This window comes from Streptomyces sp. NPDC079141 (genome assembly GCF_040686775.1).
In the GTDB taxonomy this organism is placed as follows: Bacteria; Actinomycetota; Actinomycetes; order Streptomycetales; family Streptomycetaceae; genus Streptomyces.
Window position 1 is genome coordinate 1 of the sequence record NZ_JBFBLP010000022.1, and the last position, 57085, is coordinate 57085.

Sequence of the window (57085 nt, forward strand, 5' to 3'; positions counted from 1 at the left end):
GGAATGAAGGACAGATCCCCCACGACAAGATCCACCGGCTCCCCATCGATCGCGTCGAGCGTCAACTCGCGTACGTTCGTACGGTCCTTGACGGTCAGGCCCACGGGGGCGCCGTTGCCGGTCTCGGCGAGGTCGCCCTCGACGTCGCCCTGCGCGGACGGCGAGGAGGAGGTGGCCGGGGCCACCTCGTCGCCGGTGCTCGGGCTCGGGGAGGCGGCGGGGGACTCGGTGCTTCCGGCCGACTCCGACGGCGAGGTGCTGGGCTCCTCGTCGGTGCCCTCGCAGTCCGTCCAGAACACCTTGTGCTTGGCCGAGCCGTTCTCGCCGTCGAAGTTCCAGAACAGCTTGTAGTGGCCGTCGGGCAGGGTCATGTCGTCCGTGCGGCCGTGGCCCTCGGCGTCCAGGGTGAACTCGCCGGACTTCACCGTCTCGCCCTTGACGTCGGCGGTCGGCGCCCAGGCCTCGATGTGCCAGTCGACCTGCTGCTCGGCGTCGAAGCCGAAGGCGTCCAGGTAGAACTCGCAGACGTGGGGCTCGTTCTTGCGCAGCTCCTCGCCGGTGGTGGCGTCGTGAATCTTCACGGTGCCGTTGTCTCCCGGAACTGTGGCGTGTGCGGCGGGGGAGACGAGCAGTGCCGCGGTGGCGACGGCGGACACAGCGCCGGCGCGAGTGAGGGTTCGCATGAGCAGTCCATCTTCGAGAAGCGAAAGGGAAGATGTGGAGGGGGCAGCTCAGCATTGTGCCAGATGTGACAGGAGGTCAATCACGAACAGGGAACAAACAGACTTCTCACGAATGTGCCGATGCCCCACGGGCCCCTAAACCGCTCACATCGCCAGAAAAGCCGCTGTGAGCAAGGCCGTTCCGCCGCCCGCCAGCACCCACGCGGCCCGGGTCCGCCGCAGCCCGCCCGCCACCACGACCGAGGCCAGCAGCAGCGCTCCGCCCAGCGGCACCCATGCGTAGAGGATCCCGGCGGGGCCGGAGCGGACGACGTCGTCGCTGCCGGGCTTGATGACGACGGTGTACGTCTGTCCCTTGCGGACGGCGGCCGTGTGCTCGATGACGACGCGGTCACGGGGCTGCGAACCCTGCGAGAGAGGCTCGTAGGGGCCGGTGCAGGTGGTCTCGCCGCACCGCGTCACCTCGACGGTGCCGCTCTCACGCCCCTTGGTGAGCATGACGTGCTGGGCGGTTCCCCAGGACGCCCACACACCCGCGATCAGGATCAGCGCCGTGACCGTCCCCATCGCCGCGGCGCGCCCGAAACGCAGTGCGGTCAGGGCGCCCGGGCTGGACATGACGGCAGAAGGCATGGCCGCGATCCTTGGCCATTGGCTAACCGAAAGTCAATGTGGCCCGGGCGGGAACCGAGGAGGGGGGCATCCAACGTTCCCCAAGTGAACGGGAGATGAGACGCAAGGGATCCAAGGGGGGCGGGATGACCGCGCTGCTGTTCGTCCACGGCACCGGCGTGCGACGCGCGGCCTACCAGGAGACCGTGACGGAGCTGCGGGAGGGCCTGGCGGCCGTTGACCCGAAGCCGACCGTGCACGAGTGCTACTGGGGCGACGAGTTCGGCGTGCCCGAGGGCGCCGGAAGCCGCACGCTGCCGGGAGCCGTCACGCCCCCCGAGGAGCCCGACCCCCTCACCGACGACCAGGACCAACCCGCCATCCTCACCTGGGAACTCCTCTACGAGGACCCCCTCGCCCCGCTGCGCCGCACCGCCCCCGCCGACGCCTGGTTCTACGACGAACCCCCCGACCCCCGCCTCGACCAGTGGGCCCGCGACGCCGCCGCCGCACCCCCCGAACCCCTCGCCGCCCTCCTCGACCGGGCCGGCATCCGCGCCGACCTGCCCCGCGCCATGGCCGCCGTCCTCGACAGCCCCGTCGGCCGCGACGCCCTCACCCACGGCCGCCCCCCGGGCGAACTGCCTCCCGCCGTCGCCACCGCCGCCGTCGCCCACCTCCTCGTCACACTCGCCCACGAGGGCCGACCCCTGCGCTGGAGCCCCGAACAGCGCGACGAGGCCGTCGACCTGCTCTCCCGCGCCCTGGGCGGCGGCGACACCCGGGGCGTCCTCCTCAGCGCCGGCTGGAAGGTCATCGCCCCCCTCGGCGGCATGCGCTACCTCATGTGGAAGCGCGGCCCCCTCATGGACCGGGCCCACCCCAGGGCCGGCGACATCCTCAAGTACCTCGCCCGCGGCGACGCCCTGCGCGCCTGCATCCGGCGACGCGTCACCGAGGTCGCCGCCGCCCACGGCCCCGTCGTCCTGCTCGCCCACAGCCTCGGCGGCATCGCCGCCGTCGACCTCCTCGCCCGGGAAGAGCTGCCCGCCGTACGCCACCTCGTCACGATCGGCTCCCAGGCCGCCCAGCTGCACGAACTCGGCGCCCTGCCCGCCCTCGAACCCGGCGCGCCGCTGCCCGCCCACTTCCCGGCCTGGACCAACGTCTACGACAGCCGCGACCTGCTCGCCTTCCTCGCCGAACCGGTCTTCGGAACCCGCGTCCGCGACATCGAACTCACCTCGGGCCAGCCCTTCAAGGCCTCCCACAGCGCCTACTTCCGCAACCCCGACGTCCTCGCTCTGCTGGCCCGCACCGCCCGGGACGGCGCCGCATGATCGAGACCATGACCGGCGTGGACCCGGCACGCACCCACGCCCTGCTCGTCGGCATCGAGGAGTACGACGCCCAGTACCGGCCGGCCCTCGGAGCCGGCGTCGCCCGCCTCGCCCGGGACGGCGCCGCATGATCGAGACCATGACCGGCGTGGACCCGGCACGCACCCACGCCCTGCTCGTCGGCATCGAGGAGTACGAGACCCGGCACCGTCCGATCCCCGGAGCCGGCGCCGACTGTCTCGGCCACGCCCGCTGGCTCACCGGCCACGGCGTACCCCCGGACCAGATCCACCTGTGCCTGACCCCCCTCACCCGGAACCGCGACACCCTCCTCGCCGGCCTGCGCGAACTGGGCGTCACCCACCACCGCACCGCCACCGAACTGGACGTCCGCGACGTCCTGCAGAAGGAACTGCGCGGCCTGGACGCCGACCTCCTCTGGCTCGCCTGGAGCGGTCACGGCGTCCTCACCTCCGACCAGCAGGGCGAACTCCTCGTCCTCGCCGACGGCGAAACCGCCCTGCCCTCCTGGAACCTGCGCGACGCCCTCCTGCACAGCCAGGCCTACGACAACATCGCCCGCAAGGTCCTCCTCTTCGACGCCTGCCGGCTCAAGGCACCCGACAGCCACGACTACGGCCTGACCACCCTCGCCGGCGCCGCCCACAAACCCAGACGCCGCACCGGCCTGGTCACCCTCCACGCCACCCAGTCCGGCAGCGCCGCCTACAGCGACCCCGCCGGCGGCCTGTTCACCCGCGCCTTCCTGGAACAGCTCCGCCAGGCCCCGGCCTGGCCCGCCGACCCCGTCACCGTCGCCCACGCCGTCGACCCCGTCCTGCGCGCCGACGGCCGCCAGACCCTCACCGTCGACGACGACCACTGGACCGGCGCCCGCTTCCGCCCCGCCCCGCCCGTCGGCCGCCCCGACTCCCTGCGCACCCACACCGAGGCCCTCACCCGGCTCGGCGCCAAGGGCAAGTACCTCACCGACACCCTGCTGCCCTACCTGCCGCCCGAACCCGGCCACGAGACCGCCCCCGACACCATCCTCGCCCGGCTCGCCGACCACTCCGCCTCCTCCGAGTCCGTCGGCTACCGCGACCGGCTGCGCGGCATCCTCCTCACCGGCCCCGCCGGCGCCGGCAAGACCCGCACCTGCCTGGAGGTCGCCCAGCACGCCCTCACCCAGGGCTGGCAGGTCTTCCACCCCCGCCAGGACGACGGACTGCGCGCCGGTGAACTGCTCGACGGCGTCCGCCAGGCCGCCGACCTCCGCCCCGGCAGCCCCGTCCTGCTCGTCCTGGACTACCTGGACCGCTACCACCGCCTCGACCTGCGCGAACTCGCCGACCTCCTGCACGCCGAGGCCGAACACGGCCTGCGCATCGCCTGCGTCGCCTCCGTCCGCCCCGGCGCCCTGAAGGACCTCGGCAACCGCGGCTGGCGCAGCCTCTTCGCCGTCGTCGAACTCCGCAGCGACGAGGAACGCCGGCACGCCCTGGCCGCCCACATCTTCCGCACCGTCGCCCCCAAGGCGTACGACACCCTCGGCCACCGGCGCACGGCCGACCTGTGCACCACCCACCCCGTCCTCGCCCTGCTGCTCTCCCTCGAACTGGAACGCCTCGCCGACACCGGCGCCCTCGACCCCACCGCCACCGACGTCCCCCGCCCCGGCGCCCTCATCGACTGGTTCGACCGGCGCACCCGCGAGGACCTCGGCCCCGCCCACGACCTAGCCGAACGCCTCGCCGCCACCGCCGCCGCCCTCACCTGCGTCCACACCCGGGACGCCGTCGAGGCCGCCGCCGACACCGCCCTGCGCCGCCGCCCCGCCGCCGTCGGCACCACCGGCCGGCAGATCGTCGCCCGCCTCAAGGCCCACGGCTGGCTCCTCACGGCCGAGGAACAGGACACCGACGACGCCCTGGACACCATCCACGACATCGTCACCGACCTGTTCCTCTCCGAGACCTGCCTCCCCGACGGCTACACCCTCGACCCCGACACCCCCGGCGAACTCCTCGACGCCGTGAGCGACGACATGCGCTCCCTGCGCCGGGCCGTCGGCCACCTCAGCCGCTGGGGCACCGACCTCAAGGGCAACGCCCCCGACGACCTCGCCCGCGCCTGCACCACCTGGCTGCACACCCACGAGACCGACGTCCGCACCCTGCTGCGCGACCACCTGGACGACGGGATGAGCACCCTCGTCGCGATGATCTCCGCCACCCCCTGGCGGCAGGCCGTCGCCGCCCACTGGAACACCCTCGTCACCCCCCTGCTCGACGAGACCGACCCCGCCCGCGTCCGCGGCTTCCTCACCGCCGCCGCCCTCAACTACGCCGAAGCCCCGGCCGAACTCCTGCGCTCTGCCGAGGCCTGGCTCACCGCACACACCGCCGACGACCCCGACGCCATCCACCTCGTCAACGCCCTCGCCCACGCCACCACCGACGACTACGAGCAGTACGTCGCCGCCCCCGCCCGCGACTGGCTGCACCACCACGGCCTCACCCGGGAAGGCCGCGCCCGCATCCACACCCTCCTGCGGCACACCGGACACAGCCCCGCCATCGACGCCGAGGCCGCCGCCACCGCCGTGGAACTCGCCCACGAACTACGCCACGAAGCCGCCACCGAACACCTGCTCAGCACCCTGCACCGCATCGACCACGTGCCCCCCACCGCCCTGGTCCGGCTCGCCAAGGCCACCCACGAATGGCTCGTCAAACACGGCACCCAGGACCGCGCCACCTACATCTACGGCGCCGCCCTCACCAACCCCCAGCTCCCCGACGTCGCCCCCATCGCCGCCTTCGCCCTCGAATGGCTGCGCACCCGCGACGACAAGACCGAGGTCAGCTTTGTCCTCAGAGCCCTGCTGAAGTGCAACAAGCTGCCGGACCACCTCACCAGCAGAGCCGTGGCCCAGGCCCAGGAGTGGCTGGCCGCCGACGGCAACGGCCTCAAGGCCGACGCCTCCTTCGTCCTCGGCCCCCTGCTCCACGAGACCGTACTGCTGGCCGCCCCCGAAGCCGCGGCCACCAGCGCCGAAGCCGGCCTCGCCTGGCTCGCCGAGCATCCCCAGCAGCCCTACACCGACTTCGTCCTGAGCCACCTGCTCAAATACCCCGACTTCGCCGAAGCCGACCCCGACCGCGCCGACGTCGCCCGGGTCGCCGTCCAGGCCGCCCTCGACTGGCTCACCGCCCGCGACACCTGGGCCGGCCGCACCCTCAGCGCCCTCCTCGTCCGCAGCAAGGACATGACACCGGAACAACGCTTCCAGGCAGTCGAACTGATACTGGCCCGGATGCGGGCCGCGCCCCGCACCGAACCCGACGACAGCTACGTCCACCGCAGGCTGCTGTTCCAGAACGACCTCACCGACACCCAGTACCGGGACGCCCTGCGCCACGCCCGCCAGTGGCTCGACGTCAACAGCACCGGCGTCAGAGCCGGATACGTGCTCTCGATCTGCCTCCACCGCGCCGCCCGCGCCGACGACACCGACGCCCTCGGCTCCGTCGTCGAACTCGCCCTGGACTGGCTGGACCACCACGGCACCACCGAGGACGCGGCCCACGTGGTGCGCAACCTCTACCTCCCGGACCGCTTCCAGCCCACCGAACACCTCGACGCCGTCACCGTCGCCCGCCGCGCCGCCGACCACGCCCTGCGCTGGACCCGCGCCCACCCCGCCCACGAGGACAGCTACGCCCTGCTCTGCTCCGTCCTCAACGCAGCCGACGAAATCGGCCCCGACCAGGCCCGCACCGCACTCGACGTCACCAAGACCTGGCTCGCCGCCCGCCCCCGCACCGCCGAACGCGCCTACCAGGAGAACCGCATCCTGCACCGGCTGCTCTTCATGGCCTCGGCCGACGCAGACACCGACGCAGCCGCCATCCGCTGCGCCACCGACCGCATCGACCTGAAACATCCACAGCCCTACGACGCCGACATCCTGCGCACCCTCATGTACCGCAGGAAGGGCGACCCCGAGATCCCCGACCCCGCGGTGGTGCGCGCCGCGTTCCGGCTGCTGGCCGGCCACGCCCCGGGCGAAACGGACTTCAAGCTGATCGGCTGTCTGCTGCACCGCCACGAGCTCCCGCTCGACCAGCGGCAGGCAGCGGTCGCCCACGCCATGACCTGGCTCGGCTCACCCCACGGCACCGTCCAGGGCGCCATCCTCGTGCTCGGCCCCCTGCTGACCGCGCTGCTCCACCTGCCGCCCCCGCACCCCGACGTGCTCCCGGCCGCCCTCGCCTGGATGACCGAACACGACCACCGCAGCGGGGTCAGGGGCATCCTGCACGGCCTCGTCACCTACGACCCGGACCTGGCCCGCCACCCCGAACTGAGGCAGCGCGCCGCCACCTGGCTCGCCGCCCGCCCCGACGCCACCGACGACATCCGGACCGCGCTCGCGCCCTACCTGTCGTAGCCGCCGCGCGTTGCCACGCCTGCCGTGGCCGCTACGAGTTGTAGGTCCCCTGGGCCCGCTCCAGACCCTCCACCACCAGGCACTCCACCGCGTCCGCCGCACGGTCCACGAAGTAGTCCAGTTCCTTGCGCTCCGCGGACGCGAAGTCCCGCAGCACGAAGTCGGCCACCGGCATCCGGCCCGGCGGCCGCCCGATGCCGAAGCGCACCCGGTGGTAGTCCGGGCCCATCGCCTTCGTCATCGACTTCAGACCGTTGTGCCCGTTGTCGCCGCCGCCCAGCTTCAGCCGCAGCGTGCCGTAGTCGATGTCCAGCTCGTCATGGACCGCCACGATGTTGCCCAGCGGCACCTTGTAGAAGTCCCGCAGCGCGTTCACCGGACCGCCCGACAGGTTCATGAACGACATCGGCTTCACCAGGATCACCCGCCGGTTCAGCGGCCCGGGCGGACCGATCCGCCCCTCCACGACCTGCGCCTGAGCCTTGCCGGCCCGCTTGAACCTCGCCCCCATCCGCTCCGCCAGCAGATCCGCCACCATGAAACCGACGTTGTGCCGGTTCATCGCGTACTCGGGTCCGGGATTGCCGAGGCCGGCGATCAGCCACGGGGCACTCGGGTCGGTCGTCACGTCCATATCTCCTTGATACGCGCCAGCCGCCGCTCCCCGAAGGAAGCAGCGGCTGACAAAGCGAAAACAGCAGGGGAGGATCAGGCCTCCGCCGCCTCCTCGGCGGCCTCGCCCTCCGGGGCCTCCTCGGCCTGCGCGGCCAGGACCTGGAGGACGACAGCGTCCTCCTCGACGGCCAGGGTCACACCGCTGGGCAGCGTGATGTCCTTGGCGAGCACGGAGGCGCCGGCCTCAAGGCCCTCGACGGAGACGGTGACGGCCTCGGGGATGTGGGTGGCCTCGGCCTCGACCGGAAGCGCGTTCAGCACGTGCTCCAGCAGGTTGCCGCCGGCGGCCAGCTCGCCCTCGGCGTGCACCGGAATCTCGACCGTGACCTTCTCGCCGCGCTTGACCAGCAGCAGGTCGACGTGCTCCAGGAAGCCCTTGACCGCGTCACGCTGCACGGCCTTCGGGATCGCCAGCTCGTTCGTCTTGCCGTCGATGTCCAGGGAGATCAGGACGTTCGGCGTACGCAGCGCCAGCAGCAGCTCGTGGCCCGGCAGCGTCAGGTGCAGCGGGTCCGAACCGTGGCCGTACAGGACACCGGGGACCTTGCTGTCACGACGGATGCGGCGCGCGGCACCCTTGCCGAACTCGGTGCGGGTCTCGGCGGCGATCTTCACCTCGGACATGGCATTCACTCCTCGTATGGGTGAGAAACGGACAGGGTCACCCGGCCACGAACGGCCTGCTACGAAGAGCGCGTCGATAACGGACAGCCGTACCGAAATGAGTACGGCCTCCCTCGCCGAGCAACTTCAGCAGTCTACTCGGCAGGGAGGCCGCACCCAAAAGGATCATCCGAAGGGCCTTCCGAAGGCCTTCGGTGAGGAACCCTTACTGCTCGTCGAACAGGCTCGTCACCGAACCGTCCTCGAACACCTCACGCACCGCGCTGGCGATCGTCGGCGCGATCGACAGCACCGTGATCTTGTCCAGGTCGCTCGCCAGCTCACCCGGCGTCGGCAGCGTGTTGGTGAACACGAACTCGCTCACCCGCGAGTTCTTCAGCCGGTCCGCGGCCGGACCGGACAGCACACCGTGCGTCGCGGTGACGATGACGTCCTCCGCGCCGTGCGCGAACAGGGCGTCCGCCGCAGCGCAGATCGTGCCACCGGTGTCGATCATGTCGTCCACCAGGACGCAGACGCGGCCCTTGACCTCACCCACGACCTCGTGGACGGTCACCTGGTTCGCCACGTCCTTGTCGCGCCGCTTGTGCACGATCGCCAGCGGCGCACCCAGCCGGTCGCACCAGCGGTCGGCCACGCGCACGCGGCCGGCGTCCGGGGAGACGACGGTCAGCTTGTCCTTGTCGACCTTCTTGCCGACGTAGTCCGCCAGCAGCGGCAGCGCGAACAGGTGGTCCACCGGACCGTCGAAGAAGCCCTGGATCTGGTCCGTGTGCAGATCGACCGTGAGGATGCGATCCGCACCGGCCGTCTTCATCAGGTCCGCGATCAGACGCGCCGAGATCGGTTCACGCCCACGGTGCTTCTTGTCCTGGCGGGCGTAACCGTAGAACGGCACGATGACGGTGATCGACCGTGCCGACGCGCGCTTCAGCGCGTCGATCATGATCAGCTGCTCCATGATCCATTTGTTGATCGGAGCCGTGTGGCTCTGGATCAGGAAGCAGTCCGCGCCGCGGGCAGACTCCTGATACCGCACATAGATCTCACCGTTGGCGAAGTCGAAGGCCTTCGTCGGGACGACCCCGACACCCAGCTGGTGGGCGACCTCCTCGGCAAGCTCGGGGTGGGCGCGGCCGGAGAAGAACATCATCTTCTTCTCGCCGGTCGTCTTGATCCCGGTCACAGCACTGTCTCCTCAGAGGTGTCTCAGCTGGATGTCGAGAGGCCGCACCAGCCCGTCCCGGCTGGTACGAGCGGCGTCTCAGCTGGTTGGTGCGGATGTGCACTTATCACGGTACGCCGTCCCAGACGCACCTGTTTCCAGTCAGCTTTCGCCTTCCGGCTCCCGGGAAGCCGCCTCGGCCGCCTTCGCCGCCGCACTTCCGGGACGCTTACGGGCCACCCAACCCTCGATATTCCGCTGCTGACCACGGGCCACGGCCAGCGAACCGGGCGGCACATCCTTCGTGATCACAGAGCCGGCGGCGGTGTACGCGCCGTCCCCGATCGTGACAGGAGCCACAAACATGTTGTCCGAACCCGTCCGGCAGTGCGACCCGACGGTGGTGTGGTGTTTGTCCTGTCCGTCATAGTTCACGAACACACTGGCGGCGCCGATGTTCGTGTACTCGCCGATCGTCGCGTCACCGACGTACGACAGGTGCGGAACCTTCGTCCCCTCGCCGATGACCGCGTTCTTCGTCTCGACGTACGTACCGATCTTGCCCTTCGCGCCCAGCCGCGTACCCGGACGCAGATAGGCGAACGGCCCCACCGTCGCGCCCGCACCCACGTCCGCGCGGTCCGCGACCGTGTTGTCGACCCGCGCCCCCGCACCCACGCGCGTGTCCTTCAGCCGCGAGTTCGGCCCCACCTCGGCGCCCTCCGCGACATGCGTGGCCCCCTGGAGCTGCGTCCCGGGGTGCACGACGGCGTCCTGCTCGAAGGTGACGGTGACGTCGACCCAGGTCGTCGCCGGGTCGACCACGGTGACACCGGCGAGCATGGCCCGGGTCAGCAGCCGGTCGTTGAGAATGCGACGGGCCTCGCCGAGCTGGACCCGGTTGTTGATCCCGGCGATCTCACGGTGATCACCGGCGACGGACGCCCCGACCCGATGCCCGGCCTCCCGCAGGATCCCGAGCACATCGGTGAGGTACTCCTCGCCCTGGCTGTTGTCGGTACGCACCTTCCCGAGCGCGTCGGCGAGAAGCTGCCCGTCGAACGCGAAGACACCCGAGTTGATCTCCCGGATCGCCCGCTGCGACTCGGACGCGTCCTTGTGCTCCACGATCGCGGTGACGGCCCCCGACGCCCCGTCGCGCACGATCCGTCCGTACCCGGTCGCGTCCGGCACCTCGGCCGTCAGCACGGTCACGGCGTTGCCGTCGGCGGAGTGGGTCGCGGCCAGGGCTTTGAGGGTGTCACCGGTCAGCAGAGGTGTATCACCGCATACGACGACCACGGTCCCGTCGACACCGCCGCCGAGCTCCTCCAGCGCCATGCGCACGGCATGACCCGTACCGTTCTGCTCCGCCTGCACCGCGGTACGCACCTCGGCGTCGACCTCGGCGAGATGCGCGGTGACCTTCTCCCGCGCGTGGCCCACGACCACGACGAGGTTCTCGGGCTGCAACTCACGCGCGGCGGCGAGCACATGACCCACGAGGCTGCGTCCGCAGATCTCGTGCAGGACCTTGGGTGTGGCCGACTTCATACGGGTGCCCTCACCCGCTGCGAGAACGACGACGGCTGCCGGGCGAATGGCGCTCACGGGGTTGCCCTTCGGCTTTTGGGATGGGGTGGGGTGGACATCCGCAGGATACCGGGGCGTTTCGTGGGGGACATGGGAGCGGGCCCCGACTTGGCTGTCAGGGCCCGTGGTGAGCCGGTGGTTCGGAGAGCTCCCGGAGAAGGATTCGAACCCTCATTCAACGGACCAAAACCGTTTGTCCTGCCCTTAGACGATCCGGGATGGTTGGTGAGCGATGCCCCGATATGGATGATCGGCTTCGCGCACGAACACCACTATGCCGTACCGGAAGCCCTCGATGCGACGGTACAAGTCGGCTCCCTCCAGGGTCGCGCGCCCGGAATCGTCGGTTCCGGGGCTGAACGGTGTGGTGTAGGCCAGTCGGCGAAACTCGCCGGAAAAGCGGTGGCGGGCGCCCGTAGGCTGGAGGCATGACCACGACGGGGGAATACCACGCCGAGGCCCGGGCAGGGGCGGGGCCTTGGTGGTGGGACAGGTGGCGCAGTGCGGTGCTGGACGTGGGTCTGGCGGTGGTGTCCGCGCTGGAGTGCGGGGTGGAAGGGGTCGACTTCGCGGACGAGGCGGGGATCCCGTGGTTCGCGGGTGTGCTCTTCGGTGTGCTGGCCGGTTCGGTGCTGGTGCTGCGGCGGCGGTGGCCGATCGCGGTCGTGCTGGTGTCGATCGCCGTCATGCCGGCCCAGATGGGCTTCCTGATGATCGTCGTCGGCCTGTACACGCTGGCCGCATCCGAGCTGCCCCGGCGGATCATCGCGGCGCTCGCGGGGATGTCGCAGGTCGGGATGCTGATCGTGACGTTCGTGTGGCTGCGGCAGGGAGTGGCGCAGGGGGACCTGGAGGTCGGGGACTGGTTCGTGCCGTTCGGCGCGATCACGACCTCGCTGGGGTTCACGGCGCCTCCTTTGCTGCTCGGCCTCTACGTCGGTGCGCGGCGCCGTCTGATGGAGTCGTTGCGGGAGCGGGCGGACAGCCTGGAGCGGGAGCTTCAGCTGCTCGCGGAGCGGGCCGAGGAGCGGGCCGAGTGGGCGCGGGGCGAGGAGCGGACCCGGATCGCGCGGGAGATGCACGACGTCGTCGCGCACCGGGTGAGTCTGATGGTCGTGCATGCCGCCGCGCTGCAGGCCGTTGCCCGCAAGGATCCGGAGAAGGCCGTGAAGAACGCGGCGCTGGTCGGGGACATGGGGCGGCAGGCGTTGACCGAGCTGCGGGAGATGCTCGGCGTGCTGCGCTCCGGTGACGGGGTGGCGGAGCGGCGTTCGGTGGTGCCCCTGGCGGCGGTGGGTGCGGCTGCCGCGGCGGCGGCTTCGCGGGCCGTGGAGGACGACGGGGCGGCCGAGGGGCCGTGTCTGTCGGAGCTGGAGGAGCTGATCGGGCAGTCGGCCGCGGCGGGCATGACGGTGGATCTGTCGGTCGAGGGCGAGGTGCGGTCGTATGCGCCGGAGGTGGAGCAGACCGCGTACCGGGTGGTGCAGGAGGCGTTGACGAACGTCCACAAGCATGCGGCGGGGGCGAAGACCCATGTGCGGCTTGCGCACCGGGAGTCGGAGATCGCGATGCAGGTGGAGAACGAGCCGCCGCCGGAGGTGTCGTCCGCGTCGTCCGCCCGTCTGCCCTCGGGGGGCAATGGTCTGGTGGGGATGAAGGAACGTGTCTCCGCGCTGGGCGGGGTGTTCGTTTCCGGGCCGACGGATGCGGGGGGTTTTCGGGTGTCGGCGGTGATTCCGGCGGGGTGAGCCCGTCCCGGAGGGCTGTGGGCCGGGGTCAGCCCGCGGTCAGGCGTACCGGCTGTATGCCCGCGACCAGTGCGGCGAGTGCGTGGTCGATGTCGGGGCCGAGGAACCAGTCGCCGGTGTGGTCGAGCGTGTAGACGCGGCCCTCGCTGTCGATGGCGAGGAGTGCCTGGGTGTCGGTTTCGGTGCCCAGGGGGCAGATCTCGGTGTCGAGGGCGCGGCCGAGGTCGCCGAGGGTGCGGGCCATGTGGAGGCCGTGCAGCGGGTCGAGGTGGAGTGCGGCCGGGGCGACCTGGCGGCCGGGGCCCGCGGGTGCGATGTGCAGTCCGCCGAACTCGGCCCAGGCCTCCACGGCGGCCGGGAACACGGTGTGGCGGTGGCCGGCCGGTGAGGTGTGCTCGCGCAGGGCGTCGGCCCAGACCTCGGCCTGCTTGATGTCCCAGCGCCCGGGCTGCCAGCCCGCGGCGCGCAGGGCCGCGTCGACGGGTACGGGGAAGCGGGTGGAGGAGCTGCGGTCGGTGTGCATCTGCCCTTCGTTCGTCGAGGGATAGGGGTCGGGGGCGGGGGCGTGGGGGGTGGGGGTGTGCCCGGGGTCAGCTGTCGGTCGACGCGGGGTCGACGATGCGGACGCCGAAGTGGGCGCTGAGGGCCGTGCAGGCGCGGCAGGGGGCGGCGAAGCTGCCGTGCAGGGGGTCGCCGTCCTCGCGGATGCGGCGGGCGGTGAGCTTGGCCTGTCTGAGGGCTTTGCGGGCCTCGCCGTTGGTCATCGGTTTGCGGGCGGCGCGTTTGCTGCGGTCGGCGTCGGCGGCGGCGATGTGGCGGGAGATCAGGATCGTCTCGGCGCAGCGGCCGGTGAAACGGTCGCGCTGGGCGCTGGTGAGCGCGTCGAGGAAGTCCTGGACGAGCGGGTGCAGTGCGGGCGGTTCCTCGCCGCGGGCGGCGGTGCCGGTGAGGGTGGCGCCGCGGACGGAGAGGGCGGCGGCGACCGTGGGGAGTATGCCGTCGCGGCGGTGGTGAAGGGTGGGGGCGTGGGGTGCGTCGGTGGCGCTCCAGCCGATACGTGGGTCTCCGGACGTGCCGGACTGCGGGCCCCGGTGCGGCCCCGTCTGCGTCGCGTTCATGATCGTCATCCCCTCCCGAGCATCCCCCCGGACGACACAGAGTGCCAAATGCCGTGGCTGGTGCGGAAGCTGGGGCGGCGCGACACGCCCGGTCCGGGCGGGCTGTTACGGCGGGGTGACGGCAGGTCACGGAAGCGGAGGGCCGCTGACCGGTGCCCGGTGACCGGTGTCGCCGTACCGCATAGGCTGTCGGCACCGCGATCCATGCGGTTGACGCGTGGAGACAGTCGATACGGGGCGTAGTGGCCAACGGTGGTCATTGCGTGCCGTACCAGAACGCCGCAGGGGGCAACCGCCATGACGACAGGTCGGCTCGGGCAGCAAGCCGCGCCGCCGAACGCGGCCTATGCCGGGCAGGTCGTGCATTTCCCGGACCCGGTCCGGGCGGCCCGTCACCCGAGAGGGGTGCGGGTGGACGAGCACGGCTTTCCCGACTTCTCGGCCTATGCGCGGGCGGCTGCGGAGATCGCGGATCCGCCTGAGGGCTTCGGGGTCGACGAGCTGCGGCTGACGGACTACGTGTCGGCGAACGCGGCGCTGGCGGCGTCCGGGCACGAGCTGTGGGACACGGTGCCGAGCGTGGCGACTCCGCACGGCTGGACGTGGCACCACGTGGCGGGCGCGCGGCGGCTGGAGCTGGTTCCGGTCGAGGTGAAGGCGCTGCTGCGGCACCACGGCGGGGTGGCGACGGCGCCGGTGGACCACACCAAGCGGGGGACACGGCCGCTGCAGGAGACGCGTCCGGCGCACTTCGGTCTGCCGAAGTCCGGCGCTGCGGTGAGCGAGTCCCAGGTGCTGGGTGTCGAGGAGGAACTCGGCTATCGGCTGCCGGGCGCGTACCGGTCGTTCCTGAAGGCGGCGGGCGGTTGCGCGCCGGTCGGGACGGCGCTGAACGCGGAGTTGGGGCTGCTGATCGACCAGCCGTTCTTCACGGTGCGCGACGAGGCGGCGGTCAACGACCTGGTCTATGTGAACAAGTGCCTGCGCGACCACCTGACCAAGGACTACCTGGGCGTCGGCTTCGTCCAGGGCGGGCTGCTCGCGGTGAAGGTGAAGGGCGAGCGGATCGGTTCGGTGTGGTTCTGCGCCTACGACGATGCGCGTGACGTCGATCCCTCGTGGGCGCCGGCGGATCGTGTGGAGCGGCTGCTGCTGCCGTGCGGTGAGGACTTCGACGTCTTCCTGTCACGACTGGCGGGATCGCCGCCGGAGTTGGAGACGGTGGCGAATCTGATGGTGGACGGCGGCTTCGCGCGGTCCGTGTCCGTTTCGGCCGTGGGGGAGTGAGCGTTGCGATGGTGACCTTTGCGCAGGCGCAGGAGCGCGCGGAAGAGTGGATCAACGGCGATGTGCCGTCGTACCAGCATCGTGAGGTGCGGGTGCGGGAGTTCGAGCTCGGGTTCGTGGTGTGGGCCGAGGACCGTGCGGACGGGCCCCGTTCGGACGGGGGCGCGCAGCGGCTGGTGATCGCGCGGGACAGCGGCGAGGCGACGCTGTGGCCCTCGCTGCCGGTGGGTGAGGTGATCCGCCGGTACGAGGAGGAGTACGGGCGTCCGGACGCGGCTCCCGAGCCGGCGCCGGCGGCTTCCGCGCGGGTGGATCTGAACCAGACGTCGTTCCTTTTGACGCCGCCGGAGTGGTTGCAGGAGGCGGCGGATCAGCTGGGGATTCCCGGGCGGCGGGGTGGGGACACCTCGGGCGGCGGGGCGGCTGGGTCCGCTGGGTCCGCCGGGGGTTCCGGTGGGCTGCCGGAGACGCAGGCCGGGGTGCCGACGGGTGCGGCCGGCGCGGCGGGCGCTGGTGCGCCGACTCCCGCGCCGGGGGCGCCTGTTGCGTCCGGGGCGAGTGCGGCGTGGCCGGAAGCGGGCGCGCATGGTGACAGTGGGGGCGCGGGAGCGCCCGTGGGGGCGCCCAGTGGTGGCGGTGCGCCGGGGGCGCCTGCCGGGGCGACTCCGTGGGCCGGTACGGACACCAACGCGGACGCCGGTGAGGACCGTTCGGTCCCGCTGCCCGCGACCGTGTTCGCGCCGCCGTTGAGCGAGGTGGACGACAGCACGCCGCCGCCGGCGACGCCGGATGCGAAGACGGCGCTGATGTCGGGTGGCAGCCAGCTGCCGCCGACGGCGGTCGCACCGGCGCTCGACGAACGGAACGCGCCGGGTGGTCTCGGCGGTGCGCCGGCACAGGGTGCGCCGCACGCGCCGGGTGTGCCCGGTGGTACGCCCGCGCCGGGTGCGCCGTACGGTGCGCCGCAGGCGCCGGGTGGTGCGGGAGTGCCGGGCACGCCCCCTCCGGGCGCCCCCGCGCCGGGCGCCACGCCTCCGCCCCACGCGGGCGCGTCCTCCTACGGCTACCCGCAGGGTGGCCCCGGTGTTGCCGGAGGTCCGCAGACCCCGGCCGCGCCCGGGCGGCCGCTCGCGCCGCACGCCGGTGACATCGCCGACGCCGCGACCAGCAAGGCGGCGCCTCCGCCGCGTCGCGCGCGGGGCGGGGCCACGCCGCCGCCTCCGCCGGGAGCGCCTGGTGCACCCGGTGCTCCTGGCGCTCCCGGCGCGCGGCCGGGGGCCACGCCTCCGCCCGCGGGCGGGTATGTGCCCACGCAGCTCGTGTCGGCGCTCGGTCCCGAGGGTCCCGACGGGGCTGCCGGTCCGGGTGCGCCGCAGGCCCCGGGCACCCCCGGCGCGCCGACGCCGCCGGGCGCCCCCCAGCCGCCCGGTGCGCCGGGTGCGCCTGGCGGTACGCCTCCGGGCGGTGTGCACCACGCCGCCACGATGCTTGCCGACCCGAGTCAGATGGGTGGGGGCGCGCCGCAGCCTCCGGGCGCCCCGGGTATGCCGGGTGCGCCTGGCGCGCAGGGTGTTCCGAGCGCCCCGGGCATGCCGAACCCGCCCGGCGCCCCGGGTGCTCCGGGCGCCCCCGGCGCGCCGCAGCCTCCGGGCGCCCCGGGCATGCCGGGTGCCCCCGGCGCGGGCGGCTCCGCCGGTGGTGCGCGCGGTGCTGTGCACCACGCGGAGACCATGCTCGCCGCACCTCCCGTCGGCGGCCCGAGCGCGCCCCCGCCGCCGCAGGCCCCCGGCGCACCCGGTATGCCGGGCGCCCCCGGGATGGCTCCGGGCGCTCCCCAGCCGCCGATGCCGCCCGGCGCGATGCCGCCGCCCGGTCAGCCCATGCCCGGGCAGCAGCCCCCGGCGTACGGCTACCCGCAGCCGCCCGCCGGTCAGCCGACGGTCGGCCCGGGCTACCAGGCCGTGCTGCGCTACCGCGCGCAGGACGGTTCCGAGCAGCAGCTGATCCGGCGTTCGGCGCCGGGTACGCCGCACCCGGAGTGGCAGATCTTCCATGAGCTGCGTGCCATGAACGTGCCGTCGGACCAGGTGCTGGAGCTGCACACCGAGCTGGAGTCGTGCGAACTGCCGGGTGCGTACTGCGCGCGGATGATCCGGGAGCAGTGGCCGCAGGCGCGGATCGCGAGCATCGCGCCGTACGGCACGGACCACGCGAGCCGGCAGCAGGGCATGCAGCAGCTGCTGGCGCACCAGGGTGAGCTGCACCAGGTCGCGGACGGGCCCGCGCGGCTCGCGCCGGTGCGGGCGCCGTTGCAGCAGGTGCAGCCGGCGCCGCCGCTGCCGCCGGAGGGGATCGCGCAGGAGCTGGCGGGCGCGTTCGGGCCGGGCGTCTTCCGGTTCGAGCAGGCCGCCGTGTCCCGGCAGGGCGTGCCGCCGGTGGTGGCGCACTCGCTCGTGGTGGCGGGCCTGCCGATGGACATGGGTCCGTTCTTCTGGGCGCAGGCCCAGCCGGGGCGGCCCGTGCCGACGCTGGCGGAGCTGGCGGCCGAGCGCGGGGTGCAGCCGGCCTCGGACGCGGGCTCGTACCTGGTGATGGGCAGCGACTTCGGGCGCGCGATCTGTGTGCAGTACGGCACCGCGAACATCGTCGCCGTGCCCGTGGAGGCGGGGCCGGGCGGCGCGCCCGTACCGCCGCAGTTCGTGAACACCGGTCTGCCCGAGTTCCAGCGCTGCCTGGCGCTGCTCGGCCGGATGTGGCGGCTGCGGTTCGGCCTGAACCAGGAGCAGGCGGGCCGTTGGACCGTCGACTTCCAGGCCCAGTTGGCCTCGCTCGACCCGGCGGCGCTCGGTTCGCCGGAGAGCTGGTGGTCGGTGCTGCTGGAGCAGATGTGGGACGGACTGCTCTGACGCGCCCGCGCTGAGGGAGCGTCACGGACAGGAGCCGGGTTCGGTCGTTGCGACTGGGCCCGGCTTCTTCGTACGCACCCCGCCCGTTACCTCTGCCCGGAGTGTCGCGTTATGAACCTTTCTGCCTGATACATCAAGATGTGCGCGAAATCATCATTTTGCGTCCGTCTGATGGAGAGGGGTTCCAGCATGAGCGGCACACCGGTCCCGCACCACGGTTTCGTGGCCGTACGGGGGCGTGGCTACCGTCCCGGACAGGTCGACGTGTACGCCGCCGCGCTCTCCCGGGACCGTGACGCCGCCTGGGAGCGCGCCGCCCGGCTGACCGTGCTCGCCAAGGAGATGGAGGCGGAGGCGGTACGGCTGCGGGAGACCGTGGCCCGGCTCGCCCCGCAGTCGTACGAGACGCTCGGGGAGCGGGCGCGGCGCATCTTCCAGCTCGGGCAGGAGGAGGCCGCCGCCGTGCGCGAGGGCACGCGCCGGGAGGCGCAGCGCCTTGCGGAGACGGCGCAGGCGCATGCGAACAGCGTGCACGCCGCGGCACAGGCGCACGCGGACACCGTGCGCGCCGAGGCGGAGGAGCGCGCCCACCGGCGCCTGCTCGCGGCGCGCGCCGAGGCGGACGAGATCCGCATCGCCACCCGGCGCGAGATCAAGGAGAGCCGCTCCGAGGCGCTCGCCGCGCTGCGCGAGATGCGGCAGCGCACCGACGGGCTCCTCGCCGAACAGGCCAAGGAGCACGCCGAGCGGTGGGCCGAGGCCGAGCGGGAGGCCGAGGAGCGCGCGGCGAAGGCCGAGCTCCGGCACGCCGAGCAGGTGGCCCGGGCGGAGGCCGCGCTGTCCGACGCGAAGCAGGCGCTCGCGGACGCGGAGGTCGCCGGGCGGCGTCGTCAGGAGGAGGCGCGGGCGCGGGCGGCGGAGCTGGTCGCCGAGGCGCACATGCGCGAGGAACGCATCGCGCGCGAGACGGAGCGTGTGCTGCGCGAGCACGGGGAGCGCTGGGACGACGTACGCGCCCACATGGACCACGTACGCAACAGCCTCACTTCGCTGACGGGGCGTGCGGCCGCGGAGTAGGGGCGCCCGGGCCCCTTCCGGGCGCCCCCTTGAGGCGAGCCGCCGTCCCAACGGCTCACCGGGTCACTTGTACGTGACGTCCGACGCGGTGTAGCGGCAGTACGTGCCGTCGGGGCCCTCGCCCAGTGACGTCGGCTCGGCGCCGCTGCTGTTGCCCTTGAAGCGCTCGCAGATGGTGAGGTCCTTGTCGCCGACGACCGTCACGCCCGAGAGGGTCGCGGTGTCGCCGTAGTTGGTGTTGATGCCGACCAGGACCTTGCCGGGGGCGGTCGCCTTCACGTTGCTGATGACGATGTGCCGCTGGTACTGGGTGGAGCAGTTGCCGCAGGAGCGGACCAGCTTGCCGAAGTCCTCGACCTGGAAGTTCTTGACGGTGAGGGTGCCGGCGCCGTTGAACTGCAGGACCTTGTCGTCCGCCTTGCGGGCGCCGCCGCCGTCCACGAGGTACTTCGCGGACGTCGACTTGCCCTTGAAGGAGGCGGCGTCCTCGCCGACGTCCTCCCACCACACGTTCTGGATCGTGCAGCTGCCCAGGCAGTGGACGCCGTCGGCGGCCGGGGAGCCGAGGACGACGTTCTTCAGCACGGCGCCGTCGGCGAGTTCGAACAGCGGGCCCTGGCTCTCGGACTGGCCGTCGCTGCCGAGGTCGCCGGAGCCGTAGAAGCGCTTGAGGGAGCCGTCGTAGGTGCCGGACACCTCGATCGTGGCGCTGACGGCCTGGTTGCCGGTGGCGGTCGGCCAGGCACCCAGCGACGAACCGCCGGTGGCGGTCGGGGTGGGCGTGGCGGACTTCGTGGGCGACGCAGACGCCGACGCGGAGGCCGAAGCGGTCGGTGTGGCCGACGGCACCGGCTCGTCCTGCGCCACCAGCCGCCAGCTCTTGCTGCTCGCCTTGTCGCACGAGTTCTGCTGCACCAGCGCGGACTTGACGTTCAGGCACTTGGCGCTGCCCGCGTTGACCAGGTGATGGGCGTCGCCCACCGCCGCCGGCTTCCACACCTGTGTCGGGCTGTCGTCGCACGTCTGCTGCTGCACAGCCTTGCCGACCGACGTCGAGGCGCCCTTCACCCCGGCGCACAGGGAGGCGCCCTTGACCGTGAAACCGCCGTCCTTGTCGGCCAGTTGCCAGACCTGTGCGGCGGATCCGGCGTCGCAGGCCGCCGTCGTCAGCTGGGTGCCGGCGGCCGTCGACGGGGCGGTCAGGCAGGTGCCGTCCGCCGCATTGACCAGGCGGTAGGTGCCCGCGCCCGGGCCCGAGGCCGACGCCGTCATCAGCATTCCGCCGGTGACCGCGCCCGCGCCCAGGGCCGTGACCAGGCCGCCGATCAGGAGACCCCTGCGGCGGTTCGTCTTCCTGCGCCGCGGCCGATGCCTGCGGGCAACTGCTCTCTCGCTCACGTCGTCGCTCTCGTTCGGGAGTTCGGAGGGGCGGAAGCGAGGCCGCTTGCCTCACTTCCGCCCCTCTGTCGCCACCGGCCCCGCAAAGGGTTGCCGGACAACGAGAACGACCGACGGCGTCACCCCTGCCGGCGCACCGCCCCCGCCAGGATCCACCCCTCCACCGCCTCGTACTGCCGGCGCTGCTCCTCCGCCTTCCGCCGCCCGGAGATCACCGTCCCCAGCCAGCCGAACGCGAAGCCCGCGGGAATGGAGACCAGGCCGGTCGTCGTGAACGGGAACCAGTTGAAGTCGGCGTCGGGGAAGGCGGAGAAGGGCGAGCCGGAGACCAGATTGGTGCCCGGCATCAGCAGCAGGACGGTGAGGGAGCCGCCGATGAGCGTGGCCAGCAGGCCCGTTCGCGTGTAGCGGCGCCAGAAGAGGCCGTAGACGAGGGCGGGCGCGATGGCCGAGGCGCCCAGGCAGAAGGAGAGCGTGACCAGCGGTTGCAGGCTGCGGTTCTGGACCAGGGTGGCCAGCAGGATCGCTACCGTGCCCACCGCCAGCGCGGACAGCCGCGCCAGCACCATCTCGCGGCGGCCGGACAACTCCCGTACCCGGGAGGCGAACACGTCGTGGGCGAGGGAGTTGGCGCAGGCGAGGATCATGCCCGCGACAGAGGCGAGCAGGGTGAGGAAGAGGGCGGTGGTGACCGTCGTGAACAGGAACGTCTCCGCGCTGGACACCTCCGCGCCGAACGCGGCCTGCGAGCCGAGCAGATAGGCGGTGTTCCCCTGCGGGTCGGCCTGCGCGATCACCGCCCGCCCGATGAGCGCGGTCGCACCGAACCCGACGACCGTGATGACGAGCACGAACAGCACCACCGAGGACACCGCCCAGGACATCGAACGGCGCACCTGGCGCGCGCCCGAGGCGGTGTACATGCGCATGGTGACGTGCGGCAGGCAGGCGCCGCCGAGGACGACGGCCAACTGGGAGCTGATCATGTCCAGTTTCGGATACGGGCCGCCCGCGAACTCCAGACCGGAGTTCAGGAACGCCGACCCCACCCCGCTCTGCTCGGCGGCCGTGTCGAACAGCGCGCCCGGGTCCCAGTCGAACTTGCTCAGCACCAGTACGGCGACCACGGCGCCGGAGCCGAGCAGCATCACCATCTTCAGCATCTGGATCAGGGCGGTGCCCTTCATGCCGCCGATCGTCGCGTAGCTGATCATCAGCGCGCCCACCCCGATGATGCAGCCCGTCTGCATCGAGTCGCCGGAGAAGCCGAGGATGAACGCCAGCAGATGGCCGGTGCCCGCCAGTTGGACCAGCATCAGCGGCATCATCGCGGCGAGCGTCACCACGCACGCCGTGATGCGGACGCTGCGCCCGGGCATACGGCGGGCCAGCGCGTCGCCCATGGTGAACCGGCCCGCGTTGCGAAGGGGTTCGGCCAGCAGGAACATCAGCAGCATCAGTGACAGGGCCGTGCTGAGGGCGAGGACGATCCCGTCGTAGCCGTACAGCGCGATCACCCCGGTGGTGCCGAGCACGGTCGCGGCGGAGATGTAGTCGCCGCCGATCGCCAGGCCGTTGCGCATGGAGGACAGGGAGCTGTAGCCGGTGTAGAACTCGTCCAGGTCGTCACGGTCCGGGCCCGTCATCACGCACAGCAGCAGGGTGATGGTGGCGACGGCGGAGAACGCCACCAGGGACATCGCCTGTGCGTCGCCGCTGAACTGGGTGGTCATCGGCGTGCAGCCTCCTGCCGCTTGGCGTCCACCGCGGCCTGCCGGCGGATGCGGTCGGCGAGCGGGTCGACGTAACGGCGCGCGGTGTGCTCGTAGAGCGCGATCGCCAGCCAGGTGACGGGGAGTTGGACCAGGGCGAGGAGCAGGCCGGTGGGCATGCCGTCGGTGACCGTGCTCGTCATGAAGGAGGGCGCGGTCGCGGACAGGACGAGGAAGAGGAGGAAGTAGCCGAGCGCCGTGAGGGTGGCGGTGCGCCGCTGCCAGCGGTAGGCGCTGCGCAGGATGCGCAGGTCGCTGTGGTGGCCGAGCGCTGGGTGGCGCGGGGCGTGCTGCGGGCGCGGCGGACCGGCGGGGCGGGGCGGGTACGGCTCGTACGACGGATACGACTGATACGGCGGATGCGACTGGTACGACGGATACGGGTCGTGGGACATCCCGTGCTCCTTGCGTGGCGGCTCGGGTCCGGTGCGGACCGCAGGGAGTTGGGGGGCGGGTGAGCGGAGCCACGCACGCTACTCGCTGGTAGCCGGATCCGCGAGGGTTTCACCAAACTGAGCGGTCGGTACGCGCTTACTTCTGTGAATCCATGTCTGACCTCGGGTGTTACCCCCGTTAACTCAGACTTTTCACATCCCGTGTCACACTCCGCCCCGCCCCGCGCCTCTTGTCGGCAGAGCAGCACCCGTCCACGAGAGGAACACCACCATGAAGATCGTCGTCTTCGGCGCCAACGGCCCCACCGGCCGCCGTACCGTCGCGCAGGCGAGCGAGGCCGGGCACACCGTCACGGCCGTGACCCGCAATCCCGACGCGTTCCCGGAAACGGGGCCGCGGGTCAGGGTCCTGGCGGCGGACGTCCACGACCCGGCCGCGGTGGAGCGCGCGGTCGCCGGGCAGGACGCCGTCGTCTCCGCGCTCGGCGTGCCGTACAGCCGCGAGCCGGTCAGCGTGTACTCCGCCGGCGTCGCGCACATCACCGAGGCCATGACCCGGCACGGCGTACGCCGGTTCGTCGGCGTCACCTCCACCGTCCTGTTCGGGACGCCCGCGCCCGGCGAGAACTTCCTGTTCCGGAAGATCCTGGAGCCGGGCATCGCCCGCTTCATGGGGCGCACCGTCTACGACGACATGCGCCGCATGGAGGAGGTCGTCGTCACCTGCGACCTCGACTGGACGGTCCTGCGGCCCGGCGGCCTCTTCGACGCGGACGAGGTCAGCGCCTACGAGACCGGCACGAGCCGCCTGCCCGGCCGCTACACCTCACGCGCCGACCTCGCCCACGAACTGCTGCGCCAGGCCACGGAGGGGCGGCGGCACGTCGGCGCCTTCGTCGACGTCCGCACGACGCAGAACACACCGAGCTTCCTCGACCTCATCCGCAAGGAGGCGGTCGGCAAGGCCTAGGGGAGTGCGCGCCGGTAGCCGATGCCGGGGCGCCCGGTGAGGGTGAACTCCCCGGTCGCGAGGAAGCCGTTGCGCTCCAGTACGGCCCTGGAGGCGAGGTTGTCGAGCGTCGTGACCGCGGTGAGGGCGACCAGACCGTACGTCGTCGCCGCCGTCCGGCACAGCTCGCCGACCGCCGCCGTCGCCACGCCCCGACCGGACGCGTGTTCCCCGATGCGGTAACCGAGTTCGGCGCTGCCGTTCTCGACGTCGATCAGGTTGACGCGGCCGAGCAGTCGCCCGTCCTCGTCGGTCACCACATGGAAGTGGCAGACACCCGCCTCCTGTTCGGCCAGGCGAGCGGCATGAAGGGCGGCGAAGTCGGTGAAGTACGCGTCCCCCCGGTCCGGGATCGTGCGCACGAAGTACGCGCGGTTCTCCTGCTCGAAGGCCAGCAGGGCGTTCGCGTGATCGGCGCGCAGCCGTTCCAGCCTGATCATGCGGTGAGCATAGGGACGCTCAGTCGGTGATCACCGGGAATTTCCGCGGGGCCAGGAACAGCAGCACCAGGAACGCCAGCGCCGCCGCGCACGCCGCGCCCAGGTACACCGCGTGCACGGCGTCCGCGATGGCGTGCCGGGTCGCCTCCGTGGCCGTACCGGAGTCGAGGGCGCGGGTCACCGAGTCCAGGTCGCCCGCCCCGCCAAGACGCGCCGCCAGCACGCCGTTGGCGACCGCGCCGAACACCGCCGCGCCCATCGTCTGGCCGGTCTGGCGGCAGAACAGCACCGACGCCGTCGTCGTGCCGCGCTCCGACCAGCCCACCGTCGACTGGACTCCGACGATCAGCGGGAGCTGGAACAGGCCGAGCGCGCCGCCGAGCAGCAGCATCAGCAGGGTCGGCTGCCAGGCTGCGCCCGGGTAGGGCAGGAACGGGAACGCGAACAGGATCAGCGCGGCCGCCGCCATGCCGAACAGCGCGGTGTCGCGGAAGCCGATCCTGCGGTACACGTGCTGGCTGAACGCGGCCGACACCGGCCAGCTCAACGTCCATACGGACAGCACGAATCCGGCGGCCACGGGGCCGAGGCCGAGGACCGACTGGGCATACGTGGGCAGGAAGACGGTCGGCGCGACCATGAGCAGGCCCAGGGCGCCGAGCGCCAGGTTCACCGCGGCGATCGTGCGGCGCCGCCACACCCAGCCAGGGATGATCGGCTCGGCCGCCCGGCGCTCCACCAGCACCACGACCACCACCAGCGCGAGCCCCGTACCGAGCATGGCGACGGAGGGCGCCGACAGCCACGGCCAGGCCACTCCACCCTGCACCAGCGCCGTCAGCAGCACGCCCCCGCAGGCGAACACCGCCAGCGCGCCCGCCCAGTCGACACGCGCGCGCGTGGAGGGCGATTTCCCGTCACGCGCGCGCGTGGAGGGCGTTTTCCGTTCCGGCTCGTGCAGATGGCGGACGATCAGCCACAACGCCACCGCTCCGATGGGCAGGTTGACGAGGAAGATCCACCGCCAGTCCGCGTACGCCGCGAGCACGCCGCCCACGCCGGGCCCGGCGACCGCCGACACCGCCCACACCGTGGACAGCTTGGACTGGATCTTGGGGCGCTCCTCCAGCGGATACAGATCGGCGGCGAGCGTCTGGACCGTGCCCTGGAGCGCACCGCCGCCCAGCCCCTGCACGATCCGGAAGGCGATCAGCGCCCCCATGTTCCAGGCGGCGGCGCACAGCAGCGAGCCCAGCAGGAACACCGCCGCGCCCGCGACCAGCACCGGCTTGCGGCCGAAGGTGTCGGAGAGCTTGCCGTAGACGGGCAGGGTGACGGTCACGGCCAGCAGATAGCCGGAGAACAGCCAGGAGAAGTAGGAGAAGCCGCCCAGGTCGCCGACGATCTGGGGTACGGCGGTGGAGACGACGGTGGCATCGAGCGCGGCCAGCGCCATCGCGAGCATCAGGGCCGCCACGACGGCGCCGCGCCGGTCGGTTCCGGTGCGCTGTGCGCCCTTGGGTATCGCCGGTCTGGTACGGCCCACCGGATTCCTTCCCACTGCACCTATCTGCCGCCGACCAGCTTCCCACTTGAGCCTCACGTGACGGGAGGGTGCAGCGTGGAGTGGGCCCGAGGGTGGAGGCGACCCCGAGGCGCACTCCACCGAAGGGTGGAGTGCCCTTAGGGGTAGTTCCGTACTAACGGCCGGGGTGGGTTCGTCCCGACGGAGGACGAGACGGCCCGGGGGCGGTCCTTAACCTGGCTTTACGCCGCTGGGGGGCGGCTGACCGAACCATCGAGGGTGGGGTTTTCCCCCGGAGAAGACTGCACTGGGCACCAGCGCGCCGGACCCCCTCCCGCCGCCAGACTCATGGACGTACCGCTTCACACGTTCCTTGCACTGATTCGCTTGCTTCATCTGCTGACCGACATAGGAGACATACCGTGACATCGGCTGTGACCATTCCCAGGCACGGGGGCACTGGAGGGCGTACGGCCGTTGCCGCGCGGGCGCGGCAGGTCGTCAAGGCCTACGGGGCCGGGGAGACCCGCGTCGTCGCCCTCGACCATGTCGATGTGGACATCGCCCGCGGCCAGTTCACCGCGATCATGGGCCCCTCGGGCTCCGGCAAGTCCACGCTCATGCACTGCCTCGCCGGTCTCGACACCGTGTCCAGCGGCCAGATCTACCTGGACGACACCGAGATCACCGGCCTGAAGGACAAGAAGCTCACGCAGCTGCGCCGGGACCGGATCGGGTTCATCTTCCAGGCGTTCAACCTGCTGCCGACGCTCAACGCGATAGAGAACATCACGCTGCCCATGGACATCGCCGGCCGCAAGCCCGACAAGGAGTGGCTGGCGCGGGTCGTGGACACCGTGGGGCTCGCCGGGCGGCTCAAGCATCGGCCCACCCAGCTCTCCGGCGGCCAGCAGCAGCGCGTCGCCGTGGCCCGGGCGCTGGCCGCCCGGCCCGAGATCATCTTCGGTGACGAGCCGACCGGAAACCTCGACTCGCGCGCGGGTGCCGAGGTACTGGGCTTCCTGCGGCGCTCGGTCGACGAGCTCGGGCAGACCATCGTGATGGTCACGCACGACCCGGTCGCCGCCTCCTACGCGGACCGTGTGCTGTACCTCGCCGACGGCCGGATCGTCGACGAGATGCTCCGCCCGACCGCCGACGCCGTGCTGGACCGCATGAAGGACTTCGACGCCCGGGGGCGCACGTCATGACCGTCGTGAAGACCTCGATGCGCAACTTCTTCGCGCACAAGGGACGCATGGCCCTGTCGGCCGTGGCCGTCCTGCTGTCGGTGGCCTTCGTGTGCGGCACGCTGGTGTTCACCGACACCATGAACACGACGTTCGACAAGCTCTTCGCCACCACCGCCTCCGACGTCACGGTCTCCCCGAAGGAGGCCAAGAGCGACGAGGCCGCGCAGAACGGCAAGCCCGAGTCGCTGCCGGCCTCCACCCTGGCGCAGGTGGCGAAGGCGGAGGGCGTCAAGTCCGCCGAGGGCGCGGTCAGTTCGATGAACGTGACCGTCGTCGACAGCGACAACGACAACATGGGGTCGAGCAGCGGCGCCCCGACCATCGCCGGCAACTGGACCAAGAACGACCTGCGGTCGATGGAGATCACCTCCGGGCACGCCCCGCGCGGACCCACCGAGGTCATGGTCGACGCCGACACCGTCGACAAGCACGACCTCAAGCTCGGCGACGAACTGCGCACCATCTCCGTCGTCGGCGACTTCAAGGCGCGCATCGTCGGTATCGCCACCTTCAAGGTGACCAACCCCGGCGCCGCGATCGTCTACTTCGACACCGCCACCGCCCAGCGCGAACTTCTCGGCGCCGAGGGCCGTTTCACCCAGATCCTCGCCACCGCCGCGTCCGGTGTCAGCGACGAGCGGCTCAAGCAGAACGTCGCCCAGGCCCTGGACGGCACGTTCAAGCTCCAGACGGCCAAGGAGAGCGCCGACGAGAACCGCGAGGACGTCAACGAGTTCATGGGCGTCATCAAGTACGCCATGCTCGGCTTCGCCGGGATCGCCTTCCTGGTCGGCGTCTTCCTGATCATCAACACCTTCTCCATGCTGGTCGCCCAGCGCACCCGCGAGATCGGCCTGATGCGGGCGATCGGCTCCTCCCGCAAGCAGGTCAACCGCTCCGTGCTGGTCGAGGCCCTGCTGCTCGGCTTCGTCGGCTCGATCCTCGGCGTCGGCGCGGGCGTCGGCATCGCGATCGGCCTGATGGAACTGATGTCGATGGCCGGCATGAACCTCTCCACGGACGACCTCACCATCAAGACCGCCACCCCGGTGGCCGGCCTCGTCCTGGGTGTCGTCGTCACCGTCCTCGCCGCCTATCTGCCGGCCCGCCGCGCCGGCAAGGTCTCCCCGATGGCCGCACTGCGCGACGCCGGCACCCCGGCCGACGGCAGGGCGGGCTGGGTGCGCGGCCTGATCGGCCTGGTGCTGACGGGCTCGGGAGCCGCCGCCCTCTATCTGGCCGCCACGGCCGACAAGGCGAGCGACGGCGCGCTGATGCTCGGCGGCGGTGTGGTGCTGTCCCTGATCGGCTTCGTCATCATCGGCCCGCTGCTGGCGGGCGGGGTGGTCCGGGTGATCAGCGCGGTGCTGCTGCGGGCCTTCGGCCCCGTGGGCCGGATGGCCGAGCGCAACGCCCTGCGCAACCCGCGCCGCACCGGCGCCACGGGCGCCGCCCTGATGATCGGCCTGGCACTGGTGGCCTGTCTGTCGGTGGTCGGCTCCTCGATGGTCGCCTCCGCGACGAGCGAGCTGGACAAGTCGGTCGGCGCCGACTTCATCGTCCAGGGCAACCAGCGGATCTTCCCCGAGGCCGAGAAGGCGATGCAGGAGAGCCCCGGCCTGGCCCACGTCACCCGCTACAAGGAGATCGACGCCACCCTCACCTCGCCCGACGGCAAGACGGAGGACGACGGCGTCACGGCCGCCGACCCGACCTATCCGGAGGACCTGAGCCGCCCGACCACGGCGGGCACCCTCACGGACGCCTACGGCAAGGACGCCATGTCGGTCGGCTCCGACTACGCCAAGAAGCACCACGTGCGGGTCGGCGACACGCTTACCGTCGCCTTCAAGGGCGGCGAGACGGCGAAGCTGAAGGTCGCGGCGATCACCGACGACGACAGCGTGTTCGACCAGGGTGCGCGGTACATCAGCATCGAGACGATGCAGAAGTACCTCCCGGCCGACCGGATCCCGCCGAACTCGATCATGTTCGCCGAGGCGAAGGAGGGCCAGCAGGACCAGGCGTACGCGGCCCTGAAGAAGGCGCTGGACCCCTACCCGCAGTACCAGGTCCGTGACCAGACGGACTACAAGGAAGAGCTGAAGAACCAGGTCGGCCAGCTGCTGAACATGGTCTACGGCCTGCTCGCCCTGGCGATCATCGTGGCGGTGCTGGGCGTGGTGAACACGCTGGCCCTGTCGGTGGTGGAGCGGACGAGGGAGATCGGCCTGATGCGGGCCATCGGCCTCTCCCGCCGCCAGCTGCGCCGGATGATCCGCATGGAGTCGGTGGTCATCGCCCTCTTCGGCGCCCTGCTGGGCCTCGGGCTCGGAATGGGCTGGGGCGCGACGGCCCAGAAGCTGCTCGCGCTGGAGGGCCTGAACGTCCTCGACATCCCCTGGCCGACGATCATCGGCGTCTTCATCGGCTCGGCCTTCGTGGGCCTGTTCGCCGCCCTGATCCCGGCGTTCCGGGCGGGCCGCATGAACGTCCTGAAGGCGATCGCGACGGAGTAGCGCAGGAAGCAGCCACCGCATACGGGGGTTGCGGGGCCCGGTGCCGGGAGTCTTGGGGGACTTCCGGCACCGGGCTCTTCTGCGATGGGGACACAGGCCGGGCCTCTGGGGGCGGCGCCCCCAGAGGCGCCCACACCCACGCAGGTTGTCCACACGGCGGACGTTGTCCACAGCCCCGGCGCCCGCCCGCGCAGCGACGTACGCTGGAGAGACCCCCGGCCCGCAGCGCGCGTCGGGCGGTTCGTGTTGCCCGCCCCCGGACGAAAGCCGCCCCCGAATGAGCCTGCACGGTCTGCTCGACGCCGTAGTCAAGGACACCGCCCTCGCGGAAGCGATCGCCGCGGCCACCGACGGCAACCGCATGCACGTCGACCTCGTCGGCCCCCCGGCGGCGCGCCCCTTCGCGGTCGCCGCCCTGGCCCGCGAGACCGGCCGCCCCGTGCTGGCGGTGACGGCGACGGGCCGCGAGGCCGAGGACCTCGCCGCCGCCCTGCGCTCCCTCCTCCCCCCGGAGGGCGTCGTGGAGTACCCGTCCTGGGAGACCCTCCCGCACGAGCGCCTCAGCCCCCGCAGCGACACCGTCGGCCGCCGCCTCGCCGTCCTGCGCCGGCTGGCCCACCCCCGCCCGGACGACCCCGAGACCGGCCCGGTCTCCGTCGTCGTCGCGCCCGTACGCTCGGTCCTCCAGCCGCAGGTCAAGGGCCTCGGCGACCTGGAACCCGTAGCCCTGCGCACCGGGCAGACCGCCGACCTGAACCAGATCGTCGAGGCCCTCGCCGCCGCCGCGTACTCCCGCGTCGAGCTGGTCGAGAAGCGCGGCGAGTTCGCCGTACGAGGCGGCATCCTCGACGTGTTCCCGCCCACCGAGGAACACCCCCTGCGCGTCGAGTTCTGGGGCGACGACGTCGAGGAGATCCGCTACTTCAAGGTCGCCGACCAGCGCTCCCTGGAGGTCGCCGAGCACGGCCTGTGGGCGCCGCCCTGCCGCGAGCTGCTGCTCACCGACGACGTACGCGCACGCGCGCGTGCCCTCGCCGAGGAACACCCCGAGCTCGGCGAGCTGCTCGGCAAGATCGCCGAGGGCATCGCCGTGGAAGGGATGGAATCCCTCGCTCCGGTCCTTGTCGACGACATGGAGCTGCTGCTCGACGTGCTGCCCAAGGGCGCCATGGCCGTCGTGTGCGACCCCGAGCGGGTCCGCACGCGTGCCGCCGACCTCGTCGCGACCAGCCAGGAGTTCCTCCAGGCGTCGTGGGCGGCCACCGCGGGCGGCGGCGAGGCGCCCATCGACGTCGGCGCGGCCTCCCTGTGGTCCATCGCCGACGTCCGCGACCGCGCGCGCGAGCTGGACATGATGTGGTGGTCGGTGTCGCCGTTCGCGGCCGACGACGTCCTCGAAGAGGCCGACACGCTCAAGCTCGGCATGCACGCGCCCGAGACCTACCGCGGCGACACCGCGAAGGCGCTGGCCGACACCAAGGGCTGGCTCGCCGACGGCTGGCGCACGGTCTACGTCACCGAGGGCCACGGCCCGGCCGCCCGTACCGTCGAGGTCCTCGGCGGCGAGGGCATCGCGGCCCGCCTGGACGCGGACCTGACGGCCCTGAGCCCCTCGCTCGTGCACGTGGCGTGCGGCTCCATCGACTACGGCTTCGTCGACCCGGCACTCCGGCTCGCCGTGCTGACGGAGACCGACCTGTCGGGCCAGAAGGCGGCCGGCAAGGACGGCGCCCGCATGCCCGCGCGCCGCAGGAAGACCATCGACCCGCTCACCCTCGAAGCCGGCGACTACATCGTCCACGAGCAGCACGGCGTCGGCCGCTACATCGAGATGGTGCAGCGGACCGTCCAGGGCGCCACGCGCGAGTACCTCGTCGTGGAGTACGCCCCCGCCAAGCGCGGCCAGCCCGGCGACCGCCTCTACATCCCCACCGATCAGCTGGAGCAGATCACCAAGTACGTCGGCGGCGAGGCGCCCACGCTGCACCGCCTCGGCGGCGCGGACTGGACGAAGACCAAGGCGCGCGCGAAGAAGGCCGTCAAGGAGATCGCGGCGGACCTCATCAAGCTCTACTCGGCCCGTATGGCGGCCCCCGGGCACGCCTTCGGCTCGGACACTCCCTGGCAGCGCGAGCTGGAGGACGCCTTCCCCTACGCCGAGACGCCCGACCAGCTCACCACGATCGCCGAGGTCAAGGAGGACATGGAGAAGTCGGTCCCGATGGACCGCCTGATCTGCGGCGACGTCGGCTACGGCAAGACGGAGATCGCGGTGCGGGCCGCCTTCAAGGCCGTACAGGACGGCAAGCAGGTGGCCGTGCTCGTCCCCACGACCCTGCTGGTGCAGCAGCACTTCGGGACGTTCTCCGAGCGCTACTCGCAGTTCCCGGTGAACACCCGGGCCCTGTCGCGCTTCCAGACCGACACCGAGGCGAAGGCCGTCCTTGAGGGCCTGAAGGAGGGCTCGGTGGACGTCGTCATCGGCACCCACCGCCTCTTCTCGTCGGAGACGAAGTTCAAGGACCTGGGCCTGGTCATCGTCGACGAGGAGCAGCGCTTCGGCGTCGAGCACAAGGAGCAGCTGAAGAAGCTGCGCGCCAATGTGGACGTCCTGACGATGTCCGCGACCCCGATCCCGCGCACGCTGGAGATGGCGGTGACGGGCATCCGCGAAATGTCCACGATCACCACCCCGCCGGAGGAGCGCCACCCGGTCCTGACCTTCGTCGGCCCGTACGAGGAGAAGCAGATCGGCGCGGCCATCCGCCGTGAACTGCTGCGCGAGGGCCAGGTCTTCTACATCCACAACCGGGTGGAGTCGATCGACCGCGCGGCCGCCCGGCTGCGCGAGATCGTCCCCGAGGCCCGGATCGCGACGGCCCACGGCCAGATGTCGGAGCAGGCGCTGGAACAGGTCGTCGTCGACTTCTGGGAGAAGAAGTTCGACGTACTCGTCTCGACGACGATCGTCGAGTCCGGCATCGACATCTCCAACGCCAACACGCTGATCGTGGAGCGCGGCGACAACTTCGGCCTGTCCCAGCTGCACCAGCTGCGCGGCCGGGTCGGCCGAGGCCGGGAGCGGGGCTACGCGTACTTCCTGTACCCGCCGGAGAAGCCCCTGACGGAGACCGCCCACGAGCGCCTGGCGACCATCGCCCAGCACACGGAGATGGGCGCGGGTATGTACGTGGCGATGAAGGACCTGGAGATCCGCGGCGCGGGCAACCTCCTGGGCGGCGAGCAGTCCGGCCACATCGCGGGCGTCGGCTTCGACCTGTACGTCCGCATGGTCGGCGAGGCCGTCGCGGACTACCGCGCCTCCCTGGAGGGCGGGGTCGAGGAGGAGCCGCCCCTGGAGGTCAAGATCGAGCTCCCCGTCGACGCGCACGTCCCGCACGACTACGCCCCCGGCGAGCGGCTCCGCCTCCAGGCCTACCGGGCCATCGCCTCCGCCAACACGGAGGAGGACATCAAGGCCGTACGCGAGGAACTCGTCGACCGCTACGGCAAGTTGCCCGAGCCGGTGGAGAACCTGCTGTTGGTGGCGGGCCTGCGCATGCTCGCGCGCGCGTGCGGCGTCGGCGAGATCGTCCTCCAGGGCAACAACATCCGCTTCGCACCGGTGGAGTTGCGCGAGTCCCAGGAACTGCGGGTCAAGCGCCTCTATCCCGGCACGGTCATCAAGCCGGCGGCGCACCAGGTCCTGGTGCCGCGGCCCAAGACCGCGAAGGTGGGCGGCAAGCCGCTCGTCGGGCGGGAACTGCTGGGCTGGGTCGGGGAGTTCCTGGCGTCGATCCTGGGGTCCTGAGGGGCGGTCACCGGATCTCGCCCGCCCGGAACAGCAGCGCCGCCAGCGCCCGGAACACCTCCTCCGGATCCTTCTCCCCGACGGGTCCGTCCAGGTTGTGGCTCAGCAGCAGCGTCGCGAACCCGTGCGCCAGCGACCACGCGGCGACGCCCGCGAGCCGGTTGTCCACGCCGAGTTCCTCCGGCCGCACGCCGGCGACCGCCCCGCGCAGGGCGTCGCCGGCGAGGGCGCGGGCCGTGGTGAGTTCGAGGTCGTCGGCGCGCAGCAGCTCGGGTGTGAACATCACCTGGAAGTGCGCCGGGTGCTCGCGGGCGAAGCGTACGTAGCGCACGCCCGAGTCCTTGAGGTCCGCGGCCTCGGTGAGAGCGGCCGCGAGCAGCCCGAAGCCTTCGGCCGCGATCGCGGTGAGCAGCCCGGTGCGGTCCTTGAAGTGGTGGGCCGGGGCCGCGTGCGAGACCTCGGCGCGGCGGGCGAGATCGCGCAGGCTGAGCGCGGACGGACCGTCGGCGGCGATGACGTCGAGGGCGGCGGTGAGGATGGCGCGGCGCAGGTCACCGTGGTGGTAGCGGCGTTCGCCGGGCTTCTTGGGCTGTGCGGGCGGCTGGGCGGAGGACTGTGCGGGGGTCATGCTCAGCAGGGTATCCGCAATCTAGGCGTTGACAAGTTGGGGATGCTCGGGCAATCTAGGCAGTGTCTAGTTGTGGAGTGTGAGGGGGAGTCACATGTCGACGCACGAGGAATTGACGCGCGAATCGAACGGCGGGATCGAGCCGGCCCGAGTCCGTCAGCTCTGGCATCTGCTGGAGCCGCTGCACGCGGTGCTGTACTACGCGCCGGAGGTCTTCGAGGAGGCCGCCGAGCTCGGGTACGGGACGAAGGAGCGCTGGCCGAGCTACTTCCCCTTCCGGGCGGCGCCGTTGGGCGCGGCCGGGAGCGAGCGGGTGGCGTCCGCCTTCTACAGCTTCAACCCCCGCATGGTCGCCGAACACATCGACCCGGCGTGGTCGATCGCGAGCCCGGAGGGCGTGCTGGCGGCGCGACTGCGCGGCATGGACCGGGCGTACCGCGCGATATTCGGTGACCGCACCGACAGTCCGGAGCTGGCGGAGGCCGCCGCCCTCGCCCGGCGCGCCGCCGAGGCGGCGAACACGGCCGGCCGCCCGCTCGCCGCGGCCAACGCCGAACTGGACTGGCCCGAGGCCCCACACCTCCAGCTCTGGCACGCGGCGACGATCCTGCGCGAGCACCGCGGCGACGGCCACCTCGCGGCCCTGCTCGTGGCGGGCCTCGACCCGGTCGAGTCGCTCGTTTCCTTCGCCGCGATAGGCGCCGCCTCCGTCGAACGCTTCGAGAGCCGCGGCTGGAGTGCGGAGCAATGGGCGGCGGCACGCGAACGCCTCACCGCCCGCGGCCTGGTCGACTCCGGCGGTACGGCGACGGAGGCGGGCCGCGACCTGCGCCGCACCGTCGAGGAGCACACCGACCGCCTGGCCGCCGCACCCTGGCGGGCGCTCACCCCGCAGGACGTGGACCGACTCACTGAACTGCTCGGCGAGTTCTGGGTCGCGGTGCTGTCCTCGGGGCTGCTGCCGTCGGAGACGACGCTCGGCATCGGGAAGGTCTGACGGCTCGGGAACATCTGACAGCTCTGGAGGGTCTGACGGCTACGGGCGGTCGCCCGGACGGGTCGCCGCTCCGGACAGGCGAAGCCGTCCGCGGCTGGTGGGTCTTCCGCGGACGGCCTCTGTTTCAGGATGGCTCTCCGGCCTTGGGGTTCCTACGGTTGCTCGGGCCTGTCACGGTCCATGCCGAGCTGGCCCTCGATCCGCTGCTGCGCGTCGTCGACCTGGCTCTCGTACTTGTTGCCCGTCTTCTCGTTGACCTGTTGTTCCGCGGTGTCGGACATGTCCTTGGCCTTGTCCCGCGCCTGATTCCTGAACCTGTCGAAGATGCCCATCCAGAACTCCTTCCGGGGCGACTCAGAACCGACGATACGCCCGAGATCGATGGAATGCGCATTTTCAGCCGATATGGCCTGGACCTCTCGGCCGCTACCGTGAGACCGGCACAACCGGCACGCAGGGGAGGGGCGCACCGTGATGCGTCTGAGGGGCGGGGCGGCGGTCTCCGCCGCGGTACTGGGCATGCTGCTCGCGGTCACGGGCTGCGAGGACGTGGGTGACCTGCCCCTGGACGACTCCGCCTCGGGCTCCGCGGGGGACGGCGGCGAGGGGCGCGCGGTCAGCCCGCTCGACAACTCCGACGGAACGAAACCGGGCCTCGCGGCCATCACCTCGGACGCCGACCGGGCCGAGGCGCGGGCCCTGATCGAGAAGGTGACGACGAAGGGCCGTGGCCCCAGGACGGGATACGGCCGGGACGAGTTCGGCTACGCCTGGATGGACTCCGCCCCGGGTGTCGCGTACGCCCGCAACGGCTGTGACACCCGCAACGACCTGCTGCAACGGGACGGCGAGGAGCTGGAGTTCCGCTCGGGCTCGGACTGCGTCGTGATGTCCATGCGACTCGACGACCCGTACACCGGCCGGACGATCGAGTGGACCAAGTCCCGTGCCACGGAGGTCCAGATCGACCACGTCATGCCGCTTTCCTACGACTGGCAGATGGGCGCCTCCCGCTGGCCCGAGGGCAGACGCGAGGCCATCGCCAACGACCCGCTGAACCTCATGCCGGTCGACGGCCGCACCAACAGCTCCAAGGGCGACTCCGGCCCCGCCTCCTGGCTCCCCCCGAACAAGCGGATCCGCTGCTCCTACGCCGTGCGCTTCGCCCAGGTCTCCCTGAAGTACGAGCTGCCGGTGACCTCGCCCGACAAGGAGATGATGCTGCGACAGTGCGGGGGCTGACCCGGCGGTCGCGGTCGGTCGCGGTCGGTCGGAAAAGGGTTTCCCGACGCTCGTGGCGCCCACCTACCGTGGGCGCATGGAGTGGAAGGTAGCGAGCCTGGCCCAGCGTCCCGAGATGTTCGAGCGGGTCGTGGCCATGGAGTCGAGCTGGCCGGAGCCGGTGACGAACGACCATGTGGGCAACGCCCATTACGGCCGGATCGCCACCGAGCTGCCGGAGTACGTGCAGTTCACCGAGGACGAGCGGGGCGAGATCGTCGCCCACGCCTACAGCGTGCCGTTCGCCCTCGCCGTCGAGGGCCGCGGCACCCTGCCCGCCCGCGGCTGGGACGAGGTGCTCGTATGGGCGTTCAGCGATCTGCGCCACGGCGTGCGCCCCGACACGGTCAGCGCCATCTCGGTCACCGTCGCCCCGCACGCCCAGGGCCTCGGCCTGTCCGGCCTGATGCTCTCGGCAATGCGGGACAACGCCCGCGCCCGTGGCTTCCGCGAGGTCGTCGCCCCCGTCCGCCCCAACGCCAAGCACCTCGAACCGCACACCCCCATCGAGGAGTACGCCCGCCGCGTACGGCCCGACGGGCTGCCCCACGACCCGTGGCTGCGGGTGCACGCCCGGGCCGGCGCCGTCATCGACTCGGTGGCGCCGGCCTCCATGACGGTGTCCGGCTCGCTGGAGCAGTGGCGCGGCTGGACCGGGCTGCCCTTCGACACCGCGGGCGATGTCGAGGTGCCCGGTGCGCTGGTGCCGGTGCGCTGCGAGCCGGAACGGGGATACGCCGTCTACGTGGAGCCCAACGTATGGATGCGGCACCCCCTGTGACCCGGTGGCTCAGGAGCCGAGCGCGTCCAGGTCCAGGACCTCGCCGGTCGGCTTGTCCGCCGGGACCGGCTTGTCGAACTCGCTGAACGACAGCGAGCCGGAGTCCGACGGGGTCGTGCTCACAAGCCGCAGCAGATACGGCTCGCCCTCGGTGGCGACGTACAGCGTGTAGCTGTCCTTGCCGTCCTTCTCGTCCAGTGTGATCGCGGGCGTGCCGTTCACGGCGGTGGTCTTGCCGCGGGTGGCGTCCGACTCGGCGTCCGTGGCGTCGCCGAGCATCGCCTCCAGGTCGCACAGGTCCGTCATGCCCTCGGCGTCCGCGCTGTTCGCCGACATCTTGGTCCACTTCCCGGCCAACAGCGCCACGGCCGCGTCGACGTCCGCCTTGGGCTCACCCTTGCTCTGGGCCCGCAGGAACGTCTCGTCGTACTTCAAGTAGAGGGTGCCGCCGGTCTGGATCAGGTCGGTCCTGCCCTCACCGTCCATGCTCATGTGGCCGGCGCACTCGCCCTGCTTGTTCAGCGCGATGTCGAACTCGATCGTGCCGCCGGTCTCCTCGTCGGGGATGTCGCCCTTCATACGGAGCGAGGAGGCGTCGGTCGTCGCCTTCGCGGCCCGGTCGGCGATCTCCCCGCCGGTCAGCCCGGCGAAGGGCTCCTTCGCGTCGGCGGAGGCGCCGGCCTTGTCCGACCGGCTCGAACTGTTCGGCTTGTCCTGCGCCTTGTCCTCGTCGGACAGGCAGCCGGTGACGGTGGTGGTGGCCGCGGCGGCGAGGCAGAGAGCGGCAAGTGCGGTGCGACGCATGGGTGTTCCTCGGGGGATCGGTGAAGCGGTGGATCGGTGAAACGGTGGGTTGGTGAAACGGTGGGTTGGTGAAACGGCAGCGCGTCCTGCGCGCTGCGGTGAGTCGGCCGGATGAGGCCTGCCGTCGGCCGGGCTGCGGCCGGCCGGGGCGGGGGCGTGGAGCGGTCGCCCCGCGCCCCGTGCGATGACGCTCCGGGTCAGCCGGACTTCTTCCAGTCCTGGCAGCCGGCCGTCTTGAAGTAGGCGTCCGAGGCGCTGATGGTGACGACGGCCGTGCCGGAGACGTTGTTGTTCGCGATGATCGAGTCGATCGAGTGGTCGGCGTCCTTGGTGCGCTCCCAGTAGCAGGAGTCGTCGGTGTTGCCGGTGGATTTGTAGGTGCCGGGCGCGATGTCGACGCCGACTCTGAACATACCGCCGTCGCCGGACATCTCCGAGGCCGGAGAGCCACCCTTCGCCTTCTCGTCGACGGCCTCCCAGTCGTTGCAGTCGCTGGACGTGAAGAGCTTGTCGGTGGCCTTGACGGTGACGTAACTCGTGCCGACGACATTGTCGTTGGCCAGCAGCGAGTCCATCTCGCCGGAGGAGTCCTTGGCGCGCTCCCAGTAGCAGAGGCCGTCGGTGTTGCCGGTGCTGCGGTAGGTGCCGGGCTTGACGTCCGAACCGACCTGGAAGTCGCCGTCGCCCGCGAACGCGACCTTCTTCTCGGCGGCCTTCGCCGTGTCCTTCTCGCCGCCGGTCTTGCGGTCCGCGGATGTCGAAGAGCCCTTGTCGGAGCTGTTGGAGCTGCTCTTGTCGTCGCCGCCGCCGTTCGCCGAGACGGCGCCGATGACGACGATCCCCACAACAGCGCCCAGCGCGAGCTTGCCCTTCATACCCATGGCTGTCCCCTCCCCAGAGCGGCGACCGCCGCCCTTTCGGCGGCCGCTCGTTCGCTGGGTCAATAAGAGCAGAGCTTGTGAACCGAGTCAACACGGTTCACAGAGTCTCTCGTGTACACGGCCGTGAATGGGTAGATCTTGCGTGCGTCGGTATGCTCGGCTGCACAGGCTGATTCAGGTGGGTGTGGGGCGCAACGAGGGGAGCCGGCGGGTGCAGGACAACGCGACAGAGGTGACCGCGGCCGGAATCGCACGGCTCGCCGGCGTCGGCCGTGCCGCCGTCAGCAACTGGCGGCGCCGGCACGCCGACTTCCCCAAGCCCGTCGGGGGCACCGAGACCAGCCCCTCCTTCGCGCTCGCCGAGGTCGAGGAATGGCTGCGTCACCAGGGCAAACTCGCCGAGGTCCCGCTGCGGGAGCGGGTGTGGCAGCAGCTCGCCGGCCACCCCGAGGGGCCGGTCGCGGCCCTCACGCACGCCGGCTGCGTACTGCTGCTCATCCATGACCGGCCCACGGTCTGGCTGGAGGTGAGCGCCGGCTCCGACGAGCGGCTCGCCGCGATGTTGCCGGGCGCGCTGGACCAGGTGCTGGCCCCGCGGTTCGGGGTGAACACTCGTGGGTCTGTGAACACGCCGCCGGCTGTTCACACGGCTTCCTCGGCTCACGCCGCTCACGCCCCTGGCGCCGCTCACGCCGCGCCCCCCGTCCACACCACCCCCGCGCTCACCACCCCGACCGGCCCCGCCCTCCTCCCCTCCGCCCCCCTCCTGCGCGGCGCCGCCGAGCTGGCCGCCGAGATGGGTGGCGCCCGCCAGGCCTTCGAGTTCCTGCTCGGTCGGCATCTCGACGCCAACCCGCGCCAGTACACGCTCACCCCCGCCGAACTCGCCGGCCTCATGGCCGACCTGGCCGGCCCGGCCCGCACCGCCCTGGACCCGGCCTGCGGCACCGGCGCCCTCCTGCGCGCCGTCGCCCCCCGCGCCGACCAGGAGCTGTACGCCCAGGACAGCGCCCCCGACCTCGCCGCCCTCACCGCGCTCCGGCTCGCACTGCACACCCGCGCCACCGTGCGCGGCGCCGTCGGCGACACCCTGCGCGCCGACGGCCACCCGGAGCTGCGCGCCGACGCCGTCCTGTGCCACCCGCCCTTCAACGAGCGCAACTGGGGCCACGACGAACTCGCCTACGACCCGCGCTGGGAGTACGGCTTCCCGGCCCGCACCGAGTCCGAACTGGCCTGGGTGCAGCACGCGCTCGCGCGTCTGAAGGACGGCGGCACCGCAGTCCTCCTCATGCCGCCCGCCGCCGCCTCCCGCCGCTCGGGCCGCCGTATCCGCGCCGACCTGCTGCGCCGCGGCGCGCTGCGGGCCGTCGTCGCGTTGCCGGTCGGTGCGGCACCGCCGTACAACATCCCGCTCCACCTGTGGGTGCTGCGCCGGCCCGACAAGGCCCCGGCGCAGCCCGAGGTGCTGCTCGCGGACGCCGGGCAGTTCGCGACCGAGGGGCGCGGCGGGCCCGACTGGCGGGCCGTCCGGGACGCCGTGCTCGACGCCTGGCGGGTCTTCGACGGCACCGGCACGCTCGACGAACGGCCCGGTCTGGCGCGTGCGCTGCCCGTCATCGAACTCCTCGACGACGACGTCGACCTCGCCCCGGCCCGCCATCTGCCGCCCCCCACGGCGGCCGACGGCGCCGAGGAGCTCACGGCCGTACGCGAGCGCCTGGGGGAGACCCTGAGGCTGGCCGCCGAGCTCACCCCGCCCCCCGCGGCCGGCGCACGGCCCGCGCGCTGGCCGCTCACCACCGTCGGTGAACTCGCGCGCGGGGGCGCCCTGGTGATGCGTACCGGCGGAAACGGCGGCCACGCGCGCGTGCCGGTCCTCACCGACCACGACGTCCTCGCCGGGACGGCACCCTCGGGGACGCTGCCCGAGAGCGACGAGGAGCCGGTGCTGACGGTGCCGGGCGACATCGTCGTCCCGGTGCTCGGCGGCGGCTCGGTGGCGCGCGTGATCGACGACGCGACGGGGGGCGCCGCCCTGGGGCGCAACCTCGTGCTCCTGCGCCCCGATCCCACGGCGCTCGACCCCTGGTTCCTCGCCGGCTTCCTGCGCGGCACCGCCAACAACCGCCAGGCCAGCAGCTACGCGTCCACGGCCACGCGCCTGGACGTGCGCCGCCTCCAGCTGCCCCGGCTCCCGCTCGACGAACAACGGCGCTACGGCGCGCGCTTCCGCGCACTCGACGAGTTCGAGCGGGCGCTCAGGCATGCGGGCCGGCTCGGGGACCAGCTCGTGCGCGGGATGTACGACGGACTGACCGACGGGACGGTCGCGCCCGGCTGAGGCGCCGTTGAGGCCCGCTTGCGGGGGAAGTGATCAGTGCGACAACGGTTCGATACAACCTGGGACCGTATGCCGGTGTCGACCTATACGCTCGAAGCGACAATCGCACGAAGGGCGTTGCCGGCGCGTCGGCCGCCCTCGTACGCCCACCTCAGGCACCAGGAGCTGTCATGCATGGCCACGGCTACACGCAGCCGGTGAAGCAGCCGCCGCCCACCGGGTGGCTGGTCTTCCTGCGCGTGTTCTTCGTGGTGATCTCGATCTTCACGATCGGGATCCTGGCCTGGACGATGCTGCTGCGCCTGGCCATCGTCACCCGCAAGGCGCTCGACTGGGTCCTGTTCGCGGCCGCGCTCGGCGCGGTCGGCGTCGGGCTCGCGCTGCTCGCCACCGAGCCCGGCGACGAGGTCCACACCGTGGGCGGCTGGACGGGCATGGCCCTGCTTCTCGGCACCCTCGTGGCCGCCATCTCGTACTACCTCGCCGCGGACGTACGCCACTACCACCAGCTCCGCTACGCCGGTTACGCCCCGCAGCCCACCCCGGCCCCGGCGTACGGCTACCCGCAGCCCCAGCCCCAGCCCAGGCCGACGTACAACGCCACCACCGTCTTCCAGACACCCGCCCCGGCCCCGGCCCCCGCCCCGCAACCGCCCGTCACACCGCCCCCTCTGCCCCAGCACCCCGCCCAGCACCCCGCGCCCCAGCCCCCCGCGCCCGCGCGCATCGACCAGGTCCGCGCCGAGCTCGACGAGCTCAGTGACTACCTGCGCAACCACGACGGCCGGAACAACGGCGGACCCGAGGGCGGAAGGCGACCGTGACGACGGGACGTGTCGTCGCCGGCCGGTACGAACTGTCCACGCTCATCGGGCAGGGCGGCATGGGCCAGGTCTGGACGGCGTACGACCAGCGGCTCGACCGGCGCGTGGCGGTGAAGCTGCTGCGCCCCGACAAGGTGGCCGGGCAGGAGGCGGACGAGCTGCGCCGCCGTTTCGTGCGCGAGTGCCGGGTCACCGCGCAGGTCGACCACCCCGGGCTCGTCACCGTGCACGACGCGGGCAGCGAGGGCGAGGAGCTGTTCCTCGTCATGCAGTACGTCGACGGCGCCGACCTCTCCGACCATCTCGCCGAGCACGACCCGTACCCGTGGCAGTGGGCGGTGGCGGTCGCCGCGCAACTGTGCGCCGTGCTGAGCGCCGTGCACGCCGTGCCGATCGTCCACCGCGACCTCAAGCCGCGCAACGTGATGGTGAAGCAGGACGGCACGGTCACCGTCCTCGACCTCGGCGTCGCCTCCGTCATGGACGCCGACACCACCCGGCTCACCCACACCGGCACGCCGATCGGCTCGCCCGCCTACATGGCGCCCGAGCAGGCGATGGGCGGCGCGGTCGGCCCGTACACCGACCTGTACGCGCTCGGTGTGCTGCTGCACGAACTGCTCAGCGGCGACGTGCCGTTCTCCGGCTCCACGGCGCTCGGCGTGCTGCACCGGCATCTGTACGAGCCCCCGCTGCCCGTGCGCCGGTTGCGCCCCGAGGTGCCCGAGGCGCTCGAAACCCTCGTCCTGCGCCTGCTCGCCAAGGACCCGCAGCACCGCCCCGCCAGCGCGCAGGAGGTGTACGAGGACCTGGCGCTGCTCCTGCCCGCGCGCGGGATGCCCACAGGGGCGCCCCTCGACCCCACGCGCCCCTTCCTGCGCCCGCACGCCCCCTGGCCGGACCGCGCGCGCACGCCCGCGCCCCAGCCCGCCCCCGTCACGCCGCTCGCGCCCCCCGCCGAGAAACCCGACGTCGCGCGCGCGGTCGACGAGGTCAAGCGCCTCCTCGGCGAGGGCCGCATCACCCAGGCCGTCGACATCCTCGGCGCGATCCTCCCGGCGGCCGCGGAACAGCACGGCGAGCACTCCCCGGTCGTGCGCACCCTGCGCAAGCAGTACGCCGCCACCCTCATGGACGACGGCCAGTACCGGCGCGCGCTGCCCGAACTGCGCCGTCTCGCCGACGAACGCGCCGCCGAGGCCGGCCACGCCGACCCCCAGTCCCTGCGCTACCGCTACGACGCCGCCCACTGCCTGGAGCAGCTCGGCGAACCGGCGGCGGCTCTCGCCGAGTACCGGGCGCTGCTGCCGTACTACGAGAACCAGTACGTGGCGGGCGACCCGGGCCCGGCCCACGACGTCCGCCGCCGCATCGGCCACCTCCTCCTCGCCCTGGGCGACCGCGCCGCCGCCCACGACACCCTGATCCGCCTCCTGCACGACGTCGAACGCCTCAACGGCCCGGCCCACCCCCTGGCGACGGACATCCGGCGGACGTTGCAGTGGCTGGGGCAGGTCCGTGGATAGCGGACGCGCGGCCGACCGGAAGGCGATCGACCGGAAGGCGATCGACCGGATCATGGCCCCGCTGAAGGCCAACATGCCCGACGCGGGGGACTTCGGCTTCGAGGCGATCCGGCGGCTGGGCAACCCGGTGCCGATGCTCGTGCAGAACAGCGGAGACGCGCGGTTGCAGCTCTGGCTGGAGCCGTTCGGGCAGGACTACTGGCTGGAGCCCGGCGAGTCCGTGTACGTCACCTCGTACGGGGAGTGGCACGACCACCCGTTCGAGACGAGCCACGAGCCCGGGTGTCTGACCGTCTGGGCCACGTCCTTCTTCGCCACGGTCTCCGACCGGCAGGGCAACGAATTCCCCCCAGGCCCCCGGGACACCGTCCGCGGTTAGCGCGCCGGTGCCCGAAGTCCCGGTGAATCGTTGGTCGAATGGGTTGGCCAGAGCTTGCCCACTGCCTACCATCGATCACCGCAAGACTTTGTGCACCGTCGCACAATCTCCTCGGGAGGTTTCCTTGCACCGCCGCACTCGCCGCCGTCGCACCGCGCTCCTCCTCTCCGCCGCGATCGCCGCGGCACCCCTTCTCACCGCCTGCGGAAACGATGCGCATCCCGGCGCGGCGGCCGTCGTCGGTGACCAGCGGATCACCGTCTCGCAGCTGGAGAACCGGGTGAACGAGGTGCGCGCGGCACAGCGCGCGGCCGTTCAGGACGAGGCGCAGTACGCGCAGGCCATCGCCCGCACCGGCAGCCTCACCCGCGACACCCTGCACGGCATGGTCCTGGACCGGGTGCTGCACCGCGCCGCGCAGGACGCGGGCGTGACCGTCACCCGCAAGGAGATCCAGCAGATGCGCACCGGCCTGGAGCAGCAGGCCGGCGGCGCCAAGGCGCTGGAGACGGCCTGGCTCCAGGAGTACGGCGTCGCCCCCGAGCGCCTGGAGGAGAACCTCCGCCTCCAGCTGGAGGCCCAGAAGCTCGCAGCCGTCCTCGGCACCGACACCAGCCGCCCCGAGTTCTGGAAGGCGCTGTCCGACGCGTCGAAGGAACTCGGCGTCGACCTCAACCCGCGCTACGGCACCTGGGACGTTCAGAAGAGCAGCCGCGTGGACGCCAGGACCCCGTGGCTGCGCGAGGTGACGGCCACCGGGACCGAGCAGACGGCATGACGCCGTAGCGGCGGAACGGTACGGCAGCGCCGGCCGGCCTGTGGATAACTCACGGGGCTGTCGGCGCCGTGGGTTACGTTCGATGCGTGAACTCAACCAGCCCCGAAGCCGCCGCCCCCGGCCGCATCGTCCTGCTCACCACCAGCCACCGCGTCGCCCCCGGCCTGCTGTCCTGGCCCGCCTGGCAGGCGCTGCGCGCCGCCGACCGCGTGCTGTGCGCGGACGGTGCGCACCCGCAGCTGCCGTATCTGCGCGAGGCGGGCATACGGGTGGACGAGGCGTCGCCGACGGCCGAGGAACTGGTCGACGCCTGCGCCGGAGGGCGGACGGTCGTGGTCGTGGCGACCGGAGAGGGCGAACCGGCGCTGACCGACGGCCTCGCCCGCCTCGCCGGCTCCGGACGCGTCAGCATGCCGGACCTGGAGCTGCTCCCCGCCTCCTACGACCTGCCCGGCGCCCGCCTCCTCGACCTCGTCCAGGTCATGGACCGCATCCGCAACGAATGCCCCTGGTCGTCCCAGCAGACCCACAAGGGCCTGGCGAAGTACGGCATCGAGGAGGCGTACGAACTCGTCGAGGCGATCGAGGAGGGCGACCGCGACGAACTGCGCGAGGAACTCGGCGACGTCCTGCTCCAGGTCGTCTTCCACGCCCGTATCGCCGAGGAGGACCCCGATGCCCCGTTCTCCGTCGACGACGTGGCCGGCACGATCGTCACCAAGCTGATCCACCGCCACCCGCATGTCTTCGGCGAGGAGACGGCGACCACCCCCGAGGAGGTCAAGGAGCACTGGCTGCGCACCAAGGCCGTGGAGAAGCAACGGGAGTCGGTGACCGACGGCATCCCCCTCGGTCAGCCCGGTCTCGCGCTCGCCGCGAAGCTGGCGAGCCGGGTCGCCCAGTCCGGTCTGCAAGTGGAGCTTCCGGCCGGTGAGGGCATCGGTTACGAGCTCCTCGGCCTGGCGGTCCGCGCGCAGGGTGAGGGGGTGGATCCGGAGGCGGCCCTGCGTGCGGCGGGCCGCGCCTACCGGGATGCGATCCGGGCGGCCGAGAGCGTCCAGTAGCCGGCCGCGTCTACAGGATGCGCCCCGAGGGGTCGTGCCACTGCGGTTCGGGCCGGTTGAGGAACCACTCCGAGGGGCCGAGCGGCCGGGTGGCTCCGGCCCCGATCGCCGGCAGGGAGTCGTGGAAGATCCGCTCCGGGGCGGTGCCGAGTTCCGTCAGCGCTCTTTTGACCTCGTGGACGAAGGGCGGCGGACCGGCGAGATAGACGTCCTGGGCCGGCCAGTTGCCCTGGCTGCCCAGGGCGGAGACCAGCCGGTCGGTGGCCTGCGCGGGCGGTCGGCCGGGGGCGGGGGTGACATAGGCGATGTCGAGCTGGGGGAGCAGCGTCCGCAGCTCCTCGACGGCGTGACGGTCGTAGAGGAGCGCCGGGTGCCGGGCGACGGAGAAGAGCCGTAGGTCGCACCGGGCGAGTTCGACGGCGAGCTCTTCGAGCAGTGCCCTGACCGGGGCCCAGCCGGTGCCGGCCGCGATGAAGGTGAGGGGGCGGGTGACCGGCGTCCGCAGCGTCAGACTGCCGCCCGCCGCGCTCAGGCGCAGCACCTCTCCCTCGCGCACCTGCTGGACGAGTGCGGTGCTCAGCGAACCCCCCTCGACCCGGCTGATGTGCAGATCCACCGTGCCGTCGACGCGGGGTGCGTTGCCTATGGAGTACGTGCGCCAGTGCGACGGCACGCGCGGACTGCTGACGCTCACGTACTGGCCGGTCCGGAAGGGCAGCGGCTCGCGCGGAAGGAGGGTGAGCACCGCGAGGTCGTCGTTGTAACGGGTGTGGGACACCACCTCGCAGTCCCACCAGTTGGGCCGGCCGGCGTCCTCGGCCTCCTGGGCGCCCGCGATCATGGCGCCCGACACCACGGTGTACGCCTCGGTCCAGGCCTTCTCGGCCTTGGGCGTCCACTGGTTGCCCAGGACGTACTCGAAGGCGGCGAGCAGGCTCGTGCCCACCGCCGCGTAATGCGCGGGCTGCGCGAGGAACTTGCGGTGGTCCCGGCCGAGGTCCTTCAGATACGCGGGCAGACCTGGGTTGTCGAGATGCGCCACGACGTAGGTCAGTGCGGTGAAAAGGCGGTCGCGCTGCGGCTCCATGTCCTCGGGGAACAGCTCACGAACGCCCGGATTGTTCCAAAAAAGGTGTGAGTAGAAGTATTTCATTGCCTGCTCGGCGCGTCTCTCAAGCACGGCAAAAGTGCTTTTCAGTACCTGTGGATCCACATGGGTGAATGTAGGGGGGATGTGAAGGGCCCATGGCAAGCAGGTCGCATATCGGGCCTGTCTGTGACGAAGTGCACGCTCGGGGCGTTCGTATGGTGGGACAGGGCGACTACGGTCTCGGTGTGCACGACGAGAAGCTGCCGCCGGCCCCGGCCCCGCCCGAACTCTTCACCTGGGAGTTCGCCACCGATCCGTACCCCGCGTACGCCTGGCTGCGCGAGCACTCGCCCGTGCACCGGACCACGTTGCCCAGCGGGGTGGAGGCCTGGCTGGTCACCCGATACGCCGATGCCAAGCAGGCCCTCGCCGACCAGCGGCTCAGCAAGAACCCCGCGCACCACGACGAGCCCGCCCACGCCAAGGGCAAGACCGGGATCCCCGGCGAGCGCAAGGCCGAGCTGATGACCCATCTGCTCAACATCGACCCGCCGGACCACACCAGGCTCCGACGGCTCGTCAGCAAGGCCTTCACCCCGCGCCGGGTCGCCGAGTTCGCACCTCGCGTGCAGGAGCTCACCGATCAGCTGATCGACCGGTTCGCGGCCGAGGGGTCCGCCGACCTCATCCACGAGTTCGCCTTCCCGCTGCCCATCTACGCGATCTGCGACCTGCTCGGCGTCCCCCGCGAGGACCAGGACGACTTCCGGGACTGGGCGGGCATGATGATCCGTCATCAGGGCGGCCCGAGGGGCGGCGTCGCCCGGTCCGTGAAGAAGATGCGCGGCTACCTCGCCGACCTCATCCACCGCAAGCGCGAGGCGCTGCCCGCCGAGCCCACCCCGGGCGAGGACCTCATCTCCGGCCTCATCCGCGCCTCCGACCACGGCGAGCACCTCACCGAGAACGAGGCCGCCGCCATGGCCTTCATCCTCCTGTTCGCCGGCTTCGAGACGACCGTCAACCTCATCGGCAACGGCACCTACGCCCTGCTCACCCACCCCGAGCAGCGCGCCCGGCTGCAGAGCTCGCTCGCGCGGCGGGAGACCGGCCTCCTGGAGACCGGCGTGGAGGAACTCCTGCGCTACGACGGCCCCGTGGAGCTCGCCACCTGGCGGTTCGCCACCCGCCCGCTCACCATCGGCGGGCAGGACATCGCCGCCGGCGACCCCGTCCTCGTCGTCCTCGCCGCCGCCGACCGGGACCCGGAGCGGTTCGCCGACCCCGACACCCTGGACCTCTCCCGCCGCGACAACCAGCATCTCGGCTACGGCCACGGCATCCACTACTGCCTCGGCGCCCCGCTCGCCCGCCTGGAGGGCCAGACCGCGCTGGCGACCCTCCTCACCCGGCTCCCGGATCTCCGGCTCGCGGCGGATCCGGCCGAGCTGCGCTGGCGCGGCGGCCTCATCATGCGCGGACTGCGCACACTGCCGGTCGAGTTCACGCCGAGCGGCATCTCGACCGGGTGACTGTCCACGCCCGAGGTGAAGGTGACACGCCCTCAAGTCTGTGATCTTCACGTGATCTGCGCGGCATTAACTTGTGACAAGTGATCGTCTGCCGATACGTTCACTCGTCAGCGCGGCCCCTCGTGTCACCCGCCGCGCCGATCTCTGCTGTCTCGCGAAAGGCCCCCGCATGCTCTCCGGGAACGGTCGTCACCGTCGCCCCCGCCAGGCCCCGGCTCTCATCGTCGCGGCCGGAGTGACCGGCTCCGCCATCGCCATCCCGCTCCTCGGCGCCACGGGCGCAAGCGCCGCCGAGGGCAACACCTGGGACCGGGTCGCGGAGTGCGAGAGCGGCGGCTCCTGGAGCGAGAACAGCGGCAACGGCTACTACGGCGGCCTTCAGGTCACCCAGGAGAACTGGGAGGAGTACGGCGGTACGACGTACGCGGCCAGCGCCGACCTGGCCAGCCGCTCCCAGCAGATAGCGGTCGCCGAGCGGATCCTCGCGGACCAGGGCCTCGCGGCCTGGCCCACCTGCGGCCCCCTCTCCGGCCTTGACGAGAAGTCGGGTTCGGTCGACGTCGACACGGGCGTCGCGGAAGACGCGACCGGTTCGACCGGTTCATCCGACTCTTCCGATTCGTCGGACTCCTCCGGTTCCTCCGGTCTGCTCGACTCGATCGACGGCTCGTCCACCGAATCGCCTTCGGTCGACGCATCGGACAACTCGGCCAAGTCCGACAAGTCCGCCAAGCCTTCGAAGTCCGCCGAGTCCGAGGAGTCCACCGAATCCGGTGACTCCCAGGAATCCGACAGCGAATCCACAGACGGGACCGAGGGCGACAACTCGGACAACTCGGGTCAGGGTGAGGGTGATTCCGCCCTCATCGACACCGGCACGGGCCGCCACCGCGGCGACAGCGCCGACGAGGAAACCACCGACGACCGTGCGGACTCCGCCGGCCGGCACGCCTCCCGCGGCGACGCGGTCGCGCGCGACGCCGCCGACGGCTCGTACACCGTCCGCAACGGGGACAGCCTCACGGGCATCGCCGACTCCCTTGACCTCAACGGCGGATGGCGCGGCCTCTATGCCGAGAACAAGGCGACCGTCGGCACTGACCCCGACCTCATCATCCCCGGTCAGACCCTCGAAGTAGGGGTCGAACCGGGCGAAAAGTAGCGGGAGTTCGCGTCACGCTTCGCACTGAATGTCCGTTTTGGCGAAAGTGTGGGATGAGTCTCAGAAGCCCTGATCGTCTTTGAAATTCCGCGGATCGCGTGTCTACGGTCATGACCGCTCGCAGCAGCGGGCCCCGACTGCCGCACGCCGAATCCTGCCGGTGGCCGTACGGGAACAGTCGTCGCGTCATGCGCCGTAGGCAGGAGCGGGGGACCCAAGGTAAGTGCCGGGCCCAGCAGTTGAGCTGGATCCGGCTTGGGGTGAAGTCGCGCACCGACCGTTGCGCGTCCGGGCACTCAACCGGCCCGAACCCGACAGCTCACCTCGCAGGCGTCGGTGAGGGGATCGATCCATGCTGTTTTCCGGCAAGGGCAAGCACCGTCGTCCGTCCAAGGCCACCCGCGCCATCGCCATCGCCGGTGTCACCGGCGCCGCCGTGGCCGCCCCGCTGATGGCGGCCGGCAACGCCTCCGCCGCCACCGCCTCCGAGTGGGACGCCGTCGCCCAGTGCGAGTCCGGCGGCAACTGGTCCATCAACACCGGCAACGGCTACTACGGCGGCCTCCAGTTCTCGGCCTCCACCTGGGCCGCGTACGGCGGCACGCAGTACGCCTCCACCGCCGACCAGGCCAGCAAGGCGCAGCAGATCGAGATCGCCGAGAAGGTCCTCGCGGGCCAGGGCAAGGGCGCCTGGCCGTCCTGTGGCGTGGGCCTGTCGAGCGCCTCGTACACCGGCAGCTCCAGCGGCTCCTCGGAGACCACCACGACGGCCCCCACGACGCGTGAGACCGAGCAGCCGGCCTCCCGCTCCACCGAGCGTCCGGCCGCCAAGAAGACCGTCACCACCCCGACCGGCAAGAAGGTCAAGAAGGGTGACGGCGAGTACAAGGTCGTCGCCGGCGACACCCTCAGCACCATCGCCGAGGAGCACGACGTCAAGGGCGGCTGGGAGAAGCTCTTCAAGCTGAACAAGGACATCGTCGAGGACGCCGACCTGATCTACCCCGGTCAGCAGCTGCACCTCAAGTAGTCCCGTAGCCGAACCACAGTGCCCTCATAGACGTGTCCTTCACAATGAAGGCCTCGTGAGGGTCACCCCCCGTCCCCACGGGCTCCCCGCTTCGGTGCGTATTCCCCCGTACGCACCGGGGCGGGGTCTTCTTTTCCCACCCGTCTTTCTGCAGGTCACCCATAGTTAAGGGCATCGACCCTTTGTTCCGTCGGGAAACAATAGGTACCGTCTGTCCTTGTCCACGGGACGGTCGGTCGGCTGGCCGATGTCCCGGAGGCGGTTAGGCTCTAGTCGCAAGGCTCACGTGCCCCGCACTTCCAGCGTCACATCCCAAGAAGGAGATGCTCGTGCCGTCCATCGACGTCGTCGTAGCCCGGGAAATCCTGGACTCCCGAGGCAACCCCACGGTCGAGGTCGAGGTCGGCCTCGACGACGGCAGCACGGGTCGTGCCGCCGTTCCGTCCGGCGCTTCCACCGGCGCCTTCGAGGCCATCGAGCTCCGCGACGGTGACCCGAACCGCTACCAGGGCAAGGGTGTCGAGAAGGCCGTCCTGGCCGTCATCGAGCAGATCGGCCCCGAGCTGGTCGGCTACGACGCCACCGAGCAGCGCCTGATCGACCAGGCGATGTTCGACCTGGACGCCACCGACAACAAGGGCTCCCTCGGCGCCAACGCCATCCTCGGCGTCTCGCTCGCCGTCGCCCACGCCGCCTCCGAGGCCAGCGACCTCCCGCTCTTCCGCTACCTGGGCGGCCCGAACGCGCACCTGCTGCCGGTGCCGATGATGAACATCCTGAACGGCGGCTCGCACGCCGACTCCAACGTGGACATCCAGGAGTTCATGATCGCCCCGATCGGCGCGGAGTCCTTCTCCGAGGCGCTGCGCTGGGGCACCGAGGTCTACCACACCCTCAAGGCCGTGCTGAAGAGCAAGGGCCTGTCGACCGGCCTCGGCGACGAGGGCGGCTTCGCCCCGAACCTGGGCTCCAACCGCGACGCCCTGGACCTCATCCTCGAAGCGATCAAGCAGGCCGGGTACGTCCCCGGTGAGCAGATCGCCCTCGCGCTCGACGTGGCCGCCTCCGAGTTCTACAAGGACGGCAAGTACCTCTTCGAGGGCAAGGAGCGCTCCGCCGCCGAGATGACGGAGTACTACGAGGAGCTCGTGGCGGCCTACCCGCTCGTCTCCATCGAGGACCCGCTGTTCGAGGACGACTGGGCCGGCTGGAAGGTCATCACCGACAAGCTCGGCGACAAGGTCCAGCTCGTCGGCGACGACCTGTTCGTCACCAACCCGGAGCGCCTGGCCCGTGGCATCGAGGACGGCGCCGCCAACGCGCTGCTCGTGAAGGTGAACCAGATCGGTTCGCTGACCGAGACCCTGGACGCCGTGGAGCTCGCCCAGCGCAACGGCTTCAAGTGCATGATGTCCCACCGCTCCGGCGAGACGGAGGACGTCACCATCGCCGACCTGGCCGTCGCCACCAACTGCGGCCAGATCAAGACCGGTGCCCCGGCCCGCTCCGAGCGCGTCGCCAAGTACAACCAGCTGCTGCGCATCGAGGAGATCCTCGACGACGCCGCGGTGTACGCCGGCCGCAGCGCGTTCCCCCGCTTCAAGGGCTGAGCCTTCCTGAAGGCCTAGCCAGTCGTCCGTACGTCCCCGTACTCGGTCCCGTACCGTGTGCGGGGACGTACGCGCGTGTGTGAAGGGGAGGCTGGACAATGGCCGTGAAGGACCGGGACCGGTTCTCCACCGCGACCAGGATCAAGCTGCTCGGCGAGCAGACGGCCGCCCGCGTCTACCGCTCGCAGACCCGGCGGCAGGCCCGCCGCTCCCGGCTGACCGGCCGCGCGGCGCTGCTCGCCCTCGTGGTGTGCACCCTGGTCGTCGCCCTCGCCTACCCGATAAGGCAGTACGTCGCGCAGCGCGCCGAGATCGCCGACCTCCAGCGGGAGAAGCAGCAGGCGCGGGAGCGGGTCGAGGACCTGCGCGACCTCAAGGCACGCTGGCAGGACGACGCGTACGCCGAGCAGCAGATCCGTGAGCGGCTGCACTATGTGATGCCGGGCGAGACCGGGTACGTCGTGATCGACCCGGACGCCGCCCGCCAGTCGCGCACCGACCTGGGCGCGGCCGACCGGCCCTGGTACGCGAACGTCTGGGACGGGGTCGACAAGTCCGACGCCGCCGACCAGTGAATTCGAAGAGACGAAAGACAGACATGGAAACGCCCCCGCCGACCACTCCGCGCACCGAGCCCACCGACGCCGACGTCGAGGCCTTCAAGCAGCAGCTCGGCCGTCCGCCGCGCGGGCTGCGTGCGATCGCGCACCGCTGTCCGTGCGGGCAGCCGGACGTCGTGGAGACCGCTCCGCGGCTGCCCGACGGTACGCCCTTCCCGACGCTGTACTACCTGACGTGCCCGAAGGCGAACTCCGCGATCGGCACGCTGGAGGCGAACGGCGTGATGAAGGAGATGACCGAGCGGCTGGAGACGGATCCGGAGCTGGCGGCGGCGTATCGCTCCGCGCACGAGGACTACATCCGGCGGCGGGACGAGATCGAGGAGCTGACGGGGTTTCCGAGCGCGGGCGGGATGCCGGACCGGGTGAAGTGCCTGCACGTGCTCGTGGCGCACTCCCTGGCCGCCGGGCCCGGCGTCAATCCGCTCGGCGACGAGGCGCTGGCGATGCTGCCCGAGTGGTGGCGCAAGGGCGCGTGCGTGGTGCCGGCCGCTGAGGGGTGACCCGGCGTCGGCCTCGCGTACCAGGGGGCTCCGCCTCCTGGACCCCGTTTGCAAAGCTCAGGAAGGACCTCCCCATGACCCGTGTCGCCGCCATCGACTGCGGTACGAACTCCATCCGGCTCCTCGTCGCCGACTGCGACCCGGTCACCGGTGAGCTGGTCGATCTGGACCGTCGTATGACCATCGTGCGGCTCGGTCAGGGGGTCGACCGGACGGGGCGGCTGGCGCCCGAGGCGTTGGAGCGGACCTTCGCCGCCTGCCGGGAGTATGCGGCGATCATCAAGGAGCACGGTGCGGAGCGGCTGCGCTTCGTGGCGACCTCCGCCTCCCGGGACGCCGAGAACCGCGACGAGTTCGTGCGCGGGGTCATGGACATCCTGGGCGTCGAGCCCGAGGTCATCTCCGGTGACCAGGAGGCGGAGTTCTCCTTCACCGGGGCGACCAAGGAGCTGGCGGGGCGCGACCACCTTCCCAAGCCCTATCTCGTCGTCGACATCGGCGGCGGGTCGACGGAGTTCGTGGTCGGCGAGGACCATGTGCGCGCGGCGCGGTCCGTCGACGTCGGCTGTGTGCGGATGACCGAGCGGCACCTGGTGCGGGACGGCGTTGTCTCCGATCCGCCCTCCGAGGAGCAGATCGCCGCCATGCGGGCCGACATCGAGGCCGCTCTCGACCTCGCCGAGCAGACCGTGCCGTTGCGCGAGGCGCACACGCTGGTGGGGCTCGCCGGGTCCGTGACGACCGTGTCGGCGATCGCGCAGGAGCTGCCCGGGTACGACTCGGCCCGCATCCACCACTCCCGCGTCTCCCACGACCGGGTCCGTGAGATCACCGAGTGGCTGCTGCACTCCACCCACGCCGAGCGCGCGACCGTTCCCTCCATGCACCCGGGGCGCGTGGACGTCATCGCCGCCGGGGCCCTCGTACTGCTGTCGATCATGGAGCGGATCGGTGCCGAGGAGGTCGTGGTGAGCGAGCACGACATCCTCGACGGCATCGCGTGGTCGGTGGCGTAGGTCTCCTTTATTACTGGCCAGTAGCCTCGGCTGAGCAGGTCATGTAGCGTCTGAGCGCGTTCGAGGGGCCCTTGAGGGCCCCTCCGCGACGCCTCGTCGGAAAAGTTCGTGAAGTTCTTCACAAGGAATTCGGCCCTGTCGGAGCACGGAAAGGGTCCGGTTGGCCCTTCCGGGGGTCCAACACCCCCTTGAACACGTTCAGAAGGGCGCTGCGAGGGTTCCGAGGGAGGTGCTCGCGCGGGACTGTTTCGGGGCGCTCACAGCGCCCCCGGAAGCCCAGAGAGGCAGCTCACGCGGCATTGACAACGGTCCGAACCGGATGCCGGTTCCACTCCGTGCCATGACCTGGATCACGCGAGCCGCGGAGGATAACACACCCCCTGTGGAAGCTTGTGAAGGGGCGCACGAGCGACCCCCCTGGGGCGGGTGGATACTCGATGGCATGAGCACCACGGAGCGTCCCAGGATCCTCGTAGTAGGCGGTGGGTACGTAGGCCTGTACGCAGCTCGGCGCATCCTCAAGAAGATGCGCTACGGAGAGGCGACCGTCACGGTCGTCGACCCCCGGTCGTACATGACCTACCAGCCCTTCCTCCCCGAAACCGCCGCCGGCAACATCTCCCCGCGCCATGTCGTCGTCCCGCTGCGACGCGTGCTGCCCAAGGCGGAGGTCCTCACCGGCCGGGTCACCACCATCGACCAGGACCGCAAGGTCGCCACGATCGCCCCGCTGGTCGGCGAGGCGTACGAGCTGCCCTTCGACTACCTGGTCATCGCCATGGGCGCGGTCTCCCGCACCTTCCCGATCCCCGGCCTTGCCGAGCAGGGCATCGGTATGAAGGGCATCGAGGAGGCCATCGGCCTGCGCAACCACGTGCTGGAGCAGCTGGACAAGGCCGCTTCCACGACCGACGAGGAGATCCGCCGCAAGGCGCTCACCTTCGTCTTCATCGGCGGCGGCTTCGCGGGTGCGGAGACCATCGGCGAGGTCGAGGACCTGGCCCGCGACGCGGCGAAGTACTACACCAACGTGTCCCGCGAGGACATGCGGTTCATCCTCGTCGACGCCGCCGACAAGATCCTTCCCGAGGTCGGCCCCAAGCTCGGCCAGTACGGCAAGGAGCACCTGGAGGCCCGCGGGGTCGAGATCTACCTCTCCACCTCCATGGACTCCTGCGTCGACGGCCACGTGGTGCTGAAGAACGGCCTTGAGGTCGACTCCAACACGATCGTGTGGACCGCCGGTGTGAAGCCGAACCCGGCGCTCACCCGCTTCGGCCTGCCGCTCGGCCCCCGCGGTCACGTCGACTGCCAGCCGACCCTCCAGGTCACGGGCACCGACTACATCTGGGCCGCGGGCGACAACGCCCAGGTGCCGGACCTCGTCGGCCGCAAGGCCGGCAACCCGAACGCCTGGTGCCCGCCGAACGCCCAGCACGCGCTGCGCCAGGCCAAGGTCCTCGGCGACAACGTGGTCTCCGGCATGCGGGGCTTCCCGCAGAAGGAGTACAGCCACGCCAACAAGGGCGCGGTGGCCGGTCTCGGCCTCCACAAGGGCGTCGCGATGATCGTCATGGGCAAGATGAAGATCAAGCTCAAGGGCCGGCTGGCGTGGTACATGCACCGCGGCTACCACGGCATGGCGATGCCGACGTGGAACCGCAAGATCCGCGTCTTCGCCGACTGGACGCTCGGCATGTTCCTCAAGCGCGAGGTCGTGGCGCTCGGCGCGCTGGAGTCCCCGCGCGAGGAGTTCTACGAGGCCGCGAAGCCGGCGCCGGCGCCCGCGGCTGCCGCGCCGAAGACCGAGGAGAAGGCCAAGGCCTCCTGACCTCCGGTCACTGATCCAACCGAAGGACCTCCTGCCATCCGTGGTGCAGGGGGTCCTTCGGCGTTCCTGGAGCCGTACACCCGGCGCAGACCCCATGGTGGATACACGCATTTTGCTCAGACGTAACGCCGATGGGGGACTGCGCAGCCGCTGGGTAGGTGTTTACGTGGGTGCTGGACATTCCGGGATCCCCCGTCACGGAGGTGTGTGCCATGGCAGACGCCGCGCTGCGGCTGAAGGGCCTCGTCGAACAGTTGGTGGGAGCGCCGCTCCCCCTGCGTATCCGCGCCTGGGACGGTTCACAGGCGGGCCCGCCCGGCGCACCCGCGCTGGTCGTCCGCAACCGCCGCGCCGTACGCCGACTGCTGTGGAAGCCGGGCGAACTCGGGCTCGCGCGGGCCTGGGTCGCGGGCGACCTGAACGTCGAGGGCGACCTCTACACCGCCCTCGACCTGCTCTCGGGCCTGCTGTGGGAGCGCGGCGAGGACGCCCGCTCGCTCACCGCGGCACTGCGCGACCCGGAGGTGCGGGCGGCCGTGCGCGGTCTCGTCCGGCTCGCCGGCCCGCTGCCGCCGCCCGCCCCGCCCGAGGAGGAGGTCCGCCGGCGCCGCGGCCACCTCCACACCAAGCGCACCGACCGACGCGCCATCAGCCACCACTACGACGTCGGCAACGACTTCTACGAGATCGTCCTCGGCCCGTCGATGGTGTACTCCTGCGCCTACTGGTCCGCCCCCGACAGCACCCTCGAAGCCGCCCAGCGCGACAAGCTCGACCTCGTCTGCCGCAAGCTCGCCCTGGCGCCCGGCGTGCGCCTGCTGGACGTCGGCTGCGGCTGGGGCTCGCTGGCGATCCATGCCGCCCGCGAGTACGGCGCGCGCGTCGTCGGCATCACGCTGTCCCAGGAACAGGCCGCCTACGCCCGCAAGCGCGCCGCCGGCGAGGGCCTGACGGACATGGTCGAGATCCGGGTGCAGGACTACCGCGACGTCGAGGAC

Annotated in this window: 45 protein-coding genes, 1 tRNA gene, 4 pseudogenes and 1 riboswitch (1 of these 51 cut by a window edge); of the genes and pseudogenes, 29 read left to right on the forward strand and 21 right to left on the reverse strand. The window is 71.5% G+C overall.

What is annotated here, in order from left to right; translation table 11 throughout:
- The 3 genes and pseudogenes from AB0Q90_RS37410 to AB0Q90_RS37420 form a co-directional block, all read right to left on the reverse strand.
- Positions 1-98 (reverse strand): annotated as a pseudogene (locus AB0Q90_RS37410) (16S/23S rRNA (cytidine-2'-O)-methyltransferase); the annotation flags it as partial.
- Positions 96-683: pseudogene (locus AB0Q90_RS37415) on the reverse strand (hypothetical protein); the annotation flags it as partial. The pseudogenes AB0Q90_RS37415 and AB0Q90_RS37410, both read right to left, overlap by 3 nt.
- Positions 684-827: 144 nt before the next feature.
- Positions 828-1316 carry a hypothetical protein gene (locus tag AB0Q90_RS37420; RefSeq protein ID WP_363164036.1) on the reverse strand — a complete coding sequence of 163 codons (489 nt, stop codon included), beginning with the start codon at positions 1314-1316 and terminating at the stop codon, positions 828-830.
- A gap of 125 nt (positions 1317-1441) precedes the next feature.
- On the opposite strand from AB0Q90_RS37420, the gene AB0Q90_RS37425 reads away from it, so the two are divergent.
- Genes AB0Q90_RS37425 through AB0Q90_RS37435 form a run of 3 tightly spaced genes read left to right on the forward strand, consistent with a single transcriptional unit; the run spans position 1442 to position 7091 of the window.
- Positions 1442-2635 (forward strand): hypothetical protein, encoded by a 1194-nt coding sequence (locus AB0Q90_RS37425; RefSeq protein WP_363164035.1) that lies wholly within the window; start codon positions 1442-1444, stop codon positions 2633-2635.
- Positions 2632-2766 carry a hypothetical protein gene (locus AB0Q90_RS37430; RefSeq protein ID WP_363164034.1) on the forward strand — a complete coding sequence of 45 codons (135 nt, stop codon included), beginning with the start codon at positions 2632-2634 and terminating at the stop codon, positions 2764-2766. Before AB0Q90_RS37425 ends, AB0Q90_RS37430 begins: the two co-directional genes overlap by 4 nt.
- Positions 2763-7091 carry a caspase family protein gene (locus AB0Q90_RS37435; protein ID WP_363164033.1) on the forward strand — a complete coding sequence of 1443 codons (4329 nt, stop codon included), beginning with the start codon at positions 2763-2765 and terminating at the stop codon, positions 7089-7091. The genes AB0Q90_RS37430 and AB0Q90_RS37435 overlap by 4 nt, the downstream gene beginning before the upstream one ends.
- Positions 7092-7122: 31 nt before the next feature.
- On the opposite strand, the gene pth is transcribed toward AB0Q90_RS37435, so the two are convergent.
- From pth to AB0Q90_RS37460, 5 genes are all read right to left on the reverse strand, one after another.
- Complete coding sequence (gene pth / locus AB0Q90_RS37440) at positions 7123-7725, reverse strand: aminoacyl-tRNA hydrolase (RefSeq protein WP_363164032.1); 603 nt, start codon at positions 7723-7725, stop codon at positions 7123-7125.
- 74 nt (positions 7726-7799) lie between these two features.
- Positions 7800-8390, reverse strand: a complete 591-nt coding sequence (locus tag AB0Q90_RS37445) for a 50S ribosomal protein L25/general stress protein Ctc (protein WP_363164031.1) — start codon at positions 8388-8390, stop codon at positions 7800-7802.
- Between the two features lie 205 nt (positions 8391-8595).
- Positions 8596-9576, reverse strand: coding sequence for a ribose-phosphate diphosphokinase (locus tag AB0Q90_RS37450; RefSeq protein ID WP_363164030.1), 981 nt, complete (start codon positions 9574-9576; stop codon positions 8596-8598).
- 141 nt (positions 9577-9717) lie between these two features.
- A complete protein-coding gene (gene glmU / locus AB0Q90_RS37455; protein WP_363164029.1) occupies positions 9718-11166 on the reverse strand; it encodes a bifunctional UDP-N-acetylglucosamine diphosphorylase/glucosamine-1-phosphate N-acetyltransferase GlmU in 1449 nt (482 codons plus the stop codon).
- Between the two features lie 130 nt (positions 11167-11296).
- Positions 11297-11367, reverse strand: a tRNA-Gln gene (locus tag AB0Q90_RS37460).
- A gap of 209 nt (positions 11368-11576) precedes the next feature.
- Here AB0Q90_RS37460 and AB0Q90_RS37465 point away from each other — a divergent pair.
- A complete protein-coding gene (locus AB0Q90_RS37465; RefSeq protein WP_363164028.1) occupies positions 11577-12896 on the forward strand; it encodes a histidine kinase in 1320 nt (439 codons plus the stop codon).
- A gap of 28 nt (positions 12897-12924) precedes the next feature.
- Here AB0Q90_RS37465 and AB0Q90_RS37470 read toward each other — a convergent pair whose 3' ends face one another.
- Positions 12925-13419 carry an SUKH-3 domain-containing protein gene (locus tag AB0Q90_RS37470; RefSeq protein ID WP_363164027.1) on the reverse strand — a complete coding sequence of 165 codons (495 nt, stop codon included), beginning with the start codon at positions 13417-13419 and terminating at the stop codon, positions 12925-12927.
- Positions 13420-13486: 67 nt separating this feature from the next.
- Positions 13487-14023: a YwqJ-related putative deaminase gene (locus AB0Q90_RS37475; protein WP_363164026.1), complete on the reverse strand. Its 537-nt coding sequence runs from the start codon at positions 14021-14023 to the stop codon at positions 13487-13489.
- A gap of 288 nt (positions 14024-14311) precedes the next feature.
- Between AB0Q90_RS37475 and AB0Q90_RS37480 the strand changes: the two genes are divergently transcribed.
- The 3 genes from AB0Q90_RS37480 to AB0Q90_RS37490 all read left to right on the forward strand — a co-directional run bounded on the left by AB0Q90_RS37480 (position 14312) and on the right by AB0Q90_RS37490 (position 19284).
- Positions 14312-15301, forward strand: a complete 990-nt coding sequence (locus AB0Q90_RS37480) for an SMI1/KNR4 family protein (protein WP_363164025.1) — start codon at positions 14312-14314, stop codon at positions 15299-15301.
- Between the two features lie 8 nt (positions 15302-15309).
- Positions 15310-18207: an SUKH-4 family immunity protein gene (locus tag AB0Q90_RS37485; protein ID WP_365734243.1), complete on the forward strand. Its 2898-nt coding sequence runs from the start codon at positions 15310-15312 to the stop codon at positions 18205-18207.
- A 189-nt stretch (positions 18208-18396) separates the two neighbouring features.
- Positions 18397-19284: a cellulose-binding protein gene (locus AB0Q90_RS37490; RefSeq protein ID WP_363164856.1), complete on the forward strand. Its 888-nt coding sequence runs from the start codon at positions 18397-18399 to the stop codon at positions 19282-19284.
- Positions 19285-19347: 63 nt separating this feature from the next.
- Here the strand turns inward: AB0Q90_RS37490 and AB0Q90_RS37495 are convergent.
- The 4 genes and pseudogenes from AB0Q90_RS37495 to AB0Q90_RS37510 form a co-directional block, all read right to left on the reverse strand.
- Positions 19348-20052 (reverse strand): annotated as a pseudogene (locus AB0Q90_RS37495) (pectate lyase); the annotation flags it as partial.
- 117 nt (positions 20053-20169) lie between these two features.
- A pseudogene (locus AB0Q90_RS37500) lies at positions 20170-20562 on the reverse strand (RICIN domain-containing protein); the annotation flags it as partial.
- 239 nt (positions 20563-20801) lie between these two features.
- Positions 20802-22415 (reverse strand): cation acetate symporter, encoded by a 1614-nt coding sequence (locus AB0Q90_RS37505; RefSeq protein WP_363164857.1) that lies wholly within the window; start codon positions 22413-22415, stop codon positions 20802-20804.
- Positions 22412-22849, reverse strand: coding sequence for a DUF485 domain-containing protein (locus tag AB0Q90_RS37510; RefSeq protein WP_363164858.1), 438 nt, complete (start codon positions 22847-22849; stop codon positions 22412-22414). The genes AB0Q90_RS37505 and AB0Q90_RS37510 overlap by 4 nt, the downstream gene beginning before the upstream one ends.
- A gap of 271 nt (positions 22850-23120) precedes the next feature.
- Between AB0Q90_RS37510 and AB0Q90_RS37515 the strand changes: the two genes are divergently transcribed.
- Positions 23121-23819, forward strand: coding sequence for an NAD(P)H-binding protein (locus AB0Q90_RS37515; RefSeq protein WP_363164859.1), 699 nt, complete (start codon positions 23121-23123; stop codon positions 23817-23819).
- Here the strand turns inward: AB0Q90_RS37515 and AB0Q90_RS37520 are convergent.
- Positions 23816-24298 carry a GNAT family N-acetyltransferase gene (locus AB0Q90_RS37520; RefSeq protein ID WP_363164860.1) on the reverse strand — a complete coding sequence of 161 codons (483 nt, stop codon included), beginning with the start codon at positions 24296-24298 and terminating at the stop codon, positions 23816-23818. The two genes, AB0Q90_RS37515 and AB0Q90_RS37520, sit on opposite strands and share 4 nt — an antisense overlap.
- Before the next feature lie 19 nt (positions 24299-24317).
- Entirely contained in the window at positions 24318-25844 is a 1527-nt protein-coding gene (locus AB0Q90_RS37525; protein ID WP_363164861.1) for an MFS transporter, read from the reverse strand.
- 401 nt (positions 25845-26245) lie between these two features.
- On the opposite strand from AB0Q90_RS37525, the gene AB0Q90_RS37530 reads away from it, so the two are divergent.
- From AB0Q90_RS37530 to mfd, 3 genes are all read left to right on the forward strand, one after another.
- On the forward strand, positions 26246-27034 hold the full coding sequence (locus AB0Q90_RS37530) for an ABC transporter ATP-binding protein (RefSeq protein ID WP_363164862.1): 789 nt from the start codon (positions 26246-26248) through the stop codon (positions 27032-27034).
- Complete coding sequence (locus tag AB0Q90_RS37535) at positions 27031-29595, forward strand: FtsX-like permease family protein (protein WP_363164863.1); 2565 nt, start codon at positions 27031-27033, stop codon at positions 29593-29595. The genes AB0Q90_RS37530 and AB0Q90_RS37535 overlap by 4 nt, the downstream gene beginning before the upstream one ends.
- 277 nt (positions 29596-29872) lie before the next feature.
- Complete coding sequence (gene mfd / locus AB0Q90_RS37540) at positions 29873-33406, forward strand: transcription-repair coupling factor (protein ID WP_363164864.1); 3534 nt, start codon at positions 29873-29875, stop codon at positions 33404-33406.
- Positions 33407-33413: 7 nt separating this feature from the next.
- Here the strand turns inward: mfd and AB0Q90_RS37545 are convergent, their stop codons facing one another.
- Positions 33414-34034, reverse strand: coding sequence for a TetR/AcrR family transcriptional regulator (locus AB0Q90_RS37545; protein WP_363164865.1), 621 nt, complete (start codon positions 34032-34034; stop codon positions 33414-33416).
- A gap of 94 nt (positions 34035-34128) precedes the next feature.
- Between AB0Q90_RS37545 and AB0Q90_RS37550 the strand changes: the two genes are divergently transcribed.
- Positions 34129-35031, forward strand: a complete 903-nt coding sequence (locus AB0Q90_RS37550; RefSeq protein WP_363164866.1) for a hypothetical protein — start codon at positions 34129-34131, stop codon at positions 35029-35031.
- Positions 35032-35183: 152 nt separating this feature from the next.
- Here AB0Q90_RS37550 and AB0Q90_RS37555 read toward each other — a convergent pair whose 3' ends face one another.
- Positions 35184-35363, reverse strand: coding sequence for an antitoxin (locus AB0Q90_RS37555; protein ID WP_363164867.1), 180 nt, complete (start codon positions 35361-35363; stop codon positions 35184-35186).
- A gap of 142 nt (positions 35364-35505) precedes the next feature.
- On the opposite strand from AB0Q90_RS37555, the gene AB0Q90_RS37560 reads away from it, so the two are divergent.
- Together AB0Q90_RS37560 and AB0Q90_RS37565 are read left to right on the forward strand one after the other, a co-directional pair.
- Positions 35506-36273, forward strand: coding sequence for an HNH endonuclease family protein (locus tag AB0Q90_RS37560; protein ID WP_363164941.1), 768 nt, complete (start codon positions 35506-35508; stop codon positions 36271-36273).
- Positions 36274-36349: 76 nt separating this feature from the next.
- Positions 36350-37093: an N-acetyltransferase gene (locus AB0Q90_RS37565; protein ID WP_363164868.1), complete on the forward strand. Its 744-nt coding sequence runs from the start codon at positions 36350-36352 to the stop codon at positions 37091-37093.
- A 9-nt stretch (positions 37094-37102) separates the two neighbouring features.
- Here AB0Q90_RS37565 and AB0Q90_RS37570 read toward each other — a convergent pair whose 3' ends face one another.
- Both AB0Q90_RS37570 and AB0Q90_RS37575 read right to left on the reverse strand, forming a co-directional pair.
- Positions 37103-37897 carry a hypothetical protein gene (locus tag AB0Q90_RS37570; RefSeq protein ID WP_363164869.1) on the reverse strand — a complete coding sequence of 265 codons (795 nt, stop codon included), beginning with the start codon at positions 37895-37897 and terminating at the stop codon, positions 37103-37105.
- 197 nt (positions 37898-38094) lie between these two features.
- Positions 38095-38778 carry a hypothetical protein gene (locus AB0Q90_RS37575; protein WP_363164870.1) on the reverse strand — a complete coding sequence of 228 codons (684 nt, stop codon included), beginning with the start codon at positions 38776-38778 and terminating at the stop codon, positions 38095-38097.
- Positions 38779-38989: 211 nt separating this feature from the next.
- On the opposite strand from AB0Q90_RS37575, the gene AB0Q90_RS37580 reads away from it, so the two are divergent.
- From AB0Q90_RS37580 to AB0Q90_RS37605, 6 genes are all read left to right on the forward strand, one after another.
- A complete protein-coding gene (locus tag AB0Q90_RS37580; protein ID WP_363164871.1) occupies positions 38990-41122 on the forward strand; it encodes an N-6 DNA methylase in 2133 nt (710 codons plus the stop codon).
- A gap of 170 nt (positions 41123-41292) precedes the next feature.
- Positions 41293-41946 (forward strand): hypothetical protein, encoded by a 654-nt coding sequence (locus AB0Q90_RS37585; RefSeq protein WP_363164872.1) that lies wholly within the window; start codon positions 41293-41295, stop codon positions 41944-41946.
- A 32-nt stretch (positions 41947-41978) separates the two neighbouring features.
- Complete coding sequence (locus AB0Q90_RS37590) at positions 41979-43472, forward strand: serine/threonine-protein kinase (RefSeq protein WP_363164942.1); 1494 nt, start codon at positions 41979-41981, stop codon at positions 43470-43472.
- Entirely contained in the window at positions 43465-43851 is a 387-nt protein-coding gene (locus AB0Q90_RS37595; RefSeq protein ID WP_363164873.1) for a hypothetical protein, read from the forward strand. The genes AB0Q90_RS37590 and AB0Q90_RS37595 overlap by 8 nt, the downstream gene beginning before the upstream one ends.
- A gap of 124 nt (positions 43852-43975) precedes the next feature.
- Positions 43976-44629 (forward strand): SurA N-terminal domain-containing protein, encoded by a 654-nt coding sequence (locus AB0Q90_RS37600; RefSeq protein ID WP_363164874.1) that lies wholly within the window; start codon positions 43976-43978, stop codon positions 44627-44629.
- A gap of 86 nt (positions 44630-44715) precedes the next feature.
- Positions 44716-45693, forward strand: a complete 978-nt coding sequence (locus tag AB0Q90_RS37605; protein WP_363164875.1) for a nucleoside triphosphate pyrophosphohydrolase — start codon at positions 44716-44718, stop codon at positions 45691-45693.
- A gap of 10 nt (positions 45694-45703) precedes the next feature.
- Here the strand turns inward: AB0Q90_RS37605 and AB0Q90_RS37610 are convergent, their stop codons facing one another.
- Entirely contained in the window at positions 45704-46846 is a 1143-nt protein-coding gene (locus AB0Q90_RS37610) for a globin domain-containing protein (protein WP_363164943.1), read from the reverse strand.
- Between the two features lie 182 nt (positions 46847-47028).
- Here AB0Q90_RS37610 and AB0Q90_RS37615 point away from each other — a divergent pair, with 182 nt between their 5' ends.
- From AB0Q90_RS37615 to AB0Q90_RS37655, 9 genes are all read left to right on the forward strand, one after another.
- Positions 47029-48315 (forward strand): cytochrome P450, encoded by a 1287-nt coding sequence (locus AB0Q90_RS37615; protein ID WP_363164876.1) that lies wholly within the window; start codon positions 47029-47031, stop codon positions 48313-48315.
- Positions 48316-48484: 169 nt separating this feature from the next.
- A complete protein-coding gene (locus tag AB0Q90_RS37620) occupies positions 48485-49477 on the forward strand; it encodes a transglycosylase family protein (protein ID WP_363164877.1) in 993 nt (330 codons plus the stop codon).
- A gap of 181 nt (positions 49478-49658) precedes the next feature.
- A riboswitch (cyclic di-AMP (ydaO/yuaA leader) is annotated at positions 49659-49825 on the forward strand.
- A gap of 4 nt (positions 49826-49829) precedes the next feature.
- Positions 49830-50507 carry a transglycosylase family protein gene (locus AB0Q90_RS37625; protein WP_363164878.1) on the forward strand — a complete coding sequence of 226 codons (678 nt, stop codon included), beginning with the start codon at positions 49830-49832 and terminating at the stop codon, positions 50505-50507.
- Positions 50508-50830: 323 nt separating this feature from the next.
- Entirely contained in the window at positions 50831-52117 is a 1287-nt protein-coding gene (gene eno, locus AB0Q90_RS37630; RefSeq protein WP_363164879.1) for a phosphopyruvate hydratase, read from the forward strand.
- A gap of 98 nt (positions 52118-52215) precedes the next feature.
- A complete protein-coding gene (locus AB0Q90_RS37635; protein WP_363164880.1) occupies positions 52216-52692 on the forward strand; it encodes a septum formation initiator family protein in 477 nt (158 codons plus the stop codon).
- 23 nt (positions 52693-52715) lie between these two features.
- A complete protein-coding gene (locus tag AB0Q90_RS37640) occupies positions 52716-53240 on the forward strand; it encodes a DUF501 domain-containing protein (RefSeq protein ID WP_363164881.1) in 525 nt (174 codons plus the stop codon).
- A 74-nt stretch (positions 53241-53314) separates the two neighbouring features.
- Complete coding sequence (locus tag AB0Q90_RS37645; RefSeq protein WP_363164882.1) at positions 53315-54256, forward strand: Ppx/GppA phosphatase family protein; 942 nt, start codon at positions 53315-53317, stop codon at positions 54254-54256.
- Between the two features lie 442 nt (positions 54257-54698).
- Positions 54699-56087: an NAD(P)/FAD-dependent oxidoreductase gene (locus AB0Q90_RS37650; RefSeq protein ID WP_363164883.1), complete on the forward strand. Its 1389-nt coding sequence runs from the start codon at positions 54699-54701 to the stop codon at positions 56085-56087.
- 212 nt (positions 56088-56299) lie between these two features.
- On the forward strand, positions 56300-57085 hold the 5' portion of the coding sequence (locus AB0Q90_RS37655) for a class I SAM-dependent methyltransferase (protein ID WP_363164884.1). Its footprint extends 507 nt past the window's final position; 786 of the gene's 1293 nt are visible here — the first part of the coding sequence; the start codon lies at positions 56300-56302; its stop codon lies off the right edge, out of view.

Excerpts from the sequence above, each read along its gene's own strand:
- AB0Q90_RS37420 (WP_363164036.1), bottom strand. The coding sequence starts at position 1,316 with ATGCCTTCTGCCGTCATGTCCAGCCCGGGCGCCCTGACCGCACTGCGT.
- AB0Q90_RS37425 (WP_363164035.1), top strand. The coding sequence starts at position 1,442 with ATGACCGCGCTGCTGTTCGTCCACGGCACCGGCGTGCGACGCGCGGCC.
- AB0Q90_RS37430 (WP_363164034.1), top strand. The coding sequence starts at position 2,632 with ATGATCGAGACCATGACCGGCGTGGACCCGGCACGCACCCACGCCCTG.
- AB0Q90_RS37435 (WP_363164033.1), top strand. The coding sequence starts at position 2,763 with ATGATCGAGACCATGACCGGCGTGGACCCGGCACGCACCCACGCCCTG.
- pth (WP_363164032.1), bottom strand. The coding sequence starts at position 7,725 with ATGGACGTGACGACCGACCCGAGTGCCCCGTGGCTGATCGCCGGCCTC.
- AB0Q90_RS37445 (WP_363164031.1), bottom strand. The coding sequence starts at position 8,390 with ATGTCCGAGGTGAAGATCGCCGCCGAGACCCGCACCGAGTTCGGCAAG.
- AB0Q90_RS37465 (WP_363164028.1), top strand. The coding sequence starts at position 11,577 with ATGACCACGACGGGGGAATACCACGCCGAGGCCCGGGCAGGGGCGGGG.
- AB0Q90_RS37470 (WP_363164027.1), bottom strand. The coding sequence starts at position 13,419 with ATGCACACCGACCGCAGCTCCTCCACCCGCTTCCCCGTACCCGTCGAC.
- AB0Q90_RS37475 (WP_363164026.1), bottom strand. The coding sequence starts at position 14,023 with ATGACGATCATGAACGCGACGCAGACGGGGCCGCACCGGGGCCCGCAG.
- AB0Q90_RS37480 (WP_363164025.1), top strand. The coding sequence starts at position 14,312 with ATGACGACAGGTCGGCTCGGGCAGCAAGCCGCGCCGCCGAACGCGGCC.
- AB0Q90_RS37485 (WP_365734243.1), top strand. The coding sequence starts at position 15,310 with ATGGTGACCTTTGCGCAGGCGCAGGAGCGCGCGGAAGAGTGGATCAAC.
- AB0Q90_RS37490 (WP_363164856.1), top strand. The coding sequence starts at position 18,397 with ATGAGCGGCACACCGGTCCCGCACCACGGTTTCGTGGCCGTACGGGGG.
- AB0Q90_RS37505 (WP_363164857.1), bottom strand. The coding sequence starts at position 22,415 with ATGACCACCCAGTTCAGCGGCGACGCACAGGCGATGTCCCTGGTGGCG.
- AB0Q90_RS37510 (WP_363164858.1), bottom strand. The coding sequence starts at position 22,849 with ATGTCCCACGACCCGTATCCGTCGTACCAGTCGCATCCGCCGTATCAG.
- AB0Q90_RS37515 (WP_363164859.1), top strand. The coding sequence starts at position 23,121 with ATGAAGATCGTCGTCTTCGGCGCCAACGGCCCCACCGGCCGCCGTACC.
- AB0Q90_RS37520 (WP_363164860.1), bottom strand. The coding sequence starts at position 24,298 with ATGATCAGGCTGGAACGGCTGCGCGCCGATCACGCGAACGCCCTGCTG.
- AB0Q90_RS37535 (WP_363164863.1), top strand. The coding sequence starts at position 27,031 with ATGACCGTCGTGAAGACCTCGATGCGCAACTTCTTCGCGCACAAGGGA.
- mfd (WP_363164864.1), top strand. The coding sequence starts at position 29,873 with ATGAGCCTGCACGGTCTGCTCGACGCCGTAGTCAAGGACACCGCCCTC.
- AB0Q90_RS37545 (WP_363164865.1), bottom strand. The coding sequence starts at position 34,034 with ATGACCCCCGCACAGTCCTCCGCCCAGCCGCCCGCACAGCCCAAGAAG.
- AB0Q90_RS37550 (WP_363164866.1), top strand. The coding sequence starts at position 34,129 with ATGTCGACGCACGAGGAATTGACGCGCGAATCGAACGGCGGGATCGAG.
- AB0Q90_RS37555 (WP_363164867.1), bottom strand. The coding sequence starts at position 35,363 with ATGGGCATCTTCGACAGGTTCAGGAATCAGGCGCGGGACAAGGCCAAG.
- AB0Q90_RS37560 (WP_363164941.1), top strand. The coding sequence starts at position 35,506 with ATGCGTCTGAGGGGCGGGGCGGCGGTCTCCGCCGCGGTACTGGGCATG.
- AB0Q90_RS37565 (WP_363164868.1), top strand. The coding sequence starts at position 36,350 with ATGGAGTGGAAGGTAGCGAGCCTGGCCCAGCGTCCCGAGATGTTCGAG.
- AB0Q90_RS37570 (WP_363164869.1), bottom strand. The coding sequence starts at position 37,897 with ATGCGTCGCACCGCACTTGCCGCTCTCTGCCTCGCCGCCGCGGCCACC.
- AB0Q90_RS37575 (WP_363164870.1), bottom strand. The coding sequence starts at position 38,778 with ATGGGTATGAAGGGCAAGCTCGCGCTGGGCGCTGTTGTGGGGATCGTC.
- AB0Q90_RS37585 (WP_363164872.1), top strand. The coding sequence starts at position 41,293 with ATGCATGGCCACGGCTACACGCAGCCGGTGAAGCAGCCGCCGCCCACC.
- AB0Q90_RS37610 (WP_363164943.1), bottom strand. The coding sequence starts at position 46,846 with ATGAAATACTTCTACTCACACCTTTTTTGGAACAATCCGGGCGTTCGT.
- AB0Q90_RS37620 (WP_363164877.1), top strand. The coding sequence starts at position 48,485 with ATGCTCTCCGGGAACGGTCGTCACCGTCGCCCCCGCCAGGCCCCGGCT.
- AB0Q90_RS37625 (WP_363164878.1), top strand. The coding sequence starts at position 49,830 with ATGCTGTTTTCCGGCAAGGGCAAGCACCGTCGTCCGTCCAAGGCCACC.
- eno (WP_363164879.1), top strand. The coding sequence starts at position 50,831 with ATGCTCGTGCCGTCCATCGACGTCGTCGTAGCCCGGGAAATCCTGGAC.
- AB0Q90_RS37635 (WP_363164880.1), top strand. The coding sequence starts at position 52,216 with ATGGCCGTGAAGGACCGGGACCGGTTCTCCACCGCGACCAGGATCAAG.
- AB0Q90_RS37640 (WP_363164881.1), top strand. The coding sequence starts at position 52,716 with ATGGAAACGCCCCCGCCGACCACTCCGCGCACCGAGCCCACCGACGCC.
- AB0Q90_RS37645 (WP_363164882.1), top strand. The coding sequence starts at position 53,315 with ATGACCCGTGTCGCCGCCATCGACTGCGGTACGAACTCCATCCGGCTC.
- AB0Q90_RS37650 (WP_363164883.1), top strand. The coding sequence starts at position 54,699 with ATGAGCACCACGGAGCGTCCCAGGATCCTCGTAGTAGGCGGTGGGTAC.